This window comes from Streptodolium elevatio, from assembly GCF_040649515.1.
In the GTDB taxonomy this organism is placed as follows: domain Bacteria; phylum Actinomycetota; class Actinomycetes; order Streptomycetales; family Streptomycetaceae; genus Yinghuangia; species Yinghuangia elevatio.
In genome coordinates this window covers 1-54,855 of record NZ_JBEZFP010000029.1, presented here as the reverse complement: position 1 = coordinate 54,855, position 54,855 = coordinate 1, and the positions used below count along the sequence as shown (strand labels likewise).

General features: G+C 71.6%; 58 protein-coding genes (1 of these 58 only partly in view). 24 read left to right on the top strand and 34 right to left on the bottom strand.

The genetic code is table 11. The features are described from left to right. The 6 genes from AB0C36_RS14095 to AB0C36_RS14070 form a co-directional block, all read left to right on the top strand. Positions 1 to 846: the 3' portion of an aldehyde dehydrogenase gene (locus AB0C36_RS14095; protein WP_358353451.1), read on the top strand. The gene continues 651 nt to the left of window position 1, outside the view; only the last 846 of its 1,497 coding nucleotides appear in the window; its start codon lies beyond the left edge, outside the window; its stop codon occupies positions 844 to 846. A 1-nt stretch (position 847) separates the two neighbouring features. After that, a complete protein-coding gene (locus AB0C36_RS14090) occupies positions 848 to 1,732 on the top strand; it encodes a DODA-type extradiol aromatic ring-opening family dioxygenase (protein ID WP_358353449.1) in 885 nt (294 codons plus the stop codon). Between the two features lie 67 nt (positions 1,733 to 1,799). Then, a complete protein-coding gene (locus AB0C36_RS14085; RefSeq protein ID WP_358353447.1) occupies positions 1,800 to 2,684 on the top strand; it encodes a fumarylacetoacetate hydrolase family protein in 885 nt (294 codons plus the stop codon). Positions 2,685 to 2,743: 59 nt separating this feature from the next. Further along, complete coding sequence (locus AB0C36_RS14080) at positions 2,744 to 2,932, top strand: ferredoxin (RefSeq protein WP_358353445.1); 189 nt, start codon at positions 2,744 to 2,746, stop codon at positions 2,930 to 2,932. A 62-nt stretch (positions 2,933 to 2,994) separates the two neighbouring features. Then, positions 2,995 to 4,176 (top strand): NAD(P)/FAD-dependent oxidoreductase, encoded by a 1,182-nt coding sequence (locus AB0C36_RS14075; protein WP_358353499.1) that lies wholly within the window; start codon positions 2,995 to 2,997, stop codon positions 4,174 to 4,176. 224 nt (positions 4,177 to 4,400) lie between these two features. Beyond that, the gene (locus tag AB0C36_RS14070; protein ID WP_358353443.1) at positions 4,401 to 5,285 is read left to right on the top strand and encodes an acyl-CoA thioesterase domain-containing protein; all 885 of its coding nucleotides are present in this window, start codon (positions 4,401 to 4,403) and stop codon (positions 5,283 to 5,285) included. On the opposite strand, the gene AB0C36_RS14065 is transcribed toward AB0C36_RS14070, so the two are convergent. Beyond that, a complete protein-coding gene (locus tag AB0C36_RS14065) occupies positions 5,270 to 6,241 on the bottom strand; it encodes a hypothetical protein (protein ID WP_358353441.1) in 972 nt (323 codons plus the stop codon). The genes AB0C36_RS14070 and AB0C36_RS14065 overlap by 16 nt on opposite strands. Positions 6,242 to 6,625: 384 nt before the next feature. Between AB0C36_RS14065 and AB0C36_RS14060 the strand changes: the two genes are divergently transcribed. Then, positions 6,626 to 6,832, top strand: coding sequence for a hypothetical protein (locus tag AB0C36_RS14060; RefSeq protein ID WP_358353439.1), 207 nt, complete (start codon positions 6,626 to 6,628; stop codon positions 6,830 to 6,832). A gap of 96 nt (positions 6,833 to 6,928) precedes the next feature. On the opposite strand, the gene AB0C36_RS14055 is transcribed toward AB0C36_RS14060, so the two are convergent. Next, the gene (locus tag AB0C36_RS14055; RefSeq protein ID WP_358353437.1) at positions 6,929 to 8,212 is read right to left on the bottom strand and encodes an ATP-binding protein; all 1,284 of its coding nucleotides are present in this window, start codon (positions 8,210 to 8,212) and stop codon (positions 6,929 to 6,931) included. Between the two features lie 413 nt (positions 8,213 to 8,625). Between AB0C36_RS14055 and AB0C36_RS14050 the strand changes: the two genes are divergently transcribed. The 4 genes from AB0C36_RS14050 (at position 8,626) to AB0C36_RS14035 (ending at position 13,986) form a co-directional block, all read left to right on the top strand. Then, positions 8,626 to 10,506 (top strand): NAD-binding protein, encoded by a 1,881-nt coding sequence (locus tag AB0C36_RS14050; RefSeq protein WP_435839041.1) that lies wholly within the window; start codon positions 8,626 to 8,628, stop codon positions 10,504 to 10,506. Between the two features lie 365 nt (positions 10,507 to 10,871). Then, positions 10,872 to 11,369, top strand: coding sequence for an RNA-binding S4 domain-containing protein (locus AB0C36_RS14045; RefSeq protein WP_358353497.1), 498 nt, complete (start codon positions 10,872 to 10,874; stop codon positions 11,367 to 11,369). A 76-nt stretch (positions 11,370 to 11,445) separates the two neighbouring features. Then, entirely contained in the window at positions 11,446 to 11,880 is a 435-nt protein-coding gene (locus tag AB0C36_RS14040; RefSeq protein WP_358353433.1) for a GlcG/HbpS family heme-binding protein, read from the top strand. 276 nt (positions 11,881 to 12,156) lie between these two features. Beyond that, a complete protein-coding gene (locus tag AB0C36_RS14035; protein ID WP_358353431.1) occupies positions 12,157 to 13,986 on the top strand; it encodes a hypothetical protein in 1,830 nt (609 codons plus the stop codon). A 263-nt stretch (positions 13,987 to 14,249) separates the two neighbouring features. Here the strand turns inward: AB0C36_RS14035 and AB0C36_RS14030 are convergent, their stop codons facing one another. Beyond that, positions 14,250 to 14,654: a glyoxalase superfamily protein gene (locus AB0C36_RS14030; protein ID WP_435839040.1), complete on the bottom strand. Its 405-nt coding sequence runs from the start codon at positions 14,652 to 14,654 to the stop codon at positions 14,250 to 14,252. A gap of 122 nt (positions 14,655 to 14,776) precedes the next feature. Between AB0C36_RS14030 and AB0C36_RS14025 the strand changes: the two genes are divergently transcribed. The 3 genes from AB0C36_RS14025 to AB0C36_RS14015 are packed head-to-tail and all read left to right on the top strand — an operon-like array spanning position 14,777 to position 18,229. Next, complete coding sequence (locus AB0C36_RS14025; RefSeq protein WP_358353429.1) at positions 14,777 to 15,943, top strand: acyl-CoA dehydrogenase family protein; 1,167 nt, start codon at positions 14,777 to 14,779, stop codon at positions 15,941 to 15,943. Between the two features lie 25 nt (positions 15,944 to 15,968). Then, the gene (locus AB0C36_RS14020; protein ID WP_358353427.1) at positions 15,969 to 16,928 is read left to right on the top strand and encodes a PucR family transcriptional regulator; all 960 of its coding nucleotides are present in this window, start codon (positions 15,969 to 15,971) and stop codon (positions 16,926 to 16,928) included. A gap of 56 nt (positions 16,929 to 16,984) precedes the next feature. After that, a complete protein-coding gene (locus tag AB0C36_RS14015) occupies positions 16,985 to 18,229 on the top strand; it encodes a DmpA family aminopeptidase (RefSeq protein ID WP_358353425.1) in 1,245 nt (414 codons plus the stop codon). A gap of 31 nt (positions 18,230 to 18,260) precedes the next feature. On the opposite strand, the gene AB0C36_RS14010 is transcribed toward AB0C36_RS14015, so the two are convergent. Then, positions 18,261 to 19,346 carry a CHRD domain-containing protein gene (locus tag AB0C36_RS14010; protein ID WP_358353423.1) on the bottom strand — a complete coding sequence of 362 codons (1,086 nt, stop codon included), beginning with the start codon at positions 19,344 to 19,346 and terminating at the stop codon, positions 18,261 to 18,263. Positions 19,347 to 19,645: 299 nt separating this feature from the next. Between AB0C36_RS14010 and AB0C36_RS14005 the strand changes: the two genes are divergently transcribed. Next, the gene (locus tag AB0C36_RS14005; RefSeq protein WP_358353421.1) at positions 19,646 to 20,176 is read left to right on the top strand and encodes a hypothetical protein; all 531 of its coding nucleotides are present in this window, start codon (positions 19,646 to 19,648) and stop codon (positions 20,174 to 20,176) included. A 62-nt stretch (positions 20,177 to 20,238) separates the two neighbouring features. Here AB0C36_RS14005 and AB0C36_RS14000 read toward each other — a convergent pair whose 3' ends face one another. Next, positions 20,239 to 21,072, bottom strand: coding sequence for a TIGR04013 family B12-binding domain/radical SAM domain-containing protein (locus AB0C36_RS14000; protein ID WP_358353493.1), 834 nt, complete (start codon positions 21,070 to 21,072; stop codon positions 20,239 to 20,241). Here AB0C36_RS14000 and AB0C36_RS13995 point away from each other — a divergent pair. Further along, a complete protein-coding gene (locus AB0C36_RS13995) occupies positions 20,995 to 22,407 on the top strand; it encodes a recombinase family protein (RefSeq protein WP_358353419.1) in 1,413 nt (470 codons plus the stop codon). The genes AB0C36_RS14000 and AB0C36_RS13995 overlap by 78 nt on opposite strands. Positions 22,408 to 22,947: 540 nt before the next feature. On the opposite strand, the gene AB0C36_RS13990 is transcribed toward AB0C36_RS13995, so the two are convergent. The 13 genes from AB0C36_RS13990 to AB0C36_RS13930 all read right to left on the bottom strand — a co-directional run bounded on the left by AB0C36_RS13990 (position 22,948) and on the right by AB0C36_RS13930 (position 32,960). Further along, positions 22,948 to 24,114, bottom strand: coding sequence for a DUF3631 domain-containing protein (locus tag AB0C36_RS13990; protein WP_358353417.1), 1,167 nt, complete (start codon positions 24,112 to 24,114; stop codon positions 22,948 to 22,950). Continuing rightward, a complete protein-coding gene (locus AB0C36_RS13985; RefSeq protein ID WP_358353415.1) occupies positions 24,111 to 25,469 on the bottom strand; it encodes a bifunctional DNA primase/polymerase in 1,359 nt (452 codons plus the stop codon). Before AB0C36_RS13985 ends, AB0C36_RS13990 begins: the two co-directional genes overlap by 4 nt. A gap of 73 nt (positions 25,470 to 25,542) precedes the next feature. Continuing rightward, positions 25,543 to 26,421, bottom strand: coding sequence for a deazapurine DNA modification protein DpdA family protein (locus AB0C36_RS13980; protein ID WP_358353413.1), 879 nt, complete (start codon positions 26,419 to 26,421; stop codon positions 25,543 to 25,545). 93 nt (positions 26,422 to 26,514) lie between these two features. Continuing rightward, positions 26,515 to 26,979, bottom strand: coding sequence for a single-stranded DNA-binding protein (ssb, locus tag AB0C36_RS13975; protein ID WP_358353411.1), 465 nt, complete (start codon positions 26,977 to 26,979; stop codon positions 26,515 to 26,517). A gap of 109 nt (positions 26,980 to 27,088) precedes the next feature. After that, positions 27,089 to 27,361 carry a hypothetical protein gene (locus tag AB0C36_RS13970; RefSeq protein ID WP_358353409.1) on the bottom strand — a complete coding sequence of 91 codons (273 nt, stop codon included), beginning with the start codon at positions 27,359 to 27,361 and terminating at the stop codon, positions 27,089 to 27,091. Positions 27,362 to 27,416: 55 nt separating this feature from the next. Continuing rightward, positions 27,417 to 27,698, bottom strand: coding sequence for a hypothetical protein (locus tag AB0C36_RS13965; RefSeq protein ID WP_358353408.1), 282 nt, complete (start codon positions 27,696 to 27,698; stop codon positions 27,417 to 27,419). Between the two features lie 140 nt (positions 27,699 to 27,838). Continuing rightward, a complete protein-coding gene (locus tag AB0C36_RS13960; protein ID WP_358353406.1) occupies positions 27,839 to 30,025 on the bottom strand; it encodes a cell division protein FtsK in 2,187 nt (728 codons plus the stop codon). 140 nt (positions 30,026 to 30,165) lie between these two features. Next, on the bottom strand, positions 30,166 to 30,354 hold the full coding sequence (locus tag AB0C36_RS13955) for a hypothetical protein (RefSeq protein WP_358353404.1): 189 nt from the start codon (positions 30,352 to 30,354) through the stop codon (positions 30,166 to 30,168). A 2-nt stretch (positions 30,355 to 30,356) separates the two neighbouring features. Next, positions 30,357 to 30,596, bottom strand: a complete 240-nt coding sequence (locus AB0C36_RS13950) for a hypothetical protein (protein WP_358353402.1) — start codon at positions 30,594 to 30,596, stop codon at positions 30,357 to 30,359. Then, the gene (locus AB0C36_RS13945) at positions 30,593 to 30,805 is read right to left on the bottom strand and encodes a hypothetical protein (protein ID WP_358353400.1); all 213 of its coding nucleotides are present in this window, start codon (positions 30,803 to 30,805) and stop codon (positions 30,593 to 30,595) included. The genes AB0C36_RS13950 and AB0C36_RS13945 overlap by 4 nt, the downstream gene beginning before the upstream one ends. 72 nt (positions 30,806 to 30,877) lie before the next feature. Then, complete coding sequence (locus tag AB0C36_RS13940; RefSeq protein WP_358353398.1) at positions 30,878 to 31,258, bottom strand: RRQRL motif-containing zinc-binding protein; 381 nt, start codon at positions 31,256 to 31,258, stop codon at positions 30,878 to 30,880. Beyond that, positions 31,255 to 32,694: a hypothetical protein gene (locus AB0C36_RS13935; protein ID WP_358353396.1), complete on the bottom strand. Its 1,440-nt coding sequence runs from the start codon at positions 32,692 to 32,694 to the stop codon at positions 31,255 to 31,257. Before AB0C36_RS13935 ends, AB0C36_RS13940 begins: the two co-directional genes overlap by 4 nt. Further along, positions 32,691 to 32,960, bottom strand: coding sequence for a hypothetical protein (locus AB0C36_RS13930; RefSeq protein WP_358353394.1), 270 nt, complete (start codon positions 32,958 to 32,960; stop codon positions 32,691 to 32,693). The genes AB0C36_RS13935 and AB0C36_RS13930 overlap by 4 nt, the downstream gene beginning before the upstream one ends. A gap of 393 nt (positions 32,961 to 33,353) precedes the next feature. Between AB0C36_RS13930 and AB0C36_RS13925 the strand changes: the two genes are divergently transcribed. From AB0C36_RS13925 to AB0C36_RS13915, 3 genes are all read left to right on the top strand, one after another. Beyond that, positions 33,354 to 33,695, top strand: a complete 342-nt coding sequence (locus tag AB0C36_RS13925) for a GntR family transcriptional regulator (protein WP_358353392.1) — start codon at positions 33,354 to 33,356, stop codon at positions 33,693 to 33,695. 150 nt (positions 33,696 to 33,845) lie between these two features. After that, entirely contained in the window at positions 33,846 to 34,520 is a 675-nt protein-coding gene (locus AB0C36_RS13920; protein WP_358353390.1) for an NUDIX hydrolase, read from the top strand. After that, positions 34,501 to 34,908, top strand: coding sequence for an NUDIX hydrolase (locus AB0C36_RS13915; RefSeq protein ID WP_358353388.1), 408 nt, complete (start codon positions 34,501 to 34,503; stop codon positions 34,906 to 34,908). The genes AB0C36_RS13920 and AB0C36_RS13915 overlap by 20 nt, the downstream gene beginning before the upstream one ends. A gap of 116 nt (positions 34,909 to 35,024) precedes the next feature. On the opposite strand, the gene AB0C36_RS13910 is transcribed toward AB0C36_RS13915, so the two are convergent. From AB0C36_RS13910 to AB0C36_RS13900, 3 genes are all read right to left on the bottom strand, one after another. After that, entirely contained in the window at positions 35,025 to 35,561 is a 537-nt protein-coding gene (locus tag AB0C36_RS13910; RefSeq protein ID WP_358353386.1) for a restriction endonuclease, read from the bottom strand. Beyond that, positions 35,558 to 36,394, bottom strand: coding sequence for a hypothetical protein (locus AB0C36_RS13905; RefSeq protein ID WP_358353384.1), 837 nt, complete (start codon positions 36,392 to 36,394; stop codon positions 35,558 to 35,560). Before AB0C36_RS13905 ends, AB0C36_RS13910 begins: the two co-directional genes overlap by 4 nt. A 159-nt stretch (positions 36,395 to 36,553) precedes the next feature. After that, positions 36,554 to 37,174 (bottom strand): cobalamin-dependent protein, encoded by a 621-nt coding sequence (locus AB0C36_RS13900; RefSeq protein ID WP_358353382.1) that lies wholly within the window; start codon positions 37,172 to 37,174, stop codon positions 36,554 to 36,556. 55 nt (positions 37,175 to 37,229) lie between these two features. On the opposite strand from AB0C36_RS13900, the gene AB0C36_RS13895 reads away from it, so the two are divergent. Continuing rightward, positions 37,230 to 37,652 carry a hypothetical protein gene (locus AB0C36_RS13895; RefSeq protein ID WP_358353380.1) on the top strand — a complete coding sequence of 141 codons (423 nt, stop codon included), beginning with the start codon at positions 37,230 to 37,232 and terminating at the stop codon, positions 37,650 to 37,652. Between the two features lie 116 nt (positions 37,653 to 37,768). Next, positions 37,769 to 38,083, top strand: a complete 315-nt coding sequence (locus tag AB0C36_RS13890; RefSeq protein WP_358353378.1) for an MTH1187 family thiamine-binding protein — start codon at positions 37,769 to 37,771, stop codon at positions 38,081 to 38,083. Between the two features lie 186 nt (positions 38,084 to 38,269). Here AB0C36_RS13890 and AB0C36_RS13885 read toward each other — a convergent pair whose 3' ends face one another. From AB0C36_RS13885 to AB0C36_RS13870, 4 genes are all read right to left on the bottom strand, one after another. Continuing rightward, entirely contained in the window at positions 38,270 to 38,506 is a 237-nt protein-coding gene (locus AB0C36_RS13885; RefSeq protein ID WP_358353376.1) for a DUF5302 domain-containing protein, read from the bottom strand. 193 nt (positions 38,507 to 38,699) lie between these two features. Continuing rightward, complete coding sequence (locus tag AB0C36_RS13880; RefSeq protein WP_358353374.1) at positions 38,700 to 39,818, bottom strand: NUDIX domain-containing protein; 1,119 nt, start codon at positions 39,816 to 39,818, stop codon at positions 38,700 to 38,702. Positions 39,819 to 39,964: 146 nt separating this feature from the next. Continuing rightward, the gene (locus AB0C36_RS13875; RefSeq protein WP_358353372.1) at positions 39,965 to 41,536 is read right to left on the bottom strand and encodes a sensor histidine kinase; all 1,572 of its coding nucleotides are present in this window, start codon (positions 41,534 to 41,536) and stop codon (positions 39,965 to 39,967) included. A gap of 1 nt (position 41,537) precedes the next feature. Further along, positions 41,538 to 42,233 carry a response regulator gene (locus tag AB0C36_RS13870; protein ID WP_358353370.1) on the bottom strand — a complete coding sequence of 232 codons (696 nt, stop codon included), beginning with the start codon at positions 42,231 to 42,233 and terminating at the stop codon, positions 41,538 to 41,540. 198 nt (positions 42,234 to 42,431) lie between these two features. Between AB0C36_RS13870 and AB0C36_RS13865 the strand changes: the two genes are divergently transcribed. Both AB0C36_RS13865 and AB0C36_RS13860 read left to right on the top strand, forming a co-directional pair. Then, entirely contained in the window at positions 42,432 to 42,842 is a 411-nt protein-coding gene (locus AB0C36_RS13865) for a PepSY domain-containing protein (RefSeq protein WP_358353368.1), read from the top strand. 163 nt (positions 42,843 to 43,005) lie between these two features. Further along, a complete protein-coding gene (locus tag AB0C36_RS13860; RefSeq protein ID WP_358353366.1) occupies positions 43,006 to 43,512 on the top strand; it encodes an Ntn hydrolase family protein in 507 nt (168 codons plus the stop codon). 21 nt (positions 43,513 to 43,533) lie between these two features. Here AB0C36_RS13860 and AB0C36_RS13855 read toward each other — a convergent pair whose 3' ends face one another. From AB0C36_RS13855 to AB0C36_RS13840, 4 genes are all read right to left on the bottom strand, one after another. Beyond that, the gene (locus AB0C36_RS13855; RefSeq protein WP_358353364.1) at positions 43,534 to 44,385 is read right to left on the bottom strand and encodes a Mut7-C RNAse domain-containing protein; all 852 of its coding nucleotides are present in this window, start codon (positions 44,383 to 44,385) and stop codon (positions 43,534 to 43,536) included. 90 nt (positions 44,386 to 44,475) lie between these two features. Next, positions 44,476 to 45,780, bottom strand: coding sequence for a vWA domain-containing protein (locus tag AB0C36_RS13850; protein ID WP_358353362.1), 1,305 nt, complete (start codon positions 45,778 to 45,780; stop codon positions 44,476 to 44,478). After that, positions 45,777 to 46,955 carry an AAA family ATPase gene (locus tag AB0C36_RS13845; RefSeq protein WP_358353492.1) on the bottom strand — a complete coding sequence of 393 codons (1,179 nt, stop codon included), beginning with the start codon at positions 46,953 to 46,955 and terminating at the stop codon, positions 45,777 to 45,779. The genes AB0C36_RS13850 and AB0C36_RS13845 overlap by 4 nt, the downstream gene beginning before the upstream one ends. A gap of 227 nt (positions 46,956 to 47,182) precedes the next feature. Next, entirely contained in the window at positions 47,183 to 48,718 is a 1,536-nt protein-coding gene (locus tag AB0C36_RS13840; RefSeq protein ID WP_358353360.1) for a hypothetical protein, read from the bottom strand. A 289-nt stretch (positions 48,719 to 49,007) separates the two neighbouring features. On the opposite strand from AB0C36_RS13840, the gene AB0C36_RS13835 reads away from it, so the two are divergent. Next, entirely contained in the window at positions 49,008 to 49,349 is a 342-nt protein-coding gene (locus tag AB0C36_RS13835; protein ID WP_358353358.1) for a chaplin, read from the top strand. 77 nt (positions 49,350 to 49,426) lie between these two features. On the opposite strand, the gene AB0C36_RS13830 is transcribed toward AB0C36_RS13835, so the two are convergent. From AB0C36_RS13830 to AB0C36_RS13810, 5 genes are read right to left on the bottom strand one after another with little or no spacing between them, the layout of a single operon-like run. After that, positions 49,427 to 50,470: a right-handed parallel beta-helix repeat-containing protein gene (locus AB0C36_RS13830; protein WP_358353356.1), complete on the bottom strand. Its 1,044-nt coding sequence runs from the start codon at positions 50,468 to 50,470 to the stop codon at positions 49,427 to 49,429. An 11-nt stretch (positions 50,471 to 50,481) separates the two neighbouring features. Next, a complete protein-coding gene (locus tag AB0C36_RS13825; RefSeq protein ID WP_358353354.1) occupies positions 50,482 to 51,975 on the bottom strand; it encodes an acetyl-CoA carboxylase biotin carboxylase subunit in 1,494 nt (497 codons plus the stop codon). Between the two features lie 5 nt (positions 51,976 to 51,980). Next, complete coding sequence (locus AB0C36_RS13820) at positions 51,981 to 52,550, bottom strand: acetyl-CoA carboxylase biotin carboxyl carrier protein (RefSeq protein ID WP_358353352.1); 570 nt, start codon at positions 52,548 to 52,550, stop codon at positions 51,981 to 51,983. Next, on the bottom strand, positions 52,550 to 54,343 hold the full coding sequence (accD, locus tag AB0C36_RS13815; protein WP_435839039.1) for an acetyl-CoA carboxylase, carboxyltransferase subunit beta: 1,794 nt from the start codon (positions 54,341 to 54,343) through the stop codon (positions 52,550 to 52,552). Before accD ends, AB0C36_RS13820 begins: the two co-directional genes overlap by 1 nt. Positions 54,344 to 54,383: 40 nt before the next feature. Then, on the bottom strand, positions 54,384 to 54,725 hold the full coding sequence (locus AB0C36_RS13810; protein WP_358353350.1) for a TcmI family type II polyketide cyclase: 342 nt from the start codon (positions 54,723 to 54,725) through the stop codon (positions 54,384 to 54,386). Between the last annotated feature and the right edge of the window lie 130 nt (positions 54,726 to 54,855).

Genomic DNA, 54,855 nt, shown 5'->3' with positions numbered 1-54,855 from the left:
TTCAACGTCGTCCAGGGCTACGGCGAGGAGGTCGGCGCGGCGCTCGTCGAGGATCCCGACGTACGCCGCATCAGCTTCACCGGCTCGGTCCCCACCGCCCGCGCCATCGGCGCCGCCGCGGCCGCGAACCTCACCCCCACCAGCTTCGAACTCGGCGGCAAGTCACCGCTGCTGGTCTTCGCCGACGCCGACCTCGACCTCGCCGCCGACCTCGCCGTCGAGCAGTACGACAACGCCGGACAGGTCTGCCTCGCCGCCACCCGCATCCTCGTCGAGGAGTCCGTGGCCGAGGAGTTCACCACCCGCTTCGTGGAACGCGCCGCCGCGCTCGTGCAGGGCGACCCGCGCGACGAGGCCACCGACATCGGCCCCAACATCCACGCCGACCACCTCGCCCGCGTCGACGGCTTCGTCCGGCGCGCGGTCGACTCCGGCGCCCGCGTCGTCGTCGGCGGCGGCCCCAACACCGAACTCGGCGGCCTGTACTACCGCCCGACCCTCCTCGCCGACGTCGCCCACGACGCCGAGATCGTGCAGGAGGAGGTCTTCGGCCCCGTCCTCACCCTCCAGACCTTCGCCGACGAGGAGGAGGCCGTCGCCCTCGCCAACGACACCCGCTTCGGCCTCGCCGCGACCGTCGCCACCGGCGACCGCGAGCGCGCCGACCGCGTCACCGCCCGCCTGGTCGCGGGCACCGTCTGGGTCAACTGCTTCTTCGTACGCGACCTCCAGGCGCCTTTCGGCGGCTCTCGCCAGTCCGGCGTCGGCCGCGAAGGCGGCACCTGGAGCTTCGACTTCTACTGCGACGTGAAGAACACCGTCACCTCGCCGAATGGATGGCACTGACATGGGGGAGATCGTCGGAGCGGGCCTCGTCGCCCACGCGCCCACCATCATGCTGCCGCGCGACGTACGGTTCGAGCTGAACGAGGGCCGCGAGATCAGCCTCGTCACCGGACTGCGCGAGCTGCGCGAGCAGGTCTTCGCGAACCCGGAACTCGACTACGACACCGTCGTCGTCTTCGACTCGCACTGGGCCACCACCGTCGAGTACGTCATCGCCGCGCACCACCACCGCGCCGGGCTCTACACCTCCGAGGAACTCCCGCGCGGCATGTGCCGCATCCGGTACGACTTCCCCGGAGACCCGGAACTCGCCCGCAACACCGCCAAGTTCGCGGACAAGCACAGAACGTGGATCACCCCGATCGACGACCCGTACCTGCCCATCCACTACGCGACCGTCAACCTGTGGCACTACCTCGGCGTCCCCGGCAAGCGCTGGATGTCGGTCGGCTGCTGCCAGACCGCCGACGTCGAGGACAACCTGCGACTCGGCCGCGCGCTCGCCGACGCCATCGCGGAGACCGACCGCAAGGTCCTCCTCGTCGCCTCCGGCGCGCTCTCGCACACCTTCTGGAACCTGCGCGAACTGCGCGACCACGAGGCCTCGCACCCCCGGCACGTGCGCACACCCGAGGCGCGCAAGGCCGACGAGGACCGCCTCGGCTGGATGGAGCAGGGAGATCACGCGCAAATCCTGCGCGCCATGCCGGACTTCATGCAGTACAAGCCCGAGGCGCGCTTCGGTCACTACCTCATGATGCTGGGCGCCCTCGGCGAGGAGCGCTGCACCGCGCCCGGACGCATGTACGGCACGTACGAGAACGCCACCGGGACCGGCCAGGCCCACATGTGGTTCGACCGCCCCGCGGCGGGCTGGGCCACCTGACGCGGCCCCTCGCCCCCGACTCCCGCCGAACTACCGCCGTGCACCGCACACTTCCGAAGGAACACCGTTGACCACCACCCCACAGCCCACCACCCCACAGCCCACCACGGAGTACCGCCGGATCCTGCTCGACGGCGCGACCGTCGAGGTGGTCCGCGAGGGCGACGAACTGATCGCCGCCGACGGCCGCCGCGTCAAGACCTCCGACGCGCACCACCTGCCTCCCGTGGTGCCCGGCAAGGTGATCGCGGTGCACCTCAACCACCGCAGCCGCGTCGAGGAGTTCCAGACCTCGCTGCCGCCCGCGCCGACGTACTTCCACAAGCCGAACTCGGCACTGAACTCGCACGGCGGCGCCGTCGTGCGCCCCGAGGGCTGCAAGTACCTCAACTACGAGGGCGAGATCGCCATCGTCATCGGCCGCACGTGCCGCAACGTGTCGCCCGCTGAGGCGGGGGCGTACATCCGCGGCTACACCCTGGCCAACGACTACGGCCTGCACGACTTCCGCGACACCGACGCGGGCTCGATGCTCCGCGTCAAGGGCTCGGACACGCTGTGCCCGCTCGGCCCGGGACTCGTCGAAGGCTGGGACTTCCGCGGCAAGACGCTGCGCACGTACGTCAACGGCGAGGTCGTGCAGGACGGTTCCACCGACGAGATGGAGTGGGACATGCACTACCTCGTCGCGGACATCGCCCGCACCATCACGCTCCACCCGGGAGACGTCCTGCTGTCCGGCACGCCCGCCGGGTCGCGGCCCGTCCAGCCGGGCGATGTCGTCGAGGTCGAGGCCGAGGGCCTCGGGCGCCTCACCAACCGCATCGTGACCGGGCCCGTCCCGGTCCGCGACGACTGCGGCGCGCAGCCGACCGAGTCCGAGGAAGTCCTGTCCACGGCCCTCGGCGGTGACTGGGAGTTCCGCGGCATCCGGGCGCCCAAGCGCCCCTGAAACCCGAATCCGCACGTCCCTCCGGCGGAAGCGCCGGTGCGATCAGAAGGAGCCGAACGGTGAAGATCGTCGTCGACATGGAGCGCTGCCAGGACCACGGGCAGTGTGTCTTCTCCGCACCCGAGGTGTTCCAGATCAACGCCGCGGGGCGACTCGAATACGTCGCCGAGCCCGACGACGCGCTGCGCGAGGCGGTCGAAGACGCCGCCGACGTTTGCCCGTTGCAGGCCATCACCATCGAGGACTGACGGTGGCGGCACACGAATTGGTCGCCCCGGTCGCCCCGGTCGCCCCGGTCGCTTCGGACGCCCTGGACCCCCGCCGAGTCGTGGTCGTCGGCGCTTCGATGGGCGGCCTGCGCGCGGCCGAACAACTTCGCGCCGCGGGCTGGTCAGGGCCGATCACCGTGGTCGGCGACGAGAAGCACATGCCGTACAACAGGCCTCCGCTGTCCAAGGAGGTCCTGGCGTCCGACGTGTCGCACGAGGCGGTCGCCTTCCGTGCCCGTGCCGCCACCGCCGACGTGGAGTGGCGGCTGGGCGTGCGGGCGGTGGCCGCCGACCTCGACGCCCGGCACGTTTCCCTCGCGGACGGCACGCGACTCCCGTACGCGGGACTGGTCGTGGCCACCGGCATCCGCCCCCGCCGGCTGCCCTGCCCCGGCCCGGCCGAGGGCCGCCACGTCGTCCGGACCCTGGAGGACGCCCAAGGCCTGCGCGGCGCGCTGACCCCCGGCTCCCGCGTCGTGGTGGTCGGCGCCGGGTTCATCGGCTGCGAAGTCGCCGCCACCGCACGCGGACTCGGTGCGGAGGTGGCGGTGGTCGCCCCGGAGGCCGAACCCATGCTGCGCCCGCTGGGCGCCGAACTCGGTGCGGCACTCCGCCGTCGGCACCAGGCCCGTGGCGTCGCCTTCCACCTGGGCCGAACCATCGGTCATTTCAGGGGCATTGACGCCGTGACAGGTGTCGTCCTCGACGACGGGACGCACCTGCCCGCCGACGTCGTCGTGGAGGCGGTCGGATCGAGCCCCAACACCGCGTGGCTCGAAGGCAACGGACTCGACCTCTCCGACGGCGTGCTGTGCGACGCGCTCCTGCGTGTCGAGGGCCGCCCGGAAGTGGTGGCCGTCGGCGACATCGCCCGGTTCCCCAACGCCCGCTACGACGGCGTGCCGCGGCGCGTCGAGCACTGGAGCATCCCGACCGACTCGGCCAAGCGTGCCGCCCGCACGCTCGTGGCGCACCTTACCGGTGCCGAGCCGGACGATGCGCCGTTCGCCCCGCTGCCGGCGTTCTGGTCCGACCAATACGCCGAACGGCTCCAGTCGTTCGGCGCACCGGGCCTGGGTGCCGCCGATATCCGGGTGCTGGAAGGGGAGTTGGACGCCGACTGTGTGGTGGGCTACCACGCGGAAGGGCGCCTGGTGGGTGTCGTGGCGCTGGGCGGCGGCGCCGCGGCGACGGCGGCCCGCTACCGGGGGGCGCTCCTGTAGCGGGGCCGGGCCGGCCCCGGCCCCGCGTCGCGCGCCGACCTGCGGCGGGTTGAGCGTGGCAGCCTGAATGTCGCTCTGTATGTGGTTACGGGGTCGTGGCAGGATCCGACGATGACCGTGTACGGGGTCGGGACCTGGACGCGGGACGGGACCTGGACGCGGGACGGGACTTGGATGGGGGCCGGGGCTTGGACGGGGGTCGGGACGCGGACGGGGGTCGGGGCTTGGACGGGGATACGAAGGTCGCCACACCGCTCGGGGACGTGGTGTTGCGCAGCTTGGCCGACGGGACTCTCTCCAGCGAGTTGTCGGACCTCCAGTGCATGGACGGCCGCGGCTTCGGAGGATGGACGGCTGCTCTCGCGGCTCTGGCGGCCGTCCGGGCCGCCGGCGACCGCGTGCTGCACACGTTCCGGGCGGTGTTCACCCGGCAGGCGCGCGTGGGTGAACTCCGGATCGAAGCCGAGCCGCTCGTGGAGGGGCGCACCGCCGCCGCGTACCAGGTGACCGTCCGTCAGGAGGGCACCGTGGTGCTGGCCGCCCAGTGCTGGTTCGTGGACGCCTCGCTGCTCGCCGAGAGCGGTCCCGCGACGGATCGGCTCGCCGACGTGCCGCCGGTGTCCGCGTGCCCTCGTGTGCACTGGACGGAGGAGTTCATCCCCTGCCTCGCCGGTTTCGCCGAGTGGGCGGTGGAATTCCCTTTGTCGAACGAGGAGTTCCAGACGACCTTCGTCGACGGCGGCGACGTGCTGTCGCTGTGGACGGCCCCGGCCGAGGACGTGCGGGACGGCGTACCCGGCGTGCGCGGCGTACTCGACGAGCACGCCGGGGAGTCGCCCGACGGTGTCGCCGAGCGCCTTGCCGACCTGATGATGCTCGACACCCACCTCATGGACGCCGCCCACCGCACCACGCCGGACATCGCCATGATGACCCTCGACCTGACGGCCACCTGGTACGCGCGACCCCGCCACCCGGCCCTGACCTTCTTCGAGGCACGCGGCCGCGTCGACGGCCTGCTCGCCGCCACCGAGGGGACGCTCGTCACGCCGGACGGCACGGTGCGGGCCACCGGCACGAGCCAGTGCCGCGTCTACCCGCGCACGTAGATGTGCAGGATGGGCGGGTGGGCCGGAACCTCCTCCGGGGCGAGCGAGAACACAGCCAGGCGGTACGCCGTCGGCGCGCACGACTCCGTCGCGGCCGGCATCGCTCCCGCGCCCGGTTTCGGAGTCTCCGCCTTCGCCGGTTCCAGTCGACCGTCCAGCCCGTGCCGCAACTGCGCGGCGTACGACTCGCACACCGGGTACAGGAACGCGAAGGTGCGCTCGCGCGACAGGTCGAAGGTCGCCGCCTCCGGGTTCCGGTACGCCGCCGCCAGGTCCTTCGGGGCCGACACACCCTGCGTACCGGGCAGTCCGCCGAGGCCGGCCAGCCACGAGCGCGCCGCCTCCTCGTCCGGGACCTCGGCCGCGACGACACCCAGGTCCGGCTGCGCGGTGACCAGGGCGGTGCTGCGAAGTATGCCGACGCCCGCGCTGCGCGGCGTGTTCCCGTCCAAGACCGGTGCGGCGGGCAGGAGTTCGCGCGGCACCTCGAAGTCGGCCGTGGCGAAGTTGTACCGGTCGCAGTCATCGGTGTCGCCGCCGGGCACGTCCACGTCCACGCCCAGTTCGTTGCCGTCCGCGTAGAGGCGCATGGCGGTGGCCGGCACGCACTTCGTCGATACGGACGCGGTGACCACCACGTTGCGCGCGAAGTCGGTCGGGGGCGCGGTCATGGCGGCGGCCCGACTGTCGTCGTCCGTGCGAGTGGCGACGTACTCGCGCCACGACCCCGCGACCGTGAATCCCGTGCCGTGGTCCTGCGGGTCCCAGGTCAGGGTCCGCGTGTCGATCCGCGAGCCGCCGGGCCGTCCGGGCCGCTCCTCGTTCCACCAGTCCCCCGCGAGGACGACCGCGATCGCTATGAGCACGACCATCACTCCGGCCATCACCGTGAGGAGGTGGCGCCCGTCGTCGCGCGGATCGTGGGGCTCCGGTTCGGTGGCCTGTGCGTGGTCCATGCGGGGTGAGACGGACGTCCCCGCGCGACGGTTCCCTGGGGGCGAGGGTGGCGGCGGGCCGGCCCCGCGCCGCTCGATCCGCCGCCCCGTGCTGCGGAATGCACCCTGTTCCACGCGGTCCGGACAGGCGACGGCCAACCGGCGGCAACCTTGCGGTAGTTCGATAGGCGGACAGGCGGGGCAGCAAGATCTACGGTCATGTAGATTGGGCCGCGCCCGGACGCCCGCCCCGGGGCCTGCGCGCATGCGCGGGTGCCGGAGCAGATATCCGGACGCGGCGGCGGCAGCCAACGCCGTCGGCCGCCCCGGCGCAGGGGCGGCAGCGAACTGTCTCTACAGTTGGCTCGATTCCTTGCACGGGGCACCGCTCGATCCGGAGGAACCATGGTGGACTGGGAAGTGGCGACACTGGGCGGCGGACCCGCCGACGGGCTCACCGTGCGCGTGGTGGACCGGCCGTCCGTGCTCCAGGTCGTCTACCCGTGCGCCGTCGACACCCCGGCCTCGGAGGCCCAGGTGCAGGCGCTGTACGTCTACCGGCGCCGTAACGGCGAGCCGCTGTCGTACGGCTTCGACGCCGCCACCCCCTGAGCCGCGACCCCCTGAGCCTCCACGGCCCGGCCGGCTGGGCCCGCCCCGAGTCGCCGGACCTCGGCTCGACGCCCCTCCGGCTTGTGCGCGTACCCCCTACACGCGCGCGTGCGTCGTGATGTCCACCCGGAAGTCCGCGACCATGCCCGGCGTCACGGTCGGGCGGCACTGCGCCACCGCCTCCAGGTAGTCCCGCGTACCGGCCCCCGCGACCGTCGAGGCGGGCAGGTCCAGGTCCCGTTCGAACGACGCCTGCGCCGCGATGCGCGCGGCGTGCTCGATGTCCGCAGGCGTGAACAACTCGCTGGCGCGCACCAGCGCCTCAAGATCGACGTCGGTACGCCGCGCGTGCGCGTACCGCCCCCACATCGCCCGTCGCGCCGCGTTGTCGGGTGTGCCGATCGGGATCACGTAGTCGAACCGGCCCGGCCGCAGGAACGCCGGGTCCAGCGACCGTACGGAGTTGGTCGCGCAGACCAGCAGCCGTTCGTTGCGCTCGCGGAACGCGGGGATCAGCTTGAGCAGTTCGTTGGTGACCGAGTGCGTGCCGCCGGGCGGCGTCGTGGACTCGAACTGGCGCACCGGCGCGATCTCCTCGACCTCGTCGATGAACACCACCACGCGGTCGAGTTCGGCCAGGCGCGCGAACGCCTCCCGCAGGGCCGCGGCGAGGTTGCCGCTGTCGGCCAGCCTGGACGGCAGCAGTTCGACGAACGGCCAGCCCAGCCGCGACGCGATGCCGCGCGCGAACGTGGTCTTGCCGGTGCCGGGCGGACCGAACAGGGCGATGGCGCGCGGTGGTTCGACACCATGCCGCTCGGCGCGCTCGGGATCGGCCAGCGGCAGCACCACCCGGCGCTCGATCAGCGTCTTCTCCTCCTCCATGCCGGCCAGGCGCGACCACAGGTCGCCCGCCAGCACGCGCCCGCCCAGCCGCTCCAGGACGTCCGCGGCCCGGTCGTCGACCGGTTCCACCTTCTCGAAGTACGCCACCGCGGGGCGCCGGTCGTACCCGGCGGTGACCAGGCCCTCCTGGAGCAGGTCCTCCTCCGGCAGCACGTACGCGATGCGCCGCACCCGCATCTCGACCAGGCGCCGCTCCAACGCCAGCAGCAGCGCGCTGGCCAGGCCCAGCCCCCGCAGCGACGGCGCCAGCGCGATGCGCATCACCCACGCGCGCCCCTCCGCGACGGTGGCGAGCGCGGCCCCGATCGCCTCACCGTCGCGGCGCGCGACGACGGCGGGCTGGCGCGCGGTGAGGGCGGTGATGCACTCCGACACGGAGAAGACGGAGTCCGGGCCCAGGCCCGACGTCGTGTCGATGAGGTGTACGACGGCCGCGAGGTCGTCCTCGCGGTAGTCCTGAACGATCCAGCCCATCGGCAAACCTCCAGCGGCGCGCGCGACCGACCCCGGGCAGGGGGTCGGACGCGGTGGTCGAGTGCCGAAGGCTAGGCGCGGTCGAGGGGCGCGCGACTCCTCCCAAGTGGACAAGTGCGGCAGCCGGATTGCGCCAGTGTGCGGATTGACCGCGTCGTTCACGCCCCGCAGCCGAACGGTTGCGGCAGGGTGGAGGGGTGGCGATTGCTCCCGATCACGCAGGCGGCGAAGCCGCCGACCAGGCTCCACCGAGCGCTCCGGCCGTCCCGGCCCAGGCCCCGGCTCCGCCACGGGACCAGGTCGCCGACCCGGCCGCGGTCCCCGGCGGGCCGGACGCGCCCGACCGCTCCGCGATCCCCGATCCGGCGGCCGCCCACGCGCCCGCCGACCGCCGGACCTCGGGCGCGGCGGCCATGGTGGTGTGCGGCGACGACGCGCTCGCGTACCGGCTCACCGCCGAACTCGTACGCCTCTACGACCAGCCCGTCACCGCGCTGGTGCCCTCCACGCAGTCCGGCAACGGTCCGCTGATCGCCGAACTCGCCCGCGGTGAACGGCTTTCGGTGACGGTACGCGAGGCCGCCGAGCCCAGCGAGGCGGCCCTGCTGTCGGCGGGGGTGCAGCACGCCGAAGCGGTCGCCCTGACGTACACCGACGACCAGACCAACATCCACGCCGCCCTCCGGGCCCGCCGCATCAACCCGTCCGTGCGCCTGGTCATCCGGATCTTCAACCGCAAACTCGGCCGCTACGTGGAGGACTTGCTCTCCCGTGCCACCGCACACGCCTCGGCCGCCGAAGTGACCGTGCTCTCGGACGCGGACACCGCCGCCCCGGCCCTCGTCGCGGCGGCGCTGGCCGGCCAGCGCAGTCGGATCGTGGAGGCGGACGGCCTGCTCCTGCGCGCCGCGGACCGCGCCGCGGGGGACCCGGTCGTCACCATGGAGCTGGGCGAACTCTGCACGCTCGCACTGCTGTCCGACACCGCATCGGAACGCCGCGGTGAGGGCCCGGTGCCGCCGCGCGGCCCGATGCTGCTGCCCGACGACGACGAGGTGGAGACCGCGTCGCTGACCCGCAGCCGGGTGGTGCTGGAGGCGGTCACGCGCGAGTCGGCGCGTCCCGACAACGTCCCGCCGCGGCGTCCGCTGGGGAAGCTGCCGCGTGTGCCGTTCCGCGAACTGTTCTCCCGCAGGCTCATGCTGGCGGTCGCCATACTCGTCGCACTCGAAGCGCTCTTCGCGGTGCTGACGTGGCAGGTCACGCGGGAGCCGCCGCTGCGCGCCGCGTACCTGTCGATCCTGGACCTGCTGAGCCTGGGCGACCCGGCCATCGGCGAGCGCAAGGGCCGCCAGATCCTGCAACTCCTGTCCGGACTCACCGGGTTGGCGCTGCTCCCGGTCCTGTTCGCGGTGGTCCTGCAGGCGCTCGGTTCGTTCCGCACCGCGACGTCGCTGCGCCCGCCCCCGCGCGGCCTGACCGGCCACATCGTGCTGATGGGGCTCGGCCGGGTCGGCAGCCGCGTCCTCGACCGCCTGCACGCTCTCGGCGTCGCCGTGGTCTGCATCGAACGCGATCCCAAGGCACGCGGCGTGGCCCTGGCCCGGGCGCTGCACGTGCCGGTCGTCATCGGCGACGCGACGCAGGAAGGCGTACTGGAGTCGGCGCTGATCGAACGCGCGCAGGCCGTGCTCGCCCTCACCAGCAGCGACGGCAGCAACCTCGAAACCGCGTTGTATGCCCGGGAGTTCAACCCTGCCATCCGCGTGGTGATGCGGTTGTTCGAGGACGACTTCGCGGCGGTCGTCAACCAGGCGATGCGCGCGTCGTTCCCGCAGGCCACGACGCGCAGCCGCAGCGTCTCCACCCTCGCGGCACCGTCGTTCGCGGCGGCGATGATGGGACGCCAGATCCTCGGCGCGCTGCCGGTGGAACGCAAGGTGCTGGTCTTCGTGGCACTGGAGGTCGGCAACCACCCGGAGCTACTTGGTCGCACCGTCGACGAGGCGTTCCGGCCCGGCGCGTGGCGCATCCTCGCCCTCGACCTCGCCGACCCGCGGGACCGGCGCGCCCTGTCGCCGACCATAGGGGACGGCCACCGGCAGCCCGAGCTGGCCTGGGGGCTGCACCAGGGGTACGTGCTCCAGGCCCGCGACCGGGTGGTCCTGGCCACGACGCGGCGCGGCCTGGCGGACCTGCTCCAGCGGCGTCCGAACGGGGGAGGAGGCGGGGGCGGCGGGGGCGGCGGGGGCGGCGGGGGCGTACGGCAGGCCGCGGGCGACGCCCCGGCGTAGGCGGCCGAGGGGGTCGACCCCGCTGACACGCGTGCGTGACGTGCGCTCCGGACGTGCGCCCGGGACGTGCGTCACCGAGATGCGTCCCTGAAATGCGTCTTTGAGAAGTGGCCCTGAGGTGCCAATCCGACGTGTCCCCGACATGTGCCTGACGTGCCGGGACGCCGGGCCCCTTCCCCTACCCGGCGCCCCTGTGCGGACCCCTCTCCAGTTCTCCGGGCCCCGGTTGTCCGGTGCCCGGCTCGCGGACTCCTCCGCTCAGGAGCCCGACGCGGAACCCGGGGAGGAGTCCGTCTCCGTGCCGGCCTCCTGGCTCCCGTCCTCGACCGGCACATGGTCCGACTCGGCGTCCTGCGCGCAGACTCCTGCGAACCAGGGGGCGCGTCAATGGAGTTGGCGGGTCCACTTGTGGTGCGCACAAAACCCGCACAACCGTCGCCGCGCCCCGGGTTAGAGTCGGACACATGGCAGGTACTGACGGGAACGCCCCGACCAGCGTGCGCGTGGACGCCTGGATCTGGGCCGTGCGGCTCACCAAGACCCGCTCGATCGCCGCCGCCGCGTGCAAGGCGGGCCACGTCCGCGTCAACGGCGACCGCGTCAAACCGGCGCAGTCGCTCAAGATCGGCGACGAGGTGCGGATGCGCCTCGACGGCCGCGAGCGGATCGTCGTCGTCACGAAACTGATCCTGAAGCGCGTGGGCGCGCCCGTCGCCGTCGAGTGCTACACCGACAACAGCCCGCCGCCCCCGCCGCGCGAGGTCGCCGCGGCCGTCGGCATCCGCGACCGGGGCACCGGCCGGCCCACGAAGCGCGACCGCCGCCTGATGGACCAACTGCGGAGCGGTCCGGGCGCCCCTTGAAGCCGTAGGGGCCTGCCGTTAGCGTCCGCGCATCGCACGACGATCAATCGCATGACGGTCAAAGGGGCGCGGCGGGATGAGCGAGAACGGCACTGGCAAGGGTGTGGTGGCGGCGTACGACGTCTCCTCGGACGCGGCGGGCGCGATCGTGGCCGACATCGTCGCCAAATGCGCCGCGACCGGACGGGCCGTGAGCGTCGCGGTCGTGGACTCGGCCGGGACGCTGGTCGCCTTCCACCGCATGGACGGCGCGCTGCGCTTCAGCGCGGACCTGGCCGTCGCGAAGGCCCGGACCTCCGCGTCGTTCGGGCGGACCACCGCCTTCATGGAAGGCCTCATGACCGACCGCCCCGCCTTTTCGCAGAGCTTCACGGAGATCGGCGGCTGGTACCTCGGGCGCGGCGGCCACCCGCTGCTGCGCGACGGCAAGCCCGTCGGCGGCATCGGGGTGAGCGGCGACGCCGCCGACTACGAGGACGAACTCGCCCGCGAGGCGTCCGAGGCATTCTGACGGGCGCCGACCGCGACCAGGCACCGGACCGACCAGACACCGGACGGCGACGAGGCACCAGACCGCGACTAGGTACCGGCCCGGGACCAGGCGCCGGACCGCGACAAGACGCCGACCGGCAAGGCACCGGACCGAGCAAGACGCCTGGCGGACAAAGCGGGACAAATAGCCGAATTCCCGTCGCCTTCCCGGCCCTCATAGGCCAGATCACGCCGCCCCAACCTCTCGCGCCCTGGATAGTGGCGTGATTTCGCCCGTCGCTAGGGTCGGGTGATCATGGGTCACTCGGGGAGCAACAACCACAAGAAGCCGCCGCGGCGGATCGTCCGCAAACGCATCCTGCTCGTCACCGCGGGCGCCGTGCTCATCAGTGGAGCGACCGGCGTCGCCGCGTACGCGAAGCAGAGCCCGTCCGGCAAGTCCGCCGGGCCCAGACCCTGCACCCTGCTCCCCAACCCGAACACGCCGGTCGAGAGCGAGGAGCGCACCTGCTTCTCGGTCGCCGCGAGCGTGGACCGCACGCCCGCCGTCGGCGAGACCGCGACCGTGCGCTTCACCGTCACCTCGCAGTACGCCGCCAAGGGCGTGCGCATCGAAGCCGACCTCCCCGCCGGCCTGACCTGGGCCGCGCCGCCCGCGGGACTCGCCTCCCGGACCCAGGACGACGCCACGCCCGTCAACGGCGGCCGGATCAACCGTGCCGACGCGACCGGTTCGTTCAAGAAGGGCGAGGCCAGGACCTACGAGGGCAAGGTCACCGCGTCCGCGCCCGGCCCCGCCGAGATCCGAATACGCGCGCTCAAGGACGAGGCACGCGGCGTCTCGGCCGCGGAGGACGCGGTCTTCCTCACGGTCGGGGCCGCCGGAAGCCCCTCGGCGCTCGGCATCGTGCCGCCCGCCGAGGGCGAGGCCGTCGACACCCCCGCCGCCGTCGAGCCGCAGCCGGTCACGCCGTTCCGGCAGCCGCAGGAGGTCCCGGACGAGGCGAAGCCGACGCCGACCAGCGACGACGTGCAGCCGCGTACCGGCACCGCGCCCTCGGACTCCCGCTCCGCCACCGCCGCGCCCGGCGCCGCGGCCGCCGCGCCGCAGGCGTGCGTGACCGGCAAGTGGGTCTACGTCGACAACAAGGGCAAGACCCGTCCGGTCGTCAACGCGAGCGTGCAGGCGTGGGACTCGGACGAGAGCAACGCGCACGACCTGCTCGGCAGCGGCGTGACCAGCTCGACGGGGACGTACAAGGTCTGCTTCGCCAATACCGACGGCACCTCGGCCGGGCAGGACGTCTACGTCAAGATGTTCACCACGAACTCCCGCTGGAAGGTGCAGAAAACCGGCACCACCGACAGCTTCGTGTTCAAGACCAAGACCGTGGTGAACGTCAAGACCGGCACCACGGCCAACCTCGGCACCACCAAGCCCAGCGACGCGAGCCTCATGCGGGCGCTCCAGGCGTTCGACGTCGCGAACGACGTGTGGCTGTGGGTCCCGGGCAGCACCTGCTGGGACAGCCTCGACACGACCTGCCGCCAGCTGGTCCTGAACTGGGCGCCCGGCTCGCAGGAGGGCAACTTCTACCGCGGTTCCACCAATCAGCTCTTCCTCAAGGGCACCGCGCCCGACTCCCGCATGACCGTCGCCCACGAGATCACCCACGCGCTCATGGACGACGTGTACGAGGACCAGCTGCCGCCCATCCCCAACTGCAGCCCGCACGGCGTGTCGGCCAAGTCGTCGACCGGCTGCGCGTGGGTCGAGGGCTTCGCGGAGTGGGTGCCGGCCAGCGTCTACAACGACCCGTACTACCGGTGGCCGAGCGGCGCGTCCATGAACCTGGAGACGCCGAACAAGAGCACTCCCGACTGGGACGACGGCGACACCGTCGAGGGGCGGATCGCCGGGGCGCTCATCGATATTTCGGACAGCACCAACGAGGGCAACGACATCTACGGCGAGGGCGACCCGGGGAACATCTGGCAGACGTTCCTCAAGCACCGCTCCAACACCTTCCGCGAGTTCTGGGAGCACCGGAAGGCGGACGGTTACAACACGGCCTGGACGGGCGCGCTCAAGAGCGTCTACCAGAACACGATCGACTACCGCTGAACGCTGCGACCCGACCGGACCCGTCCCGACCCGTCCTGACGCCGACGGACGCAAGCGCCCCTCGCCCAAGGTGAGGGGCGCTTGCGCGCGTCCGCCGCCGGTGCCCGCGCGTGTCACCCGCGGTGTGCCTTCGACGTGCCTCCCACGCAACTTCGGGTGCCTCGCGGGTTACTTGGCGGTAATTTACTGACCGTCGACTGCGCCTGGAAAGAGCGGCACGGGGGTTCCGGTGCGTCCGGTTCAGGGACGAGGCTGGGATGGGTCTAGAACAACGACGGAGTGCCGAGGCGAAGGCGGTTTCCGTCCGGGTCCGTGAGGTGGACCTCGCGCGCCCAGGGCTGCTCCTCGATGCGCGCCCCGAACTCCTTGGCGACCGCGTCGACGTCCTTGATCCGCAGGTAGACCAGGGTGTCGGGACGCGCGTCCCCCTCGTGCTCGGACAGGAACAGCCGTACGCCGCCCCGCGCCACCTCCACGAAGGCCGGAAAGTGCGGCTCGAACCGGTGCTCCCACTCCTTCACGAAGCCGAGTCTGGCGTACCAGGCGACGGACGCCTCCGCGTCGGCGACCCGGAGGACCGGGATCGCCTCCTCGACGATCTCGTTGCTTCCCCCGTTGCCGGCCTCGTTCTCGATCGCGTTCCCGATCCCGTTGTCGATCTCGCTCATGGCGCCATCATCGCGGGTCTTCCCAGACGCCGCCGCTCCAGCTAGCCTGCGTTAAATTAGCACTGCTAACCAGAAACGGCGCGCGGCACCGCGGGGGGCCGCGCCGGCACCAGAGGGCAGCCATGGATTTCGCGCTCACCGACGAGCAAAAGGCCGTACGCGACACCGCCCGGGCGTTCATCGCCAAGGAGGTGATGCCGCTGGAGCAGGAGGTGCTGCGCCGGGAACGGGCGCACCAACCGGGCCTCGAACTCGGTGAGCTGCGCGAACTCCAGCAGAAGGCCAAGAAGTTCGGCTTCTGGGGCCTGTCGACGCCGCAGGAGTACGGCGGGATGGACCTGCCGGCCGTCACCCAGTCGCTCATCTGGACCGAGATCGGCCGCTGCTTCGTGCCGTTCCGCTTCGGCGGCGAGGCCGACAACATCCTCTACTTCGCCGACGAGGACCAGAAGAAGGAGTACCTGCTCCCGACGATCGCCGGGGACCGCATCTCGTGCTTCGCGATCACCGAGCCGGGCGCGGGCTCCGACGCCGCGAACATCAAGCTGTCGGCCCGCCAGGTCGGCGACGAGTGGGTGCTCAACGGCGAGAAGACCTTCATCACCAACGGCAACGACGCCGACTTCGCGATCGTGGTCGGGGTGACCGACAAGGACAAGGGCGTACGCGGGGGCGGCACCACTGCGTTCCTGGTCGACCGCGAGATGGGCTGGAAGTCCGAGTTCATCCAGACCATGGGCGAAGGCGGCCCGGCCTCCCTGGTGTTCGAGGACGTCCGCGTCCCGGCCCGCAACGTCCTCGGCGAGGTGGGACAGGGCTTCGCCCTGGGCATGAAGTGGATCGGCAAGGGCCGCTACGTCATCCCCTCCAACGGCATCGGCATCGCCGAGCGCGTACTCCAGATGGCGGTCGACCACGCCAACACGCGCGAGACGTTCGGCCGGCCGATCGGTGAGAACCAGGCGATCCAGTGGATGATCGCCGACTCCGAGGTCGAACTCGAGGCCGCCCGGCTGCTCGTGCTGCGCGCCGCCTGGGCCATCGACCAGGGCCTCGAACCGCGGCACAGCTCCTCGATGGCCAAGCTGTACGGCGCCGGCATGGTCAACCGCGTCGTCGACCGCGCACTGCAGATCCACGGCGGCATGGGCTACACGCGCGAACTCCCGCTGGAGCGCGCGTACCGCCAGGTCCGCCTGTACCGGATCTTCGAGGGCACCGACGAGATGCTGCGCCTGATCATCTCCCGTGACCTGCTCCGCGGCTACACCAGGCTCGGCCAGGTCTGACGACTCGACGGCGAGGGATGACGCTATGGCACCCGTGTCCTCGGTCGGGGTGGGCAACGCCCCGGTGAGTTCGGACGACCTGGTCGGGGCGCTGCTCGGCGGCGTCCCGGGAGACGGCCCGCACGACGGGGGCCGTGGCGCGGCGGTCGGCGCCGCGAACACCCGCGATCCCGGCCCGGTCGGTTCGGTCGGACCGGTCGGCGCCGAGATGGCGGCGGTGCTGCTCGGGCTGCCCGAGCACGGGCCGTACGCCGTGCTGGCGCTCACCAGCGTGGTCGACGACGGCGGCCCCCAGGGGCACTTGGCGTCCCGGGACGCCGCCCGGTCGGCGGGCGGACCCGGCGCTCCGGGCGCCCTCGGCGCCGCCTCCGGCCCGGCCGGCGCCCCGGGGGGCCTCCAGGTGGGCTCCGGGATGCGCACGGTGTGGTGCGCGGCACCGCCGCCACCACCGCCACCGCCCGGCCAGCGGTACGCGGGGCCGGTCGTCCGGGCGCACGCGATCGTGCACCTCGGCGACGCCGAACTCGCGGACCTGGTCAAGGCGCTCGACCCGCCGCCGGGGCTGCGCGTCGGCGTCAGTCCGGCGGTCGACGGCCCCGCGAAGCTGGCGCGGGGACGCGTACTGGCCGAACGCGCGCTGCGGGCCAACCCGGACGCGCCGGTCGCGGTACTGGAGGAACGCCTGCCCGCGGCCGTCGTCGCCGACAGCCCGGACCTGGCCCGGCTGCTGATCTCCCGCGCGCTCGGCCCGGTCCTCGAACTGCCGTGCGCCGACCGCGACTCGCTGCTGAGCACGTTGCGGGCCTGGCTGGAGTCGGGCGGTTCGACGCGGCGTGCCGGGAACCGCCTCTTCTACCACCCGAATACGGTGCTCAATCGGCTGCGGCGCTACGAGCAGCTGACGGGCCGCCTGCTCGGCGACCCGGTGTCCGTGGTGGAGTTGTCCTTGGCACTGGACGCCTACCGGATCGCGGAAGCGCGCTGAGGGCGGACACGGCTGACGAACTCGGCGGACGAATCCGGCAGGAGAACACCTCAGGCATGACCGGCACCACTGGCACTACCGGCGCTGCGGGCGCTGCGGGCGCTGCGGGCAATACGGGCCCTGGGGGCACCTCGGGCCCGCACGACCCGGCCGCGCACGACTTGCGTTCGTTCGCCGCCTCAGGTCGCCCCCGGGCGCGCGGTCTCGGCATCCCCTTCGCGGGAACACCCGGGCCCTGCAACGCCGTCACCGACGTCCCGGGCGTTGAGGTCGGCTACGTCACGCTCGTCCACGGCAGCGGAGCCCTGGCCGTCGGCGAGGGGCCGGTGCGTACCGGCGTCACCGCGATCCACCCGCGCGGGCGCGCGGATGGCCGCCCGGTAGCGGCAGGGGTACACGCGCTCAACGGCAATGGCGAGATGACCGGGCTGTCGTGGCTGGAGGAGACCGGATCGCTGGGCACCCCGGTCACCATCACCAACACCCACGCGATCGGCGCCGCACACCGGGGCACGATCGACTGGATCGTACGCGAACGGCCGGGGCAGGCCCGGGCGTGGCTGCTTCCGGTCGCCGCCGAGACGTGGGACGGGTACCTCAACGACATCAACGGCGACCACGTACGCCCCGCGCACACGGTCGCGGCGCTGGACGCCGCCCGCCCCGGGCCGGTCGCCGAGGGCTGCGTCGGCGGCGGCACCGGCATGAACTGCTACGGATTCAAAGGTGGTTCGGGGACCGCGTCGCGACAGGTCGGCTACGGTCGGGACACCTTCACAGTCGGGGCCTTCGTCCAGGCCAACTTCGGCTCGCGCCGGGAACTCGTCGTCGCCGGGGTGCCGGTCGGACGTGAACTGGCCGACGACAACCCGATGGAGACGACGGACTGGTTCGCGCCCTCGGGGGCCGGCTCGGTGATCGTGGTCGTGGCAACGGACGCACCGCTGCTGCCCGGCCAGTGCAAGGCGCTGGCGCGGCGCGTGCCGCTCGGGCTGGCACGTACCGGCACCAGCGGTTCGCACTTCTCGGGCGACATCTTTCTGGCGTTCTCGACGGCGAACGCCGGCGCGCTGGCCAGTTCCTTTCCCGAAGGGGAGCCCGGGGACGACGAGTTCGACACCATGCGCTTCGTCCCGTGGGGGCGCATGGACCCGTTCTACGAGGCGGTCGTCGAGGCCGTCGAGGAAGCGGTTGTCAACGCCCTGGTCGCCGCGGACACGACTGTCGGCAGGGACGGGCATCGGAGCCCGGCCCTGCCGATCGACCGTCTGCGGGCGCTCCTTGCGGAGCGCCTGGGGTAGTTCGTGCCCGATGACCAGCGGGGGACGGGTGTCAGCCGAGCTGGCCGCGGACCGCGCCGCCCGGGAACTCGGCGGTGTGCACGTTGGTGTAGAAGCCCCCCGGGTTCGCCGTCATCTCCGCGACGATCTCGGGCTTGATGCCCTCGACGGTGCCGGACAGGCCGGTGATGGACTGCGGGAGCCCCTTGTCGGCCGCCCACAGCGGCGCGACGACGTCCCCGTTCCGGCCCGCCGGCGCCTTGTGCACGTGGCCCAGGGTGGGAGGCGCGACGCCCTTCCAACTAAAGGCGTAGTCAACGCAGTTGCCCCACGGGCGAATGGCGGTCACGGCCCGGCCGTCCTGGTCGTTGATCGCCTTGTTGTCCTTGTTCGGGACCTCCTGCGCGCCGTTCGCGTTCACCGTGAGCGTGCCCTCGGGCTTGCCGGTCTTCAGCACGGCGTTCATGTCGACGGGGTTGTCCAGTTTGGTGAGTTGGCCGCGCACCGCGCCGCCGGGGAACTCGCCGGTGTGCAGGTTGAAGTACCAGTTGCCGGGGTTGTTCCGGATGCGGTCGAGCAGGCCCGGGTCGGCGACCGCGACACTGCCTGTGGTGGCGGTGGCGCCGTCGGGCAGCGGCGACGCGAAGAACGGGACCACGACGGCGCCGTTCGCGCCCTTGACGCCCTGGTGGATGTGTGCGGCCGAAGGCGCGGCGATCTTCTCCCACTTGACGGAGAACGCCATCTGGTTGCCCTTGATGCGCACGTACGCGGTGGCCTTGCCGTCCTGGTCGCCGACCGCCTTGCCGTCGGTGCCGGGGACTTCCTCGGCACCGGTGAGGTTCGCGACGAAGAACGCCGCGTCGCCGTCGGCGGGTTCCGCCGCACCGGCGTCCTTGGCCTGGTCGACCGGCGCCGGGGGTTGTCCGGAGGTGCCCGGATCATGGCCCGAACCGTGCCCGGCGTCCGGCGACGTCGTGGCCGGCGCGTCGCCCGCACCCGCAGGGGCGTTCTGAGGCGCGTTGGCGGGCGGTGTGGTGGACTTCGCGTCGTCGTCCGACGCCCCACAAGCTGTCAAACCGGCCATAAGGACCGCGGTGAGCATGGCTGCGGGCAGCGTGAACCTGCGAACGGACATGGTGGACCCCCATAGCGGAGTTGCCAGATTGACTCGATGTCTTGTCGCGCCTCAGTACGGGGCCGCCCCGTCGCCGGGTTCAAACGGGCGAGAACTTTTTTCGGGCACCTGCCGGGACCTCCCCACCCAGCGTCCGCGCACGGCACAGCCGTTCGGGTGGACGCGCTGGGCCGTACGGGTGGACGCGATTGCGGCGCGCGGAAGCGAACCGATGGGGTCGAGGGTGAAGGGCCGTGTGGGAGACCGGAGTTCTCCCCGGCATGCCCGGAACGGCCCTCGGGAGACTGCTGGAGGCAGCCATGCGTACCGCGACCACCGCCGATTCGACCGCCAACGGGACGACCGCCCACGAGACCATCGGCGCCCGGACGACCCCCATGCGCACGAGCGCGATCCGCGCCGACGCCGCACGGACGACCACCGCCCGGGCACGCGGTGCGGTACGCCGGATCAGTGGCGCCCTCGCGGCACTTGCCCTCGCCGCGGCCGCTCTCGTCGCCGGCCCCGGCAGCGCGGCGGCGGCCTCGGGAGAGGGCGCCCCCGCGGACGGCCGCGTACAGAAGTCGGGCCTGTGCCCGGAAGGGTACGTCTGCCTCTTCCCGGGCGGCATCGCCGCACCCGAGCCCTACCTCATCCCGGAGTGCGGCAGCGAGTACTTCAGGTCCCCGTACATCACCTCGTCCGTCGAGAACCGCACCAACGCCATCGTGTGGGTCACGACCGCCGACGGGGCCGCGACGTGGATCCCGCCGCACGGCAGCCTGACGCTGTGGCCGGTCGCGCCCGTCGACTCGGTCGTCTCGCAGTGCTTCGTACCGCTGCCGTTCTAGCCTGCCGTTCCGGCCCGGACCCAGTCAGGACCCGGCCCGCCGTCGCGGGCCCACCCGACCGGTCAGACGCGGCGGCGGCGTTCGCGACGCGGGTACGCCTTCGCCGTCTCCGCCAGCCGCCTGGCGTGCTCGGCCTGGCGCTGCCAGTGCCCGTACAGGTCGCCGCGCGCGGCCAGTTCGTCGAAGCGGCGGATGGTGGCCGGCGCCACCACCGCCGGTTCGGCGTCCCGCCACGGCGTCCCCGGCAGCGGCATGAACGTGTGCGCGTGGATGCGCGCGCCCAGGCCGGTCAACTCGTCGGCGAGCGCCAACGACGCGTCGGCGTCCGCCTCCCGCTCGCCCGGCATCCCGAAGATGAAGTCGACGTTGGGCCGGAACCCCTCCTGCACTGCGATCCGCACCGCGTCGCGCACCGGCTGCACGCCGTGCCCGCGCTTCGCGGCGGCCAGGATCCGGTCCGAACCGGACTGCGCGCCGATGATGATGTTGTCGTTGGAGACGTACCGCTTCAGCAGCCGCATCGCCTCGACGGTCACGTGCTCGGGCCGGATCTCGGACGGGAACGACCCGAAGAACAACCGCCCGTGCGGCAGCATCTCCTCCCGGCACCCGGCCAACAACTCCTCGACGGCGTCCAGGTCCGGCGTCTCGTCCTGCGTCCCGTACGACAGGCACGTCGGCGTGATGAACCGCACGTCCTTCAGCCCGCGCTCCGACATCTCGCGCACGTGCCACCGCACGTTCTCCGCGCTCCGGTGCCGGAAGCGCGCACTGAACGCGAACGGCGTCTGGCAGAAGCGGCAGCTATAGTGACGCCTATGACCCCTATTGGCGACGCGTGCGCCTTGTACGGGCGCATCAGTGACGACAAGACCGGCGAAGAGCTGGGCGTACAGCGTCAGGACGAGGACGGGACGGCCCTCGCCGACGTCCGTGGCCTGCATGTTGTCGCCCGGTACGTGGACAACGACATCTCAGCGACCAAGGGGAAGCGCCGCCCCGACTACGAACGCATGATGGCCGCGGCAGAGCGCGGTGAGTTCAAGTTCATCATCGTGTGGATGCTCAGCCGCTTGTGGCGAAACCGGCGAGAACGTGTCGACGGAATCGAGCGTCTGCGCAAGGCGGGTGTGGGCGTCCTGTGCGTCAAGGGCCCTGACTTGGACCTGACGACCGCCGCCGGCCGCCTGCTCGCCGGTCTGCTGGGCGAGGTGGACACGCACGAGGTTGAGCAGAAGGCCGAACGCCAGGAACGCGAGATGCGGCAGACGGTAGAACGCGGCGTGGCACCGGGCGGACGCCGCGCGTTCGGCTACCCGGGCACGATGCGGGGCGACGACGGCAAGCGCGTTCCCGTTCCCGACGAGCAGGTCGAGCGTGAAGCCGCCGCGGTCAAGTGGGCGTTCGGTGCAGCACTCGGGGGAGCGACGCTCTCAGGCATCGCGACGTCCCTCAACGAGATGGGTCTTCCCACCACCATGGGTGGCCCGTGGAAGCACAACGCCGTGCGCGTGATGCTGCTCAACGAGCGGTACGCCGCCCTGCGTGAGTACAAGGGAGAACTGTTCCCGGGCAAGTGGTCGGCGCTTGTCCCGGAAGAGACATGGCGGGCCGTCTGTGCGCTGCTCACCGACGAGGAAAGGCGTAGCAACCACACCAACGCGCGCCGGTGGCTGCTTACCGGCATTGCCCTTTGCGGGGTGTGTGGCGACCTGGTCATCAGTACCTACCGGGACAACAAGCGTCGCGTCTACCGATGCCGCGCGAGTGCTCACCTGCTCCGGACTGCCGAACCAATAGACGAATTGGTCGTGGCAACGACGGTTGCACGGCTCTCACGCCCCGATGCCCGGGACCTGCTTATCGACGACACGCGCCCGGACATTGATGGCTTGCGGGTGCAAGCCGTCGCCCTGCGGGAAAGGCTCGACAACTTCGCGCACGACTACGCCGATGGGCTCATTGACCGTCGGCAGATGCGCGCGGGCAGTGCGCGCGTGCGCGCCGCTCTCGCAGAGGTTGAATCCCAGATGGTGCACCTCGATCGTGCGGACGTGCTCCGGGACCTCGTGGAGTCGGAAGACGTTGCGGCTGCATGGAACGCCACGACTTTCGGGCTCGATCGTCAACGGGCGGTTATCCGAACTCTTTGGACCGTCACCATTCAACGCAGTGGACCGGGGCGGCGGGTCTTTGACCCTCGGACAGTGAGCATCGCTCCGGCAGCCTGAAAACGAAAAGGGCCCCAACCACCGGTCGGGTGATTGGGGCCCCGGTTTGTTTGTCAGGCTGCGACTCGTACCGGCATTGGCCGCGGTGGGCGGGCGCCTTGGAAAATCAAGGCCAACCGGTGTCGCTGTTCCTCGGTCAATGGCGGTGCCGCGGCTGCGATTTGCAACGCGTACTCAGCAATGGACGGCGGTCGTCCGGTGTCGGGCGGGACAGTCACGAGCCTGAGCGCCCGGGACTTCGTCTGCCGGTGAGCTGCGGCGGGCAACGGAACTCCTCATGGTTGTGGGCGGCTCGAATGGTGCAGGGGCGTCCTCCGCCCCCGTCTTCTGAGGTCCGCTACATCCGCTACATCTGCTACATCGCAGGTCAGGGGCATGATCGATGTAGCAGATAGGTGCGGATGTAGCGGACGCATCCGCTACACGCCCACCGGGACGGGCACGGCGCGTAGCGGTCGTGTAGCGGACAAAATGAGCCGTCCGCTACGTCGATCACGGGTCTGACCTGCGATGTAGCAGATGTAGCGGATGTAGCGCTTCTCAGGAGGGGGGAGGGCAGTACCGCGACCACGCGTCGTCAAGGTCGCTGGCGTAGTAGCCGCGCACGACCACCCCGGACGCGGTGCGGATGTTCCGCGCGACGATCGGATCGTTGTCCGCGGTCATGTAGTCCTTGAGCCAGCGGGCGAGCGTGCGGGCGTCGATGGGCTTGCCGCCCATGTCTCCCCACGGCGCATCGTCCATCGCGGCGAGCGCGCTCACGATCGCTGCGGTGGGCATGCGGTCGGCGCCGTTGAACACCACGTCGCGCAGGTCGGTGAGCAGCCGAATGCCCACGGATCCCTTGTCGTTGGCCTTGGACGCGGTGACCAGTTCGACACACGCGGCGCGCGCTCGGTCGGGCCAGTTGCCGCCGGCGGCGTCGCCGACCGCGATGAGCGGCTCCCACACGTCGGCCGGCCGGTCGGTGATCCCGTCGGGCATGGTCGGCCACGCGCCGGCGACGTGCTCGCGGACGCTGTCGGCCCACGCGGCGAGCTTGTCCCGCAGCGCGTTGCCCTCGGAAGTGTGCAGCCGTTCGCGGAACGGTTCGACCACCTCGTTCGGGGCCCGCCGGCGCATCCGGATGATGACCGATCGGGTCAGGATCGTGTCTGGCAGGGAGCCGAGTCCGGCGAGCGCGACGGCGCAGAAGGATTGGAACTGCACCACGGTCATGTTCCCGCCGTCGCCGACGCACCGCGGGATGACGCCACCGCGCCGGTGCCCGGCGTTGAGCCACCCGCGCAGCTCCTCGTTCCCGCCTGCTTTGGGTCCGAAGATGGTGTCCACCTCGTCGAACAGCACGGTCGGGCGGTTGTCGACTTCCACCCCGACGGAGCGGAACAGCGCGGCGGCGGACGCGTTGACCGTCGGCATTGGACGCGGCACCAGCGTTTCCACCACTTCGAGCGCGCGGGACTTGCCGCTTCCGGGTTCGGGCGAGAGGAACGCGAGCCGCGGTGTGGAGTCGAAGCACTCGACCATGTGCGCGTGCGCGTCCCACAGCGCGACGGCGACGTACGCCGCTTGCGTGGGGAAGACGCTGAAACGCCGATGGAACGCCTCCACCTCGTCGAGCAGCGCGGCGCCGTCGCTTCGCGGTGCGTCGTGGTCGGGTGAAGTGCTGCTGCTAATCCCCGGGGTGGGGGTGGGCGGGGTGTTCATGCTGCCTCCCGACCGTGGGGGTAGCGCGCGATCGAGTAGTCGAGGGCGGCCCGGATGGACCGGGCAGCCTCACGCTCGCCCAGCCCGCTCGCCAACGCCGCGATTAGCAGCCGCTCTTCCACCTCGTGGCGCGGCAGGTCGCCGAACGCGACGAACTTGCCCAGGTTGCGGGCCGCTTCGTACAGCGCGGTGTTCCGCCCGCCCTCTTTGGTGCTCTCAACCCGCGAAATCTCCCCCAAAAGCGCTGCATTGGCGTATGCGGGCTTGAGGTGGGGGGTCGGGGGTGTCACCTTCGGGATGCGCTGTTCGGGCCGCAGATGCCCGTACAGCCATCCGGGCAACGGGATCGGATCTTCGTCAACCCTCGTGGCGTACGAACGCCCGTCGACGATGCTGCCGTTGGCGACGACGTACCCGCCGTTGGCGCGGGTGTCGATCTTCCATCCGATCCGTCCTGCCGTGTTGCGCAGGTCGGCGCCGTCCTGCGCGCGGAAGTACAAGTGCGCACCGCCGGACGGCGTCGACACGGCGAACGTGCTGTCGGGGTACGGCGCTTCGGCGTTCTTCGCCAGGACCGCGAGTACGTCGGCGCCGCAGGTCACGTCCTCGCGCGACCACGGTTCCTTCGGCTCTTCCCCGTCCTTGGCCGTGTCGAGGTCCACTACGACAAGCCCGGACGGGCCGCATGCGATGCCGATGTTGTAGGGAGCGTGGTCCCAACAGCGGGTGATGCGCGCGGTGTCGGTGGTGGCGCGGTTTTCCCAGTCGGTGACCGCGGGTCGCTTGGCGCCGGGTACGAGCGGGAAGACGTGCCAGCCGCGTTCGGCGCACGCGAGCGCGGCGGCTTTCAGGTTGGGTCGGTGCATGTGCGAGTCCTTCCGTGCGGGCGTTGCCGCCGGGCGGGAAGTGGTTGCGGTGTGGCGGTGGGTGGGGATGCCGGCGAGTTCCGCCGTGCGCGCGCAGTGGCTCGCGCCGGGGGAGTCGTCGCGGATGAACGCCGCGCACCGATCCGCACCGAGCGCGACCATCGCGGCGTTGCGCACGGGCCCGGCACGGCGCCCGTGCTGGTTCCAGTCGGCGGGGTGCGGTTCCTCGGTCACGCCCTTGTCGGCGTGGTCGCGGGCCCAGTCGGCGGCGTGCCGGTCGGCGCCGCGCGGGCACGCGCCGTGCACCACGGTCATGCCGGTGGGCGCCCGGGTCAGCAATGCGTCGAGCGCGACCCGTACGCGGCCCGGTTCGTTCCAGGTGCGCGAGCCGGTCACCAACACCCGCAGTGTGCCCGGGATTCCGGACGCGGGCGGGCGGATGACCGGCGCGTGTGCGAGGCAGAACCAGCCTTGTCGGTAGTACCGCATCCCGTCGGTGATCGGGCACGGGTTGCCGGTCCACCGCGAGCACACCCGCTCGGCCGGAGCCGGCAAGGTGGGGTTAGGCGGCATGGGACGGCTCGCCGGCGTTGAACAGGTCGGGCTGTTGCCACACGGGCAGGCTGGCCAGCAGCCGCGTGCGCCACCGGAGCGCGTAGGGCTGGCAGTTGGCGCAGTTGCGGTGTGTGTGGCCGGGCATCGGGGGTTTGCGGCGTGCGTCGTAGGACCACGCGAGGGAGTCCGATGACGCGAGCGCGTGCGCGCAGCTGCGCAACCCGAGGGTCTTGAACCCGAATCCGTGCAGTCGCAACCCGAGTCCGGCGAGGGTGGTCACGATGCGGGTGGCTTCGTCGGTGGCCTGCCTGCGGCATACCGACCCGAGTCCGACCAGCGGTTCGCGGGTCAGGTCGACGTCGGCGCGCTGGTACAGGTCGACGCATTGGAGGTAGTCGGTGAGTGTCCACCCTTGCAGGACTGGCACCCACGGCATGTTTGGCGCCAACGCGCGCAGTTCAAGCAGGTTGGTGACGGTGCGGTGTTGGTGCTCGACGACGCTCAGCCCGGTGCCGGCGAACCGCAACGGGCCGATGGTGCCGCCGTTGATGACGATCGGTTCGCACATCCAGTCCTGCGGTGCCACCCAGTCCATCCGGCCGACCTGTTCGGCGATGAACCGGACTTCCTCGGCGTAGTGCGCGGCGGTGTGGCGCCATCGGCCGAACCGCTGGAGTTCGGTGAACCCTCCCGAGTCCATCGCCCAGCGGGTGATCGCGCGGGGGTAGGTGCGCCGGCGCGGTCGGCGGGTTTGGTGGATGCGGGTACGGGAGACGAACAGCGGCACGCCTGCGGTGGCGAGCCATCCGGGTTGGTGGGTGCCGAGGTAGAACGTCATGGACGTGGTGGCGTCCGCGGGGGGACGCGCGGGCGGGTTATGGGTCATGCTGGGGATTCCCTCTCTGCCCCCAAACGGGGGCGGTTGGGCCCGGGGCACCCGGCTTGTCTTGGCGGACCGTGCGGGTGCCCCGGGGCGGTTCTAGAACGGAACGTCGTTGTCCGCGGTCGGCCCGTTCACGGCCCACGCGTCGCCGGCCGGCGCCGAACGGGCGCCGCTGGAGCGGCCGTTGGTGCGCGTGGCCTTGGCGACGTTGGTGGTTGCCCAGGCGAGGGACGGGCCGATGTCCTCCAGGTCGAGCACGACGCGCGAGCGCGGCTCGCCGGTCGCCTCGTCCTGCCACCGGTGGGTGGTCACGGTGCCGGTCGCAATCACGCGGTCGCCCTTGTTCAGCGATTCGGCGACGTGCTCGCCGAGTGCGCGCCATGCGGTGGCGTCCCAGAACGTCGTTTCGCCGTCGGTCCACTCGCCTGCCTGCTTGTCGAAGCGGCGCGGGGTGACGGCGATCGAGATTCGGGCGCGGAAGACGCCGGACGCGGTGAACGCGCCTTCCGGGTCGCGGGTCAGGTTGCCGGTGACGGTGATGTAGGTGGCGTTGTTGGCCACGATTCCTCCCGAACGGCGGCGGCCGGACCTTCCGGCCGTCCCGCCGCGGTCCCGGAACAGCCCCACGGGGTGCGGGGTGTGCTCCGGGGCCACGGCGGGCGGCCGGTGGTCAGCCGATGGCGTCGGTGAACGCGGTGACCATGCCGCTGAACGCGGTGTGCGTCGACGTCGACAGCGAACCGGCGATCGCCGTGCCGGACAGTCCGACGCCGGCGAGGAAGAGGAAGAACCCCGCAAGCTTCGGGGCCTTGCCGTTCGCCAGCAGCAGCACCGCGAGGATGATGCAGATGACCGGCATAGCGAGGGTGACTGTGCCGCCGCCCGGCGTAGCGGCGGGCGGGGTGCCGTCGCCGGCGGTGAGGGTGAGGAAGTCGGTGCCCATGGCAGCCTCCTGAGGGCGTGTCAGGGTGGTGCGCGGGTGGGTGGGCGAGCGCGGGTTACTGGGTGCCGTCGTGGTGCAGGCGCCGGCCGGCGTTGTGCAGGCGGCGGCCGATGCGCAGGCGCGCGCCGGTGCCCTTGCAGCGGCGGCATGGCTTGCGTATGCGGCGCCGGCGCTTGGTCGTGGTGCCGTTGCGGGCGGCGCGGCGCTCGTGCCACGGGGTGTGGTTGCCGGTGCCGTCGCAGGCGCGGCACGGTCCGAACGGCGAGACCCAGCACAACAGGGAGTAACCGGCGAGCGTTCCGAGGATGAGCAGGCTAGCGAGCGTGGTGGGGGTCATCAGGGGCCCTTCCAGGGCGTTTTCGCTGGTTGCGGGCATGGGTCGCTAGGGACTAGTGCGCTGATCAGCGCGGGAATGGGTCGCTAGCGGGGTCGCTAGGTCTAGCGAGGTTGCCCGCTAGACCTAGCGACGTTCCGCGGTCAGTCCGACGCTGCGCGGCCGTCACGTTTGGTGATTGCGGTGGTGATGTCGGAGCGGGTGATGCCGACGCGGTTGGGGCTGCCGCCGCCGTCGTCGGTGGCGAGCCACACACCCTTGGTCTTGACGCCGAACGGCTTGAGCGCCGCGGTCAGTTGCGCGGGCTTGCTCTTGGCGTCGAGGGTGGCCCACGGGCCGTAGGCGTCCGGGCGCAGCGCGGCGAGCCGGTCCACGACCGTCTCGTTCCACAGCTTCGCTTCGTCGCCGTGCATGACCGCGAGGACGTCGGCGAGCAGGTCGTGCGCCGGCGCCGCGGCCACGGGGGTGTCGGTCTTGTCGAGCGCGTAGCCGGACAGCGTCCCGGCGGCTTCCCGCATGCCGCGGGCCCGCAGCGCGATGCGTTCGGCGGCGATGGCGTCCTTGTAGAAGGAGCGGACGATCCGCGCGTCGGCGCCCTCGCCGACGAAGTACATGATGCCGCGGTCCTCGCGGGAGAACATTGTCGCGCGGATGCCGTTCTTGTGCGCGGACGTGCCAAGGACCATGTCGTTCGCGGTGTGGTCCATGACCTTCATGCACATGCGGACGATGGCGTTCGCGCTGATCCCGGTGGGCAGCGACTTCGCGTCGGGTCGCTGCGTGGCCAGGATCAGGATGATCCCCAGTGCCGGGCCGCGTTTGACCAGGTCGGTGCAGATCTCCTCGAACTCGGCGCCGTATTTGGCGTGCTCGAACCACACCTGACACTCGTCGACGGCGATGACGATGGGGTGCAGTCCGAGGGACCGCTTGGCAGCGAGTTCGGGGGTGACCTTGTTCTCCGGGCACAGGTCCCGCGGCAGGCCCCGGATCACCTTGGCGCGGCGCCGCAGCTCGGCGCGCATGTCGCGCATGTCAGCGATGCCGTACTCGATGTCCTCGTCCTCTTCGCCGGAGCTGTACCGGTGCGCGACCGGTTCCAGCGGGGACAGGTCGCCGGTGCCCTTGAGTTCGTGCGCGTGGATTTCGGCGAGCACGTCCAACGCGGCGATGAGCAGCAGCAACCTGAGCAGGAATGTCTTCCCCATCCGGGGGACGGCGCCGATGATGACCGAGACGAACATCATGGTGAGCCCCACCATGCGTCCGCGCTGGTCGGTGCCGAACGGCGCGGCCTTGAACAGCGACACCGAACCGGTCTTGTCCAGCGGCCATTTCGGCTGTTCGGCGCCGGCCATGTCCTTGTCCCCGACCCACAGCGTCATCAGACCGGGGTGCTCGCCGGTGACCTTCTCCGGCCACACGCAGCCCAGCGGGCGCCGCAGTCCGGACGCGAGCTTGTCGCGCTTGTCCATGACCTCGTTCACGGTGACGCCGTACGGGAGTTCCACGTCCGCCCGCCACCCAGGCCCGTCACGGGTGATCGGCGCGGGGAAGTTGATGTGCGCGTCCTTGCTGTTCAGCGCCGCAATGCCCAGCGACGACAAGGCACGCAGCACGATCAGCGACGTCAGCCGCTGCACCTGCGCACGGACCACCGCCGGGGCGACGATCGGCTTGTCCTCCGGGGCCCCGAGGAACCCCAGACCGGCGGTCACGCCCATCAACGTCAGCGCAAGCCCCCAGGCGGGTCCGACCAGGATCAGCGCCGTAAGCAGGATGCCGACGGTCAGCGTCGCCGTGGCGAGGATCGTCGCACGCAACTTGACGCGGCCGTCGCGCTGCCTCTGGAGCCGCAGGTACTCGCCGGCGTCCGCGCGCTCGATCGCCTTCGCGCGGACCGGGCGGCCGTCGGCGTCCGACGCCCACCGGAACGCGCCGCTGACCAGCCGCAACGCCCCTTGCGGCGAACGCACCGCGAGGGTCGCGGCGTAGACCGGGGTGCGCACCGCGTGGAACGCGAAAACGTGCCCGGTGTGCGAGAGCACCCAACGCACCTGCGCCTTCAACGCGTCACGCGAGAGCAACCACGCCGGGAAGATCGGTCGGCGCTTCTCGCCCTGCACCATCGTGCGCCACGACGGACGCCGCAGCGCCGGCGCGTCGACGGGCACGGCCGGACCGTCGTCGACATCGGCCGGCGCCGGGTCGGTGTCAGTGTCGGTGTCGGCCGGGACGGGCTTGCGGAGCGGGATCACGTCCGCGCGGTGTCCCTCAACATCCCCGGGCGCGGTGCCCAGGTCGGGGCCGAACAGCTCAGTGTCGGTCATGCTGGGAGTTCTCCAATCCATGATTGGTCATGCGAATGGGGAGCGGCCCCGGCGGTGCTGCCAGGCGAGCGCCGGGGCCGCGCGAACAAAACCGGATGCGCTGAACGAGTCGAGACGGACGAACAGACTTGCGGCGCCTGCTACTTGCGGTGCCGGGTCGTGGGCTTCTTGCCGTTGACGTCGGCGACCGCGGCGCGGATGGCGGCGGCGTGCGGGCTCGCGGGCTCGTCGGTGCGCTTCTTCTTGCGGCGCCGCAGCGCGGCGCGCGCGGCGGCGGCCTCGGCGAGCTGTTCGCGGGTGAACCGCGGGTCGTCGGGAATCCTCGGCACGGTCATCCCTCCCGGGACGCGTTCGCGTCGGTGTCGTCGGTCAGGTACAGGTCGAGGTACAGCCGGTATCCGTCGCCGCGCCGGTCGGCGTACGGCGCGGACACCGGACCGGTCTCGCCGATGCCGGCGAGCGCAGCGGCGACGCGGGCGAGCGTTGCCGGGTCGAGCCCCGACAGCCGCACGCGGACGTGTCGCGCCGCCGCGCCGGTGGTGCCGCCGGTGGGGAAAGGCGGGCGGGTCACAGGATTCGGGTCCGGACGACGTTGATCCCGCCGGCCCGGACCACGGCCGCGGGCATGTCGCGCTTGGCCTGGTCCGTGGCGATCTCCTTCAAGTCCCGGGCGGTGCGGCTGTTGCCGGGCGCGACGATGAGGGTGACCGTGGCGCGGCCACTGCCCCCGTGGAAGTTGTAGGTGACCTCGACGTCGTAGCTACCGGGCTCCATGGCCATGGCTGTCTCCTCGACTGGTCTTGTGCTCCGGTGTGCGATGGACGTGCTGACGTGCAGTGGTGCGGGTGCGTGTCACGCGGCGGTGTCGAGCGCGCTCGGCGCGTCGGCGCACGGCACGCACATGCCAAGTGAGGTGGGGATGACGTAGTCGCGAGCGATGCGGCAGACCGGGCAGGTACGCCGCGCGCGCATCGCCGCGGCGTGCGCCCGCCACTTCGCCGGTGTCATCGGCCGGACCTGCTTCGCAGCGTCGCCGCGGTACAGATACGCGACCTTGACGCCGCGCCGGGACTGCCACATCACCTGCGCGGCGATCGGCTGTCCGCCGGGCCGCAGGCCCTCGGCGCGCAGTTGCCTGCGCGTCGCAAGACCGTCCGGGGCGAGCCGCCACGGATAGGTGGGCAGCCCGTAGCGGGCGCCGGTCGGGTCCCAGAAACGCCGCCGGAACCTCACGCCGAACTCGCCGACTCGCCGTCGTCGGTGTCGGTGTTGACGACCAGGTGAAGCCCGGCCGGGTCGGGCGACTCGCGTTCGGCGCGCAGCGTGTCACGCAGCAGTCGGGCCGACTTCGCCGACGTACGCAACGCCACCCGGATACGGTCGGCGTTCACGTCGTCATCCGGCCACTCGGCCGTCAACTTGCGTGCCTCTGAGAGGAGTTCGGCGACGTTCCGGCGGGGAACCGTCGACTTCGCCGACTCCGGCACCTTGCCGGTCGCCCGACGCGGGGTAGCGGTCGCCCGACTCGCCTGTGATCCGTTTTGCGAGGAATCAGACGAAATCTGCTGGTTGGATACCGACCGTGCGCCCGACGCGTCGGCGCCGTCGCCCGACTCAACGGGCAACTCGGGGACCGACTCGCCGTCGTCGGTGTCGGCGTCCGACCCGATCAGTTCCTCAATCGGACCGGCGGCGGCGAACGCGAACGACTCTGCGTCGCGAACCGACGCGACCGACTCGGCGACCGTGCCACCCGGCGCCATGTCCGCAAGCGTCGCAGTCGGCGTCTGGAGCACCGCGAGCCCGACCGACTCAGGCCCCAACTCCGGGGCCTTGTCGAGAAGCTTCGCGATGCCCTTGACCGCCTTGTGGTGCTGCTTGAGCGTGCGGCGGGTTACGCCAGGGTCGGCGCCGTAGACCGCACGCCACGCGATCACCCACGCCGCATCCGGGTCAAGCCCGGGAACGGCGGCGATCAGGTCGCGAGTGCGACGCGACACCTTGCGGAACCGCGCCTTGCGGTAGATCTCGGCGCGCAGCTGCGCACCGGACTTCCCGCCCTCGGTCCGCGTGCGCGAATGCGCGTACGCCTCCCACAGCAGCACACCGAGCAGGCTCGCGAGCGCGAGCACGCACGCGAGCGGGATGTTGCGGTGCCAGGTGTGCGCGAAGTTGAGTGCTGCCGCGGCGAATGCCGAACCCCAGGTGATTGCCCGGTAGACGCCGGCGGGGCGGTCGCCGTCCTCGATCGCCTTCGACGCCATCGCGGCACCCGCCCACGCGGCACCCTCGGTCATCGCGGTGACCAGCACCGCAAGTACCGGGTTCATGCCCATGCCCAGGTAGAAGCCCATCTGCGCCGGCCACGCCGTGCCGATCGAGGCGACCATGACACCGGACACCAACGCGAAGTCCCGGCGCTCACGAACCGATGCGAGCGCCTTGCCGATGCGCGCCTGGCGCGCCGCGCGAGCCTGCGCCTTGTCGGCGCTCGTCTCGGCACGGATCGCGCGCTGTTCCTGCCGGCGGATCTCGGCGACCTGGGCCGCCGCCTGCGCCTGCACCACCGCGGCGAGCGCGGTCTTCTCGGACGCGGCGGCGTTGGCCTCTTCGATCCGCGCCCGGTCCATCCGGCGGTGCGCGGACATCGTGTACAGCGTCTCCGTCACGCCGCCCACCGCCGCCCGGCGGTGCGTCGCGCCGGCAGCTCGATGACCTGCGCCGACTCGTCCAACAGGCTCTCCGCGTACGCGGCAAGCTCCGGGTCCTCACGCCACAGGTCCGCGAGCACGTCCCGCGCGGCGTCCAGCCGCGCGGCCCGCTCGTCCGCGGACTCACCCACGGAGCCGGCGAACAGCTCCGAGTCGATCCCCAACGCCAGCTCGGCGAACTCGACACCCGAGAACGCCACACGCCCAGCGACAATGGTTCGCACGGTCGAACTCCTCTCAGCTAGGAGCGACTACGGGGCGACCGCCGGACCTTGCCGGGAGGGGCGGTCGCCCCGGCGCACGATGCGTGCGCCTCGTCAGATCTGACGAGAGGTCAAGTGATGACGACGCCCTCGGTTGCGGAGCGTCGGAACCAACGAAGTTCGTGCGTGTCCCCTTCGGGAGCGTGCTCCCGTTGCAGGCAGGGACGTGACCTTTCGGTCTCATGCCCTCCGGTTGACAAGGGTTCCGGGACCCTCAGCCCTCGCGGGCCACTGGTGGTGCAGTAGGGCACCCTAGGGTGCCATGTCATGAGCACAGCATGGTCTAGGGCCTGCTGTCAACAGGTGCTGCGTGGTGCCCTAGTGCGCCCGGGGCGTCGGCGGTACCGTGGGGGCATGCCGATCAATCGAGATGACCCGCGAGCGCTGCATTTGCAGGTTGCCGATGAGTTGCGCCTGCGTATTCACGAGGGTGAGTTCGGAGTCGGGAAAATTCCGTCGCTTGACAAGCTGAGCAAGGAATACGGGGTGACGGAGGTCACCGCGCACAACGCGGTCAAGCTTCTTCAGCAAGAAGGAATCGTGGCGTCGGCGCCAGGGCGCGGAACGTTCGTAAAGGCACAGGATTCCTCCGACGGCGCGGTCTCCTCGGGCGAGGGGAAAGCGCTACGAGAAGAAATTCGCGCACTCGCCGAACGGGTCGCGCGGATTGAGGATCAGCTCAAGGCGCTCGGATAGTCGGCTGTCGTTCTTTCGCGGCGTTGTTCATGACAAACAGTTAAGCCTGTGAGCCGGAACCTACCAATGCACTGCCAGTGCAGTAGTGATGCACTGGCAGTGCATTGGTAGTGCAATTCGGCTCTCGTGAATACGAGGGGGCGCCTTGGAATGGAAGTCGTAGACGAGTGGACCGGTGGCTTGGCCGGTGCGTTGCAAGCCGCCTTGCGGATGTCGAACGATGCGTTCGCGGCCCACCTCGGCGTGGCAATTCGCACGGTCGCGACGTGGCATGAAAAGCCCGGCTTGGTCCCGCGTACGGAAGCCCAACAGATCCTTGACGCCGCCTTAGAGCGTGCGTCGCCGACGGCGCGAACTCGGTTCTTCCGGGCTATCGAGGGGCCGACAGGAGCGGCGCCAGCATTGCCGACGGAGGCGCAAGCTCTGACGATCGCGATTGCCGTGGTGCTCAAGGAACATCAGGTCTTGATCGTATGCCGCCGTGGAAATGATGCCGGGGGGATTACGTGGCAATTCCCTGCCGGCGTGGTGAAGCCCGGGGGTGATTCCGCGTCTGTGGCCGTTAGGGAGACCCTCGCGGAGACGGGCGTTCACTGCGCCGTGACGCAGTCGCTCGGGCAGCGGTTGCACCCCGTCACGCGCGTGCTGGCCGTCTACCATCTCTGCGAATATTTGGCGGGCGATGTGGAGAATAGAGATATGGTGGAGAACGTTGATGTCATGTGGGTCCCTCGCGACCAGGTGACAAAGTTCCTGCCGAGAGACCGGATTTACCCGCCCGTGCTAGAAGCCCTGGAGGGGCAGGATGACCCAGACCAGCGTTGATGCTCGACCCGGAATCTCCGCTGCAATCATTGTCAAGGACGATCATGTCCTCCTGATCCGCCGTAAGGTCAAGGAGGGAACGTTGTCGTGGCAGTTCCCGGCGGGGCAGGTCGAGCCTGGCGAGACGCCAGAGGAGACGGCCGTACGGGAAACGCACGAAGAGGTAGGTTTGACGGTGACCGCCGCGAAGCTGCTGGGTGAGCGTGTGCATCCGGCGACCGGACGGACGATGTACTACGTCGCGTGCGACTACGGCTCGGGAGACGCGTACGTGGCCGACGATGACGAAATCGCCGAAGTGGCTTGGGTGTCCAACGCTGGGGTGAAGCAGTACATCCCGCTCGGCGTCTTCGAGCCAGTACAGACTTACCTCGACAGCGTGCTATAGCACTGAAGAGCGTGTAGTGCTCGGCGGGTCCTCGCTGGGCACCACACGTATGCGGATCAGTTCTCCAGCTCAGGTAGCTAGGCATACCCCTATTCTTTGTTCATGCTGGATGCTTTTCAGCCGAGAAAGATTGATCCGCGTGCCGTCAGGGATAGGCGACGGCGATGCAGCAGTTCGACCATATCTTTCGGCGTGCTAAGGCGTCGCAGGTCGTCCGAGGTAACAACCAGAATACTGATCTGCCGTACAAGTGCAGCTGCGCCGATTGCATGCGCGCGAGTGCGATGCTCCTGGTGACCAGTGATACCGTTTGCGGCTGCGAGGATTCCAAGGGAGCAGCCCCGGTCGACGACAACGTTGACGAAATATCCGAGCGTAGTGCTATCGACGGGCGACGACCAGTTTTTGCATTCAACAACGAAGAATTCGGGCAGAAGTCTCAGGCCATCAGAGGGCCGGGTGTTCGCTACAGTAATATCGACTTCTTCGGTTCCGTAGTAGTTGAGTGTGTTTCTTTCTGCCTGGCAGCCAGGGATCGCACTGATTAAGTAGTCGAGTAGATTCTCGTAGTATCTGCCCCGCATGCGAGCGTCTGTGCCGCGCTCGGCGCGCTTTAGGTATGCCCCCAATCGAGCTTGATAGAACGTGGTCATCTGTGGGGCCTGCCATGGGCTAGCGCATTTCTGGCATCGATAAATACTTGAGCTAACGAGGTTGATTCAAGGGATTCGAGAAGTTCGTCTAGCTCAAATGCCATGATTAGCGGCCAATTTTCGAGTGGCAAGCGAGGGCGTTCTCCGAATCCGTAGAAGATGATTACGCCCATTGAAGCGTTTCGGTGCTCTACTGCCAGTTGTAGACGTTCGAAAGTCTCGCTCCGAATTTGACCGGTTCGTGACATTTTTACCTCGAACAGGAGGGGTTCGGGTAAAACGGACTCGGTCCCGGGGATCCATGCGGCAAAATCAAACCCACGATCCCCCTTCCTGTAGTTGCTGGGCTCGATAAGAGCGCCGTGCAGATTGAGAAGCTTTACGACGACTCTTTCAATTTCAAGATAGAGTGGTTCGGGTCTTTGGTCTGGAGAGATTCCCCGGAGCTCCCGACGGAGTGACTCGAATGTATCGAGATCCGGGCGGCGTGGCTCCAGCAGGCTTGGTGTCGGAGATTTCAGTGAGCGAACAAAGGCATTGATCCGTAGCGATAAGGCGTCTGCATTGCGGAGCGGGATGTGGGCCACCTGGAGTGGTGAAAGCACAATGTCTGGCATGCGTGGCGGCTCGATGATCACCAGGATGGGAATGCGAGAACCGATAGCAACGCCGATATCGACGAATACGGCGGGCGGCGTCGACCATTCAATGCGTTTTGAAAGAACCGCGCATAGAAAGTCGACACGGGGGAGCCAGGTGCCGATCGATCCGCCCGCTGGCTCTCTGTAGCTCTTGCCCGGTGTCACCACCTCGATGCCTTCGTCGGACAGCACGCGTTCGAGGACGGACGTATCGGCCGCTGGGTCTGCGACTAGGTAGCAGCGCACGCGGTTCAGCGTAGTGCAGCCGTCTGGCACAACCAGGGAAGGTCGGCGCGTTCGAGAGAACCAGGTGCAGAGGAACACGTCTGCAAATAATGGCTGTTCGCAGCATTACCGGCAGCTGTAGATGCAGCCCCGGGTGATCTCGATGGGGCCGAAGCGGTGCAGGCCGAGGGCGAAGGAGGGGGTGTCGTCGAGCGGGCCGCGTACGGAGGTTCCGGTGCGCAGCGCGGTGCCGTCGGTGTCACGCAGGGCGAGGCCGGGGACGCCGGTGAGGGGTTCGCCGCGGCCGAGTGCGGCGACCAGGGACACGAAGGTGGCCTCGCCCTCGCCGATGGCGGCGAGGTCCCAGCCGGCGTCGAGGATCTGCTGCGGTTCGGCGGTCGCGTGCACGCCGCCTGCCACGTGCACGACGCGCGGGTCGTCGACCGCGGCGCGGACTTCGGCGAGTTCGGCGGCCATCGCCTCGGCGTCGGGGGAGTAGAACGACCACGGAACCAGGACGCGGGTGGCGCCGGCGTCGAGGGCCGTGCGGACCAGTTCGGCGGTCTCCGCGGCTGTGCGGCCGAGCCACACCTCGTGCGCCACCTCGGGCGGGTTCGCCTCCAGCGCGCCCAGCAGCGCGTGCATGCCGTACGTCACGGCCTTGCGGTAGCGCACCACCACGGCGACGTCCGGCGGACGCCGGGTCTGGGCGGGCAGGTGGAGCGGCGGGAGGTCGTACGCGGGCATGCCGTCACGGTACCGGCCCGGGACCGGTGTCCCCGGCGGGTGCCAGGATGCGGGCATGACCGCACCTGCGGGGGACGGCCGGGAAGACATCGGGGAGGCGGAAGTGCGGGACGACGTGCGCGGTGCGGAGCTGCCCGATCAGGGGCGCGAACTGCTGGCGGTCTCGGTGCGCAGCGAGGACGGGACCACGGTCGACTGGCCGAGCGTCCCGGGGCTGTACCGGCTGCTCGACCGGATCGGGGCGGAGGGCGACACGTTCCTGGTCGTCGAGCGGATCCCGGACGACGAGCAGTACTACGTGCAGACGCGGCGCGACGAGGGGGAGCCGTACGTCGTCGAGTACCGCGAGGGCTCGGCCAAGACGCACTTCCAGGCCGACGTCGAGTCGACCGCGGACGTGCTCGCGGTCTTCGTAGGCTGGGCGCGCGGCGAGGAAGGCTGGAAGGGCGCCCACAACTGGCGTCGCCTCCGGCTGTGACGCGACATGGTGACGCGGCTTCGTGACGCGGCTTCGTGACGCGGCGTTGTGAGGCGGACGCGGCGGCGGCACCTCGTTAGGGTGGCGGGACAACCGTCGCGTCAGGAGGTTTGTCGGTGATCGTCGCGTTTTCCGTTACTCCGCTGGGCATCGGCGAGGACGTCGGTGAGGCCGTCGCCGAAGCCGTGCGGGTGGTCCGCGCGAGCGGGTTGCCGAATCGTACCGATGCGATGTTCACGAGCGTCGAGGGCGAGTGGGACGAGGTCATGGCGGTCGTGAAGGACGCCGTCGACGCGGTCCGCGCGCGCAGCGGGCGGGTCAGCATGACGCTCAAGGCCGACATCCGCGACGGCGTGACCGACGGGCTGACGAAGAAGGTCGAGACCGTCGAGCGCTACCTCGCGGCGCACCCGGACGGCCCGACGGCATAGTCGCCTGCGGCCTGAATCCGGCCAAGGCCCGACCTTCCTGAACCCGGTCGTCGAAAGCCCGGTCGTCGAGGGCCTGATTGTCGAGGGCCTGGTTGTCGAAGACCTGGCCGCCCGTGGCGTGAGTACGGGGCGGGACCGGGTTCCAAGCCCGGCCCCGCCCCGTACTCCGGGCGGTCTACCCGGCGGTCAGCCGCCGCTCTTGCGCTGGAAGGTGCGCTGCTGCGCGGCCGGGCCGTGGGCGCCGCCGTGCACCTTGGGGTGGTCGTCGGGACCGACGTCGACCGAGTCCGTCTTCACCCCGCGCTTGCGGTCCAGTGCCTCGCGGAACTTGCGCTTGACGTCGTCGTTCGCGCCGCCCGCCGCCTCGGCGGGGGTGTCCGCGCTCTGCTCTTCGGTCTTCGCGTCAGCCTTGTCGTCAGCCATGGAGCCCTCCTTGCCGGTACGGCGCCCACCGGGCACCGGTACTGCCGAACGCCCCCAGCCAACCACGGACCGCGCGATCCGGCTCGCAACCCGCCGCTTCGCCGCGCTCCGCGGACGGTCGGACCTTGCTCTCTCTGCCGTACGCGCGAGGGAGGATTCGCCGGCGGGTCGAAACGTGGCCAACCCTCTGCCTCTACTCGAAGTCGGTGCCCTCCTTGGGGACTTCGTCGACTGTCCAGGCGTCGCAGAGGGGCACGCCCAGCCGTTCGTGCGCGGTACGTTGCGCCGCCAGCGCCTCCGCGAGCGACTCGTCCCCGCCGCCGAGCAGCGCGGCGATCATCCGTGGCGGCGCGAGCAGGCGCCGCCACGTGACCCCGGTCGCGGGATCGACCGCGGCCGGGCCGAGCGACGCCAGGCGGGCGGCGATGCGCACGCGGGCACTGGGCACGCCCCGGTACATCAGTCCCTGGTGGTCGTGCAGGTAGCCGACGTGCACGGAGTCCGCCAGGACCGCGCCGGCTTCCTCGTACGCCTCCCGCCGCAGCGTCGCGAGCGCGTCGGCGTCCTCGGGCTCGACGGTGCCGCCCGGCATGTTGAGGCCGCCGTCGGGTGCGGCGAGCACCAGCGCGCGCCCGTCGGGGGCGAACAGCCAGCCCCACGACTGGCCGACCGGCAGCCCGTCCGGCACCGGCTCGTCCGGGTGCCAGGTCCACGGACCGCCGATCCGCAGCCACTCCCGCACGCCGAACGCGCGGCGCAGCGGCACGTTGTGGTGGTCGGCGGCGGCCAACGGGACCAGCGCGGACGTGCCGGGGACGTGCGCGACGGCGGTGCCCGGCTCCTGGAAGTGCAGGGCGTACGGGCGGCCTTCGGCGATCGCGTCCAGCCCCGCGCGTACGTACGCGACCATGCCGCCCGGCACCGAGTCGAGGTCGTCGAGGTCGGCCCACATCAGCTCGCTGTGCTTGTGCGGCTCGGCGTTGTACGGGCGGCCGGTGGCCCGGGTCAGCCCGACGGCGCGGAAGAACCAGCCGGTGCGGGCCTTGGCCGTGGCACGCGGGCCGCGGTGCTGCATCACCAGTTCGCAGCGCAGGAGTTCGGGGGTCAGCGCCACCCCGGTCTCCTCGTGTGTCTCGCGTACGGCCGCCGCGACGACGTCCTCGCCGTCCTCGACGTGGCCGGAGGGGAGCGTCCACAGGCCCGATCCGTACTCGGCGTCCGGTCCGCGGCGCAGCAGCAGGACGCGGCCGTCGTCGACGATCAGGACGTGGACGTCGGTCGCCCCCAGGAACCGCGCATTGCCGCCGGCCATCGGCCACCCCCGTCGTTCAGGCCCCCGCTCGGTCGCCGGGCCGTGTGCCCACCAGTCTGCCGGGCTCGACCTCCGAAGGTGTTCCCGGCGTCGCCGGGGTTCCGCCGGGCGTTGCCGAGGCCGGCACACCACGCGGGCGGCCGCGCTCAGATCGAGGGTGCGGGGAGCCGTACCGTGAACCGGGCGCCGCGGGCGCCGTCCGGCCGGTCGCCGGCCTCGACCGTGCCGCCGTGCCGTTCCGTGATGGTCCGGACGATCGCCAGCCCGAGACCGGTGCCGCCCGAACGCGCGGCCGGCCGCGCACCAGAAGGTCGGCCCGTGCCCGAAGGTCGGCCGCTGCCCGGCTCGGCACTTCCGCCGCCGGAAACTCCCGCCGAACCGTCCCTGGCCCGGGACCGGGCGCTGTCGGCGCGGGTGAACCGCTCGAACAGGTACGGGCGGAACTCCGGTGGCACGCCCGGTCCGTCGTCCTCCACGACCAGGGTCACCGTCCGGGCGTCGGCGGTCAGCGACACCGTCACGACGCCATCGGCATGCCGCTCGGCGTTGTCGAGCAAGTTGCGGACCACACGCGTCAGGTCGTCGCGCGAACCGCGTACGGGGGCCGCCGACACCCGCGACGTGTCGACGCGTACCGCGGTCACCGACCGCAGCCGCGCGGCCTCCTCGAGCACCACGTCGTCCAGGTCGAACAGCAAGGTACGCGGCGGTGGCCCGCCCTCGTCCTCGCGTGCCAGGAACAGCAGGTCCCTGACCAGACGTTCCATCGCGAGGTCGGCGTCCAGCAGGCCGCGCGCGGTGGCGGGCCAGTCCGTCGCGTCCGGATGCGCGAGCGCGACCTCCAACTGCGCCCGGAAGGACGCCAGCGGGGTCTGGAGTTCGTGTGAGGCGTCCGCGACGAACGCCCGTTGCCGGTCGCCGGCGTGTTCCAGCCGGGCGAGCATCGCGTTCATCGTGCGGGCGAGGCGTCCGATCTCGTCGTTCGTCGGCGGCACCGGTACGCGGCGGTCGAGCGCGTGTTCGGAGATGTCGGCGACCTCGGCCCGGATGGCCTCGACCGGGCGCAGCGACCGGCCCACGACGAACCAGGTGGTGAGGGTCAGGACGACCAGCAAGGGTGGCAGGCCGGCGAGGAGCGTCAGGCGTACGGTGCCCACCGGCTCGGTGACACGGTCCAGGTTGCTCGCCACGTAGACCGTGCGTCCGCCGTCCCCCGCGGCCTGCGCGGCGACGCGGTACGTCTCGGCGTCGCCGTCCTCGTCGTGGCCGCGGAGGGTGCGCAGATCGGGGTCGTCCTCGTCGCGGGAGCCGTCGGATTCGCCCGAGTCCCCGGGGTCCCCGGAGTCCCGAGAACCCCCGGAGTCGTCGGAGCCGGCTGAGCCCGCGGAGTCGTCGGATTCCCCGGAGCCGCTCAGGAAGAGCGGGAACGGCGGGGAAGCGGCGGTGAATTCGTCCGACGACGCGGCGACGATGCGGCCGTCCGCGGACACGACCAGCGCGATGTCCTCGTCCCCGGCGGTGTCCAGTTCGGTGTCGGGGGCGATGCCCGGCGCAACGGTGGCGAGGTCCCGGGCGCGGTCGCCGAGCGCACGGTCGAGGCCGTCGCGCAACGACGACTCCAGGATGGCCAACAGGCCGAACGCGCCCACCGCGAGCGCCACGGCGACGACAAGCGAGGCGGCGGCGGTGGCCCGGCCCCGGACGGTGCGCGGCAGCATGTCAACTCCCACCGTCGGTGGCGGGGGAGTCGTCGTCGAGCCGGTAGCCGACGCCGCGCACGGTGCGCAGCGAGTTGCGGCCGAAGGGGGCGTCGATGCGCAGCCGGAGCTGGCGTACGTAGACCTCCACGATGTTCGGATCGCCGTCGTACGCGAAGTCCCACACGCCGTCGAGGATCGTCGTCTTCGACAGCACCTCGCCCGCCCGCGTCATCAGCAGCTCCAGCAGCGCGAACTGGCGCGGTGTCAGGTCGATCGGCCGGTCGCCGCGCGCGACACGGTGCGCGGCGGGGTCGAGGGTCAGGTCGCCGACCTGGAGTACGAGCGGGCGCGTGCGGCGGCCGCGGCGCAGCAGGGCGCGCAGCCGGGCTACGAGCACGACGTACGAGAAGGGCTTGGACAGGTAGTCGTCGGCGCCCGCGTCGAGTGCGCGGGCCTCGTCGAGTTCGCCGTCCTTCGCGGTGAGCATCAGGACGGGCACCCAGTTGTCGGCGGCGCGCAGGCGTGCGCACAGGGTGCCGCCGTCCAGCCCGGGGAGCATGATGTCGAGGACCAGGGCGTCGTATGGGTTCTCCGTCGCCAGCCACAGCCCGTCCGTCCCGTCGGATGCGACGTCGACGGCGAAGCCCTCGTGTTCGAGGCCGCGTTTGAGGGCCAGGGCCAGGTCCGTGTCGTCTTCGACCACCAGGATGCGCACACCCCAACGGTGTCACGCCGCACCTGAACGGGAGCTGAATGCGGGCCGCCGCCGCGTGGCGGCCGCTTGGCGGGAGTCGGCCGTACGGGTGAACCCGGGCGGCGGCGTTCAGCGGGCCTTCAGGATCGCCGTCGCACGATGGCGGCAGCCGCGGGTGCCGGAAGGGTGGCCGCGGAATCCGTGAGGAGGCAGGACGACATGCGCAGGAAGCTGGTGATCGGCGCCGCGGCACTCGCGTTGGCCGGAGGGGCGACCGCCGGGACGTTTGCGGTCGCGTCCGCGTCCGAGGACGACGACAAGCCGGTGGCGGCCGCGGACGCGGACGCCGCACGGGCCGCCGCCGTGCAGGCCGCCGGGGCGGGAAGCGTCGCGGGCGAGGTCGAGCGCGAGGACGACCGCGAGGACGACGGCGCGGTGTGGGAGGTCGACGTCACCCGGACCGATGGGACCCGGGCCGAGGTACGCCTCGACGCGGGCTTCAAGGTCCTGGTGGTCGCACCGGACGACCAGGACGACCCGGACGACGGCCCTGACGGCGCCACCGACGACGACCACGACGACGACGGCCCGGACGACGGCCCTGACGACGACGGCCCCGACGACGACTGAGCCGTCGCCCGGCGCGCAAACCCGGCCGCGTACGCCGGGACAGGCGACCGGCTGCGCGGCGGGGGCGGGGCCCGGCTCCCGCTCCCGCCGCGCAAACCAACTGATCAGCCGCAAAAGGCCGTTCGCTGCGGCGCTCGGCTCCGGAATCTGCCATTCTGCGTGCGTGACCGTCATAGCAGGCAAGATCCTCGAAGACCGCATCGTCATCGCCGCGGACTCGCAGGTGACTTGGGGCCAGGCGAAGACCGAGGGCACGAAGCTCTACAAGATCGGCGAGAACCTGGTCTTCGGCGGCTCGGGCCACCTGCGGGACGTCAACCTCATGCGCCTCTTCCTCGACACCCACATGCCGGCCTCCGCGGACGAGCGCGACGTCCTGGAGTTCTACGCCGAGTACATCGAGTGGGCGAAGCGGAAGATGAGCGGCTTCGAGGCGCACTCGTCGTTCCTCTTCGGATTCGACGGCAAGTTGTTCGAGATCGACTCCGACTTCGACGTCACCTACGCCGACTTCGCCGCCATCGGCTCCGGCTGGGAGTACGCGCGCGCCGCGCTGCACCTGGGCCATTCGCCGCAGGAGGCGGTCCAGGTCGCATGCGACCTCACCATCTTCTGCGCGCCGCCCGTCACCGAGTTCAGCATCACGCGTCAGACCGCCGAAGGCGCCTGACGCCGGGCCGCGTACGGCGGTTCAGCCCGCGGCTCCAGGCGCGCCCGGGGTCTGCGCAGTGTCCGCGGCCCGCGCAGCCCCAGCGGACTCTGCGGCCCCAGCGGCCTCCGCGGTGTCCGCGACGGTTCGCAGCGCCGTGTCGACGATCTCGTCCAGCCGTCCGCCGTGCGAGCCGTGCCAGTAGACGCGACGGCACGCCGTGCAGCGCGCGAACCTGTCGAAGGACGCGAGCGTACGCGGCTCCACGTCGTCGACGACCGACTCCTTGGTGACCGCGGCCAGCGGGCCGTTGCAGGACGTGCAGCGCGTCCACGGCGCCAAGTCCGGGGCGAACCGGCGCAGCAGGTCGTCGAGTTGGGCGTCCGGCCGGGTGCCGCGCACATACGCCCCGAACCACAGATTGCGGCGGCGCAGCAGGCCGCGGTCCTGCGTCAGCAGCACGCGGCGCTCGGCGTTGGCCTGTTCGACCAGCACCGGGTCGTCGCAGTCGTTGTGGTAGGCCGTGTCGAGCCCGACCAGCCGCATGCGGCGGGCCAGCGCGCCGAGGTGTACGTCCAGGAGGAAGCGCAGCCCGGGGCCGGGGACTTGCTGCGGCCGGGCGACCGCGTACACCTCGACCGCCTCGCCGCCCTGTGGACGGTACGCCGCGTCCGCCCGCGCCCCGTCCACCACCAGCCACCCGACCTCCGGCAGCGGCACGCCCGCCGATTCGACCACATGGCCGAGCGTCGAATCGTCGGCGACCGCCGCGGTCACACACCCCGCACGGAGCCGGGGCGGCAGAAACCGGTGCAGGTCGTCGGCGAGGGTGAGCGTGACGGTGGGCGCGGCAGATGCGACGTTCGGCCCGCCGAGGGAGTCAGATCCGGACATGCCGTCAGCATGGCATCGGCGCGCTCCCGAGGCCGGGAATTTTCCGCCCGAGGGCCCGTGTGCGGTGCGGGCCACGCGCCCGCGCGACGCTCACCCGATCTCCACGGTCCGGGCCCAATCGGGCGGGGAATCGGGGACGTAGTCCGGGTCGTTCTCGGCCATGGGCGCAGTCCGGGAGCATCGCGGGCGCGGGAAGAGGCCGACGACGGTCCGGCACGGCGGCCGGCTCTCCGGCCACGGTGTCTGGCCGTCCGTGAGCACCACGACGACGTCCGGCCGGGGGCGGCCGCGCAGCGCCTTGGCGAAGCCGGTGCGCAGGTCCGTCCCGCCGCCGCCGACCAGCGGGATGTCCTCGGCGCGGCACAGCCGGCTCACGGACTGGGCCGCGGCGTCGCACGAGAGCACGGTGACGAGGTCCCGGCGCCCGCCGACCGCCCGCGAGATGGCCGCGACCTCCTGGAGCGCGCTGCCGAGTTCGGCGTCGCTGACCGAGCCGGAGGTGTCGATGACCACCGAAACCCGGGGCGGCATGCGCCGGAGGCTGGGCAGGACGGCGCCCGGCACCACCGGCGAGCGGCGCGACGGACGGCCGTACGTGTAGTCCTCGCCCGCACCGCCCGCGGATGCCGCCGAGCGGACCGCCGCCCCGAGCAACTCCCGCCACGGCTGCGGTGGTTGGAAGGCCTCCTCGGCCCACCGGCGCCAGCCCGCCGGAGCGTCCCCCGGCCGGCCCTTGATGCCCTCGGCCACCCGGAACCGCACCGCGTCGCGCTCCTGCTCGCTGAGACCGTACGCACCGTCCGCCCCGAGGTCCCAGTGGCGTTCCAGCCCATCGGCGCCGCTGCCGCATTCCAGCCAGGTGAAGTCCTGGGTCAGCGGCCCGAGGCTGAACTGCCGCAGGTAGTCCTCCATGAGTTCGCCCTCGGGCAGCTCCAAGTGCCGTGGGTGTAGGGCGCCTTCCGGCCACACCAGACCGTCGCCGTACACGTCGTCGTTGATCTCGCAGTCGGCGGCGATGTTCATGCGCAGCCGGTCGCCGGGTCCGGTCAGCCCGCGTTCGCGCGCGACTCGGTCGCTGCGCCCGTGGTGGTCGCGCAGTAGGTGGGACACCTCGTGCACCCACACGGCGGCCAGGTCCTCGACCGGCATCCGGGCCACGAACGCCGGTGAGACGTAACACCGCCAGAACCGGTCGACCGCCATCGTCGGCACATGCCGGGATTCCACCGGATGCAGGGCGAACAGCGCGGTCGCGAGGTAGGGGCGGACCCGGGCGGCGTGCAGGCGCGCGGCGAACAGCTTGTCGCGGTCCAGGGCCCGCGGCTCCTCCGCGGCCGTCACCGTCGGGGTCGTCGTCGCCGATGCAGCCGGGGTCGTCGTCGGGGTTGTGGTCATCGGCCCACCTTCCGGGACGCCGAGGCCGACGTACGCTCCGCGGCCCGATCCGCGCGGCGGGACAGCGCGACGACGCCGGTGAGCCGCCCGATCGTGTCCGGGACGTCCCAGTCCTCCCGGCGCAGTGACGCGAGCGTGGTCGCCGGAACGACCACGAGGTCCGGCGCGCCGGTCGCCAGCGCCCGGGCCAGCAGCGCCCACGCCGCGTCCCAGCGGGACTTGTCGGGCCGGTTGCGCACCGCCTGCACCACCCCGTCGAGCACCACCTGCCGCAGATCGCCGCGTTCGGGCAGCAGAGCGGTGTCCGGGTCGGCGAGCAGCAGTTCGGGGTCCGGCAGGTCCATGCGGTCGATGTGGGCGAGCAGTTCGAGCCCCGGACCGTCGCCGACGGTTCCCCTGACGAGCTGGGAGAGCACGTCGCGGGACGCGTCCGCCGCGGTGGCGAACGCGATCAGCGCCAACGTCATCTCCCAACTGCGGGGCGACGGCCACGGACCGCCGCGCCGCGTCTCGGTGGTGGGCAGCCGGTGGACGAGCGTGGGGCGGGCGGTCAGCAGGCCGCAGACGGCGCGGCGCGCGAACTCCACCGCCTGCGGCAGCTTCGCGGGGTCCAGCCGCGGCAGCGTCGCGAGGGGCCAGATGCCGCCGAGGCCGCGTACGACCACCTCGTGCTCGTGGGTCCACTGCAGGTGGACGAAGCGGTTCGCCAGGGGCGGGCTCAGCTCCCAGCCGTCGGCGGCCGACGACCGGGGGTTGGCGGCCGCCACGATCCGCACCCCGGGCGGCAGTTGCAGGGCACCGATGCGCCGTTCCAGCACGAGGCGGAGCAGGGCGGCCTGGACCGCGGGTGGTGCGGTGGACAGTTCGTCGAGGAACAGCAGTCCGCGCCCGGCCTCGACCAGGCGTACGGCCCAGTCCGGCGGCGCCATCGGCACGCCCTGCCGCGCCGGGTCGTCGCCGACAATCGGCAGGCCCGAGAAGTCGGAGGGCTCGTGCACGCTGGCGATGACCGTGGTGAGGGGCAGGTCCAGGGTGGCGGCGAGCTGCGTCAGGGCCGCGGTCTTGCCGATGCCCGGCTCGCCCCACAGCAGTACGGGCAGGTCGGCGGCGACGGCAAGGGTCAGGGCCTCCAGTTGGCCGTTGGGCCGCGGCTCGGTGGCGGTGTCGCGGAGCATGGCCAGCAACTCACCGGCGGTCTCCAGGTCGGAGGCGGATGCGGAAGCGGAGGCAGGCGCCGGAACGGGCGCGGGGCCGGCCGCCGCGGCGGTTTCGGGCGTGGCGGACTGCGTGAATGCGAGCATGTGGGATCACCTTTGGGGTTCGTGGTTGATGGCGTGGACCAGGGCCGGGAGTCCGACGGCCGGTCAGGCCGAGGGCGGGCCGGAATCCGGCGAAGTTGCCGTCAGCGGACGGAGGTACGGCGCCCGCGCGAGCCGCGGGTGCCCGGGCGGACGGGCCTGGGACAGAGCAGCGGCGGAGTGCGGCCGATCAGCCCGGCCCGGAACAGCCCGTACGTGATCCGCCCCCGCGCGGCGGCCTCCAGACTGTCCAGCAGCGCACCGTCGCGCAGCACCGCCTCGGCCCCCAACAGGTCCTCGACGACCGCCAGGGCACCGGAGCTGTCGCCGTGGTGGAGGCGTTCGCGGACACCTGTGAGGCAGTCCGGACGCCGGTGCGCCGCGTCGATCGCCTGGAGGCAGGGCACCGGGGTTCCGGTCAGGGCGGCGAGCAGTTCCTCGCGCCGGATCTCGTCGGGATCGTGGTCCAGGGCGGTGAGGACGCCGTCGACCAGCCCGATCCGATGCCGCGCGCCCCGGCAGTCCACGAAGCGGGGGTGCCCCGGGTCGCGTACGGTCCGGGGGGTGGCCGACGAGTAGCCGGGGATCAGCGCCTCCGCCACCAGCGGGTGCAGCCGGTCCGCGTCGATCGCGCCGGCGCGCAGGAGTTCCAGGTCGGGCAGGACCCAGGTGGCCGCGTCGGGAAGCACCGGCAGCGCGGGACCCCGCCCAGAGGCGGACGCTCTCGCGACCCGAAGTCCCGGCAGCCGTGCGCCGTTGCCGACGTCACCGTCCCAGTGGCCGGTGCCGTCGCCCGGGTCGGTGTCCGGTGCGACGATCAGCCGGTGCCGGGCTCCGAGCCGGACGAGGACGGCTCCCGGGGGACGGCCGTCGGCCCGCAGCAGGATCTCGGCCTCGGCGGCCCATCGGTCGACGGCACACGGCTGGTCCTGCGGCACCAGGTCCAGGAGGTCCGACGCCGAACCGCTCGGGGCGGCGCCGGCCGACCGGTCCGCCCACGGCGGCGGATCCGCGGGACCCGCCTGTCCCGCCGGACCGGCCTGCCGCGCCTGCCCCGCCGAACCCGCAGAACCCGCCGAGCCCGCGGGAACCGCACCCGATCGGACACCCAGTTCGTGCGACCGTCGCGCGTCCCACAGGTGCCGGTGCAGGTCGAGGCGGAACCGCCGGTGCGGATGGGGATGCGGATACAGGTACGCGCCGGACGCGCGGTCCGACCCGTCCCACAACGCGAGGCTGATCCGCTGCCCGGCGGCCGCCCACCCGGGCGGAGTGCGAACCACCAGGTGTACGCCGCGCGTTCGGCGATCGGAGTCGGGCCCGTAGCGGGCCAGGGAGATGGTCAGGCCGGGCCGTAGCAGCCCGTCCGGTGCGATGCGCGGCATGTGCCAGCGCAGCAGATCGGGGGCGAGATGGCGCAGGTCGGCGCGTACCCGGGCGGCGAGTTCGTGCCCGTGGTCGCGGGCGAGCGCACGGAGGTTCAGGTCGACGTCGATGCCCGCGGCGGCGCACGCACCGGCCCAATCGCCGCAAAGGCGGCGGGCGGTCGCGGACTCGATCATGGGGGGCGGCACGGCGAACTCGCGCACGCGCGGCCAGAAGGAAAGCCGGGAATCCCCGTTCGCGATGTGAGTGTGCATCAGCACTCACCTTGCGCGGACGGGACCCCCATTCTCACAACGAATTGAGTGGTCATCACGAATGACCATAGCGCCCCGGACCCCGTCCGGCCAGGAACTCCCGCCCCGCGTCATGTCGGGCACCTCCGCGCGGCGACCGTTTGGGAGGTTTCCGTACGGGCGCTCGGTCGGCCCCGCGGCGTCTCCGGGGTGCTGCGTGTGGATGACACGGAAGTGACGGCCGTGACCAGCACGCCGGCCCTGTCGTTGCTTCCGCATGCGGCCCTAACTGGCGCCGCAGTCTGGACCGATGAAACGGAGAAGTTTCGTGGCGATCATGAAGAAGGCGACGATTGTCTCGGCCGGTGCCGCGGCCCTCGTGCTCGCGGGCGGCGGCGCGGCGTTCGCGGGTTCCGACGCGGACGGCGCGGCCGTCGGCTCGCCCGGCGTGCTGTCCGGCAACCTGATCCAGGTTCCGGTGCACGTGCCGGTCAACGTGTGCGGCAACACGGTCAGCGTCATCGGCCTCCTGAACCCGGCGTTCGGCAACGTGTGCGCCAACGTGGACGGCGACGACGCCAAGCCCGGCGTGACGCCCCCCATGGCCCCGGGCCACCACGGCGGCCACGGCGGCCACGGCGGCAACTGGTAGCCGACCCCGCGACAACGCGCCGCGCCGGTGCCCGGCCCTCCACTCCCGGGCACCGGCGCGTCACACGTCACCGGCGGTCAGCCGGCCGGCGGCCCGCACAGGTCGGCAGGTTCCGACTTCAGGCACGTGTTGGCCGCATAGGTGTTGCCGACGCCCCGCGGATCCCGCTGGGCCAGGTCGGCGGGGGCGTTGCGCAGCAGCGTGTTGCCGGTGACCTCCTGATGGGAGGTGCCGCCGCCGCTGAAGCTGGGGACCATCACGATGCCGCCGGACATCGGGGAGTCACCGCTGTGGTCCATGACGGTGTTGGCGTGGATGCGTACGCCCTCGGTGCCGGTCAGGACGATGCCGGAGCCCTGGATGTGGGCGATCCGCTCGTTGCCCGGGCAGAAGCGGTTGTTGGCCGCCATCGTGTTGCCGACGATGTCGAGGTCGCCGGCGACCGGGCGGGTCTCGTCGCCGACCACGAAGACCCCGGCGCAGTTGGCCGTGAGCAGGTTCCCGGTCACGGTGACGTGCCGGGCCCGGCGCAGATGCACGCCGATGCGGTTGTCCGCCGCGCTGTTGCCGACGATCGAGGTGCCGCTCCCGTCGGGCTCGTCGCCCACGAACACCCCGGACTGCCCGTTGGAATCCGTCGTGTTGCCGACGAACCGGCCGCGGACCGAGAACTCCTGGCCGACGCCGTGCTCGCCGTTGCGGTGGGCGCGCACGCCGGCGACGGAGAGGCCGTCCGCGTGCAGGCCCTTCACACCCGTCTTGCGGAACCCGGTCACGGTCAGCGACTCGACGCCGACTCCGACGACCGGCTTCTGCGCGGTGCCGAACACGCACACTCCGAAGCCGCCCGTCGCGCAGGCGCCCGCACCGGCCGGGTCGTTCGGGTCGGCCGGGGCGATGACGGCCTCGCCCTCGCGCGGGCCGCGCAGGGTGATCCCGTCCTTCGCGATCAGCACACTGCCGCGATAGGTGCCCGCCGCGAGTTCGACGACCTCGCCCGGCGCCGCGGCGTCGACCGCGGCCTGCACGGACTCGCCGGGCGCGACCGTACGCACGGCAGGTGTCGCCCCGTCACGAGGTCCGGCGGCTTCCGCGGACCCGGCCGCCAGGACCACGAGCACGGACGCGGCGGCTACAACACCGCGGGTTGCGCGTCCTGACCGTTCGGTGATGCTTCGTCGCTGCTGACCCATGGTGCCAAGCCCGCCTTTGCGTACTGTGTCGAATGCGAAAGCCATTGCGGCTGAGGGAGATCGGGGGAGACGTCGCACCCTTCGTCGCCGCGGACGATCGCGTCGACAAGGGTCGTGGTGTGCGTGGCCGCGCCGAAGGCCGGATGGTCGATGATGCGGCGCAGGAACGGGATCGTGGTGCGGACCCCGCCCCCCTCCACCCGGAACTCGTCGAGGGCTCGGGCGGCACGCGCCCGGGCCGCCTCGCGGTCCGGTGCCCAGGCGATCACCTTGGCCAGGAGCGAGTCGTAGTCGGGGCCGATCCGCCAGCCCGCGAAGGCGTGCGTGTCGACGCGTACGAACGGGCCGCCGGGCGCCACGAATTCCTCGAGCGTCCCGGGCGTGGGCACGAAGTCGTTCTCGGGGTCCTCGGCGTTGACGCGGCACTCGATCGCGGCCCCCCGGATCACCACGTCGTCCTGACGCATCGTCAGCGGTGCCCCGGCGGCGATGCGCAACTGCTCGTGCACCAGGTCGATCCCGGTGACCATCTCGGTCACCGGATGCTCCACCTGGAGACGGCAGTTCACCTCCATGAGGTGGAACTCCTGGGCGGCCGAGACGACGAACTCGAAGGTGCCCGCCCCCACATAGCCGACCGCCTTGGCGCCTTGCAGCGCCGCGTCGCACATCGCGTCGCGTACGCCCGGATCGAGACCGGCCGCCGGTGCCTCCTCGATCAGCTTCTGGTGCCGCCGTTGCACCGAGCAGTCGCGCTCGCCCAGGTGGATGGCCCCGCCGTGCATGTCGCACAGCACCTGGACCTCGATATGTCGGGCGTTGTCGACGAACTTCTCCATGTAGACGCGCTCGTCGCCGAACACCGCGCGGGCCTGAGCCCGGGTCTCGCCGTACGCCCGGGCCAACGCGCCCGGTTCGCGCACCACGCGCATGCCCCGGCCGCCACCGCCCGCGACGGCCTTGAGGATGACCGGGAAGCCGATCCGGTCGGCGATCTCGGCCGCCTGGCCCGGCGAGGACAGCGCTCCGCAACTGCCGGGCAGCACCGGCAGGCCCGCGTCGGCCATCGCCGCGCGCGCCGCGGCCTTGTCGCCGAGGCGCTGCATGACCTCGGGCGGGGGACCGATGAAGGTGATGCCGTGCGCCGCGCAGACCTCGGCGAAGTCCGGGTCCTCGGAGAGGAACCCGTAGCCCGGGTGGATGGCGTCGGCCCCGACCGCCCGGGCGGCCTCGACGATCGCGGGGATGCTGAGGTAGCTGGACTTCGCCGGCGGCGGCCCGATGTGCACGGCGGCGTCGGCGCAGCGCACGGCGGCCGAGTCCCGGTCCGCGGTCGAATAGACCGCGACGCTGCGGATGCCCGCCTCGCGGCAGGCGCGGACGACACGCAGCGCGATCTCGCCCCGATTGGCGACCAGAACCGTGGAGAACATGCGCCTCACCCGCTGCCGACGGGTTCGAGGGCGATCAACGGCTGGTCGTACTCGACCGGTTCGGCGTCGCCCGCCACCATGTCGACGACGCGTCCGGTGACTTCGGCGGTGATGGGGTTCATCATCTTCATCACCTCCAGGATCCCGATCGTCTGGCCGGGTCGGACGATGTCGCCGACGCCGACGAACGGCCGCGCTCCCGCGTCCGGCGAGTGGTAGAACGTGCCGACCATCGGCGCCCGGACGAACAACGCGGCGGCCTCCGGCACCGCGGCCGGACCCCCGGCCGGCGTGGCCGGGCACGCGGCGACGGACGCGATGACGGTCGCGGCGGACGAAGCGGCGTGGGACGCGGTGTGGGCGGCGGGCGACGCCGAGGAGATCGCGGCGGGTGCCGGAGCCTCCCGCAGGACCGCGGTGCCGTTCGCGGTAACCGACACCGGGGCCGCGGACTCCCCGGGGAGCCAGTCGATCTCGATCACGGTGTCCCCGGCCTGCAGGCGGAAGCGCCTCGGCACCCGGGAAACGACCTCGTTGCCGGCGCCGTTCGCGCCGCCCTCACACTCGATGCTCATCAGTGCCCTCCTGGATACGTGTCCCCGGCGCCGGCGCCCGCCACCGCGGGCGACGCGCCGAACTTCCGGTAGCGGTCGCGGCGTTCCCGGATCCGCCGGTCGTGGTCGCGGTGCCGCAGCTCGATGAGGACCGGCACCAGGGCGGCACGCATGAGGTCGGCGGCGGTCTCCGGGTCGGTGTGGGCGCCGCCCGCCGGCTCGGGCACGATTTCGTCCACCACGCCCAGCCGCAGCAGGTCGGACGCCCGCAGCCGCAATGCCTCGGCCGCCGTAGGGGCGGCGTCCTGGTCCTTCCACAGGATGGCCGCGCACCCCTCCGGACTGATGACGGAGTAGACGGCGTGCTCGCAGATCAGGACGCGGTCGGCGACCGCCAGCGCGAGAGCGCCGCCGCTGCCGCCCTCGCCGGTGACCACGCTCACGACGGGCACCGGCAGCCGCGACATCAGGCGCAGGTTCTCGGCGATCGCGACCGCCTGCCCGCCGCGCTCGGCGTCCAGGTCGGGATTGGCCCCCGGGGTGTCGACGAGCGTCACGACGGGGATCTTCAGCTTCGCGGCCAGGTTCATCAGCCGCGCGGCCTTGCGGAAGCCCGCGGGGGTGGCCATCCCGAAGTGCCGGCGGCGGCGCTCCTGGAGGTCCGAGCCGCCCTTGTGGTGGCCGATCAGCACGACCGGCTGCCCCGCGAGGAGTCCCACGCCGCCGACGACCGCCGGGCAGTCGGCGCCGATGCGGTCGCCGTGCAGTTCCTCGAAGCCCTCCAGCAGACGGCCGGCGTAGTCGAGGGCCGAGGGCCGTTCGGGGTGCCGGGCGCGGCGTACCACGTCCCACGCGGCGCCACCCGACGCCGCGCCCTCGCCGCCGGACGGCTCCGACCGGAGAGCGGCCCGCGGGTATGGCTCGACGCGCTGCCGCCAAGTCCCCTGGTCGGCGTCCGGGTCGGCCTCGGCACTGTTCGCGGGGTCCGCCACGTCCAGCAAGTGTCCGAGCATGCGCCGCAGTTGGTCCCGGGGGACGACCGCGTCGACCATGCCGTGCGCCAACAGGAACTCGGCGCTCTGGAACCCCTCCGGCAGCCGCTCGCCGATGGTCTGCTCGATCACGCGCGGCCCCGCGAACCCCATGCGGGCACCCGGCTCGATGAGGATCACGTCCGCGAGCGTCGCGAACGACGCGGCGACCCCGCCGTACGTCGGGTCGGTCGCCAGCGTGACCACCAGGATCCCGGCCTCGTCGAGTTCGGCGAGAGCCTGCGCGGTCTTGGCCATCTGCATGAGCGACAGCGCGCCCTCCTGCATGCGCGCGCCGCCCGAGGCGGTGACGATCAGCAGCGGCACGCGCTCGCGCAGGCTCTCCTCGGCGGCCCGGGTGACCAGCGCCCCGACGGCGCAGCCGAGGCTGCCGCCGAGGAACCGGAAGTCCATGACCGCGACGACCACCGGATGGCCGGCGATGGTGGCCCGGACCGCGAGCGCCGCGTCGGGCATCCCGGTCGCCGCCTGCGCCTCGGCCAACCTGTCGGGGTACGGCCGCGAGTCGGTGAAGCCCAGCGGGTCGTGCGGGGCGGGCCCGGTCTCGAGCGGGATCCGCGGGCCGGGGTCGAGAAGCTGGTCGAGCCGCTGCCGGGCGGTCAGCCGGGCGTGCGCACCGCAGCCGGGGCACACCTGCAGGGCACGGGCGAAGCGCTTGCCGTACACGAGGTCGCAGCACTCGGTGCACCGCACCCAGTCGGCCGCCGCGGTCGCCGCGGGCCCTGCGTCCGGCGCGTGCGGCCGGTTGTCGATGTCGACCACGGGTTCCTCCGAGAGTCGGGTGGGTCGGGGCGTCGCGGACTCAGCCGTTGCGCGGCCGCTCCCACCGGTAGAACTCGTGGGCCATGGCGTCCTTGGGACCACGCCAGGTGGCCGGGTCGTACGCGCTGACGTGGGCCGAGAGCCGGTCGCTGATGGCCATGAACTCCGGGTGGCCGGCCACCTCGGCGACGCCCGCCGCCGGAGGACGGTCCGCCTCGATCAGGTGCAGGTACAGGTCGTCGCCGAACCGGAACAGGCTGCGTCCGGTGACGCCGACGAGACCGGGCAGCTCACCGCGGTCGGACGCGGCGAAGATGTCCGCGACGTCGTCGGCGGCTCCCGGGCGCATGCGGGCGACGATGAGGCTTCGGTACGTGGTCACGAGAGGTCCTTCGCTTCGGATCGGGCGTCGGGATCGGATCGGGCGTCCGGATCGGTCGGGCGTCGGGATCGGTCGGGCGTCGGGATCGGATCGGAGCGGCGGCAGGGCCCGTGGACCGGTCGGTCCGCGC

Bases quoted from the DNA above. Each gene is read 5' to 3' on its own strand.
- AB0C36_RS13965 (WP_358353408.1), bottom strand. From the start codon at position 27,698: ATGACCCCCACCACGCTCGCTAGCCTGCTCATCCTCGGAACGCTCGCC.
- AB0C36_RS13865 (WP_358353368.1), top strand. From the start codon at position 42,432: ATGCGCAGGAAGCTGGTGATCGGCGCCGCGGCACTCGCGTTGGCCGGA.
- AB0C36_RS14015 (WP_358353425.1), top strand. From the start codon at position 16,985: ATGACCGGCACCACTGGCACTACCGGCGCTGCGGGCGCTGCGGGCGCT.
- AB0C36_RS13945 (WP_358353400.1), bottom strand. From the start codon at position 30,805: ATGGCCATGGAGCCCGGTAGCTACGACGTCGAGGTCACCTACAACTTC.
- AB0C36_RS13885 (WP_358353376.1), bottom strand. From the start codon at position 38,506: ATGGCTGACGACAAGGCTGACGCGAAGACCGAAGAGCAGAGCGCGGAC.
- AB0C36_RS14090 (WP_358353449.1), top strand. From the start codon at position 848: ATGGGGGAGATCGTCGGAGCGGGCCTCGTCGCCCACGCGCCCACCATC.
- AB0C36_RS14010 (WP_358353423.1), bottom strand. From the start codon at position 19,346: ATGTCCGTTCGCAGGTTCACGCTGCCCGCAGCCATGCTCACCGCGGTC.
- AB0C36_RS13835 (WP_358353358.1), top strand. From the start codon at position 49,008: ATGAAACGGAGAAGTTTCGTGGCGATCATGAAGAAGGCGACGATTGTC.
- AB0C36_RS14050 (WP_435839041.1), top strand. From the start codon at position 8,626: ATGGTGGTGTGCGGCGACGACGCGCTCGCGTACCGGCTCACCGCCGAA.
- AB0C36_RS13990 (WP_358353417.1), bottom strand. From the start codon at position 24,114: ATGAACACCCCGCCCACCCCCACCCCGGGGATTAGCAGCAGCACTTCA.
- AB0C36_RS14065 (WP_358353441.1), bottom strand. From the start codon at position 6,241: ATGGACCACGCACAGGCCACCGAACCGGAGCCCCACGATCCGCGCGAC.
- AB0C36_RS13910 (WP_358353386.1), bottom strand. From the start codon at position 35,561: ATGACCACGTTCTATCAAGCTCGATTGGGGGCATACCTAAAGCGCGCC.
- AB0C36_RS13920 (WP_358353390.1), top strand. From the start codon at position 33,846: ATGGAAGTCGTAGACGAGTGGACCGGTGGCTTGGCCGGTGCGTTGCAA.
- AB0C36_RS14030 (WP_435839040.1), bottom strand. From the start codon at position 14,654: ATGAGCGAGATCGACAACGGGATCGGGAACGCGATCGAGAACGAGGCC.
- AB0C36_RS13825 (WP_358353354.1), bottom strand. From the start codon at position 51,975: ATGTTCTCCACGGTTCTGGTCGCCAATCGGGGCGAGATCGCGCTGCGT.
- AB0C36_RS13995 (WP_358353419.1), top strand. From the start codon at position 20,995: ATGACCCCTATTGGCGACGCGTGCGCCTTGTACGGGCGCATCAGTGAC.
- AB0C36_RS14020 (WP_358353427.1), top strand. From the start codon at position 15,969: ATGGCACCCGTGTCCTCGGTCGGGGTGGGCAACGCCCCGGTGAGTTCG.
- AB0C36_RS14055 (WP_358353437.1), bottom strand. From the start codon at position 8,212: ATGGGCTGGATCGTTCAGGACTACCGCGAGGACGACCTCGCGGCCGTC.
- AB0C36_RS13980 (WP_358353413.1), bottom strand. From the start codon at position 26,421: ATGACCCATAACCCGCCCGCGCGTCCCCCCGCGGACGCCACCACGTCC.
- AB0C36_RS13915 (WP_358353388.1), top strand. From the start codon at position 34,501: ATGACCCAGACCAGCGTTGATGCTCGACCCGGAATCTCCGCTGCAATC.
- AB0C36_RS13875 (WP_358353372.1), bottom strand. From the start codon at position 41,536: ATGCTGCCGCGCACCGTCCGGGGCCGGGCCACCGCCGCCGCCTCGCTT.
- AB0C36_RS13880 (WP_358353374.1), bottom strand. From the start codon at position 39,818: ATGGCCGGCGGCAATGCGCGGTTCCTGGGGGCGACCGACGTCCACGTC.
- AB0C36_RS13895 (WP_358353380.1), top strand. From the start codon at position 37,230: ATGACCGCACCTGCGGGGGACGGCCGGGAAGACATCGGGGAGGCGGAA.
- AB0C36_RS13850 (WP_358353362.1), bottom strand. From the start codon at position 45,780: ATGACCACAACCCCGACGACGACCCCGGCTGCATCGGCGACGACGACC.
- AB0C36_RS13855 (WP_358353364.1), bottom strand. From the start codon at position 44,385: ATGTCCGGATCTGACTCCCTCGGCGGGCCGAACGTCGCATCTGCCGCG.
- AB0C36_RS14060 (WP_358353439.1), top strand. From the start codon at position 6,626: ATGGTGGACTGGGAAGTGGCGACACTGGGCGGCGGACCCGCCGACGGG.
- AB0C36_RS13840 (WP_358353360.1), bottom strand. From the start codon at position 48,718: ATGCACACTCACATCGCGAACGGGGATTCCCGGCTTTCCTTCTGGCCG.
- AB0C36_RS14035 (WP_358353431.1), top strand. From the start codon at position 12,157: ATGGGTCACTCGGGGAGCAACAACCACAAGAAGCCGCCGCGGCGGATC.
- AB0C36_RS13925 (WP_358353392.1), top strand. From the start codon at position 33,354: ATGCCGATCAATCGAGATGACCCGCGAGCGCTGCATTTGCAGGTTGCC.
- AB0C36_RS13820 (WP_358353352.1), bottom strand. From the start codon at position 52,550: ATGAGCATCGAGTGTGAGGGCGGCGCGAACGGCGCCGGCAACGAGGTC.
- AB0C36_RS13960 (WP_358353406.1), bottom strand. From the start codon at position 30,025: ATGACCGACACTGAGCTGTTCGGCCCCGACCTGGGCACCGCGCCCGGG.
- AB0C36_RS13985 (WP_358353415.1), bottom strand. From the start codon at position 25,469: ATGCGGTACTACCGACAAGGCTGGTTCTGCCTCGCACACGCGCCGGTC.
- AB0C36_RS14040 (WP_358353433.1), top strand. From the start codon at position 11,446: ATGAGCGAGAACGGCACTGGCAAGGGTGTGGTGGCGGCGTACGACGTC.
- AB0C36_RS13845 (WP_358353492.1), bottom strand. From the start codon at position 46,955: ATGCTCCGCGACACCGCCACCGAGCCGCGGCCCAACGGCCAACTGGAG.
- AB0C36_RS13970 (WP_358353409.1), bottom strand. From the start codon at position 27,361: ATGGGCACCGACTTCCTCACCCTCACCGCCGGCGACGGCACCCCGCCC.
- AB0C36_RS13900 (WP_358353382.1), bottom strand. From the start codon at position 37,174: ATGCCCGCGTACGACCTCCCGCCGCTCCACCTGCCCGCCCAGACCCGG.
- AB0C36_RS14005 (WP_358353421.1), top strand. From the start codon at position 19,646: ATGCGTACCGCGACCACCGCCGATTCGACCGCCAACGGGACGACCGCC.
- AB0C36_RS14025 (WP_358353429.1), top strand. From the start codon at position 14,777: ATGGATTTCGCGCTCACCGACGAGCAAAAGGCCGTACGCGACACCGCC.